This is a genomic window from Vibrio sp. 2134-1, from assembly GCF_033339495.1.
Map to the genome: position 1 here is coordinate 1 of NZ_JAWOUS010000019.1, position 57,671 is coordinate 57,671.

49 protein-coding genes, 1 tRNA gene and 1 riboswitch (1 of these 51 running past the window's edge) are annotated in these 57,671 nt (G+C 42.9%); of the genes, 40 read left to right on the forward strand and 10 right to left on the reverse strand.

Going from position 1 to position 57,671, the window contains the following annotated elements:
- Positions 1-77: transfer RNA gene (locus tag R7R78_RS18675), tRNA-Asp, on the forward strand.
- A 758-nt stretch (positions 78-835) separates the two neighbouring features.
- Here R7R78_RS18675 and R7R78_RS18680 read toward each other — a convergent pair.
- Positions 836-2,167 carry a cation:proton antiporter gene (locus R7R78_RS18680; protein WP_225474111.1) on the reverse strand — a complete coding sequence of 444 codons (1,332 nt, stop codon included), beginning with the start codon at positions 2,165-2,167 and terminating at the stop codon, positions 836-838.
- A gap of 191 nt (positions 2,168-2,358) precedes the next feature.
- On the opposite strand from R7R78_RS18680, the gene metH reads away from it, so the two are divergent.
- Complete coding sequence (metH, locus tag R7R78_RS18685; protein ID WP_186584630.1) at positions 2,359-6,039, forward strand: methionine synthase; 3,681 nt, start codon at positions 2,359-2,361, stop codon at positions 6,037-6,039.
- An 86-nt stretch (positions 6,040-6,125) separates the two neighbouring features.
- Here the strand turns inward: metH and lysC are convergent, their stop codons facing one another.
- Positions 6,126-7,478 carry a lysine-sensitive aspartokinase 3 gene (gene lysC, locus R7R78_RS18690; RefSeq protein WP_017821324.1) on the reverse strand — a complete coding sequence of 451 codons (1,353 nt, stop codon included), beginning with the start codon at positions 7,476-7,478 and terminating at the stop codon, positions 6,126-6,128.
- Between the two features lie 101 nt (positions 7,479-7,579).
- A riboswitch (Lysine riboswitch) is annotated at positions 7,580-7,758 on the reverse strand.
- Between the two features lie 220 nt (positions 7,759-7,978).
- Between lysC and R7R78_RS18695 the strand changes: the two genes are divergently transcribed.
- Positions 7,979-9,100, forward strand: coding sequence for a pyridoxal-phosphate-dependent aminotransferase family protein (locus tag R7R78_RS18695; RefSeq protein ID WP_017821323.1), 1,122 nt, complete (start codon positions 7,979-7,981; stop codon positions 9,098-9,100).
- Positions 9,101-9,159: 59 nt separating this feature from the next.
- On the opposite strand, the gene R7R78_RS18700 is transcribed toward R7R78_RS18695, so the two are convergent.
- The 4 genes from R7R78_RS18700 to R7R78_RS18715 all read right to left on the reverse strand — a co-directional run bounded on the left by R7R78_RS18700 (position 9,160) and on the right by R7R78_RS18715 (position 15,657).
- Entirely contained in the window at positions 9,160-10,941 is a 1,782-nt protein-coding gene (locus R7R78_RS18700; RefSeq protein ID WP_132937242.1) for a PglL family O-oligosaccharyltransferase, read from the reverse strand.
- A gap of 67 nt (positions 10,942-11,008) precedes the next feature.
- Positions 11,009-13,831 carry an excinuclease ABC subunit UvrA gene (uvrA, locus tag R7R78_RS18705; RefSeq protein ID WP_005381241.1) on the reverse strand — a complete coding sequence of 941 codons (2,823 nt, stop codon included), beginning with the start codon at positions 13,829-13,831 and terminating at the stop codon, positions 11,009-11,011.
- Positions 13,832-13,980: 149 nt separating this feature from the next.
- On the reverse strand, positions 13,981-14,853 hold the full coding sequence (galU, locus tag R7R78_RS18710; protein ID WP_005381239.1) for a UTP--glucose-1-phosphate uridylyltransferase GalU: 873 nt from the start codon (positions 14,851-14,853) through the stop codon (positions 13,981-13,983).
- 159 nt (positions 14,854-15,012) lie between these two features.
- Complete coding sequence (locus R7R78_RS18715) at positions 15,013-15,657, reverse strand: LuxR C-terminal-related transcriptional regulator (RefSeq protein WP_033907423.1); 645 nt, start codon at positions 15,655-15,657, stop codon at positions 15,013-15,015.
- Positions 15,658-15,934: 277 nt separating this feature from the next.
- Between R7R78_RS18715 and R7R78_RS18720 the strand changes: the two genes are divergently transcribed.
- The 7 genes from R7R78_RS18720 to R7R78_RS18750 all read left to right on the forward strand — a co-directional run bounded on the left by R7R78_RS18720 (position 15,935) and on the right by R7R78_RS18750 (position 22,289).
- Positions 15,935-16,474, forward strand: coding sequence for a single-stranded DNA-binding protein (locus tag R7R78_RS18720; RefSeq protein ID WP_005387798.1), 540 nt, complete (start codon positions 15,935-15,937; stop codon positions 16,472-16,474).
- Positions 16,475-16,625: 151 nt separating this feature from the next.
- Positions 16,626-17,975 (forward strand): tyrosine-type recombinase/integrase, encoded by a 1,350-nt coding sequence (locus tag R7R78_RS18725; protein WP_225474112.1) that lies wholly within the window; start codon positions 16,626-16,628, stop codon positions 17,973-17,975.
- Entirely contained in the window at positions 17,965-19,122 is a 1,158-nt protein-coding gene (locus tag R7R78_RS18730) for a site-specific integrase (RefSeq protein WP_225474113.1), read from the forward strand. Before R7R78_RS18725 ends, R7R78_RS18730 begins: the two co-directional genes overlap by 11 nt.
- 19 nt (positions 19,123-19,141) lie before the next feature.
- On the forward strand, positions 19,142-19,573 hold the full coding sequence (locus R7R78_RS18735; RefSeq protein ID WP_225474114.1) for a hypothetical protein: 432 nt from the start codon (positions 19,142-19,144) through the stop codon (positions 19,571-19,573).
- Complete coding sequence (locus R7R78_RS18740; RefSeq protein ID WP_225474115.1) at positions 19,566-21,434, forward strand: hypothetical protein; 1,869 nt, start codon at positions 19,566-19,568, stop codon at positions 21,432-21,434. The genes R7R78_RS18735 and R7R78_RS18740 overlap by 8 nt, the downstream gene beginning before the upstream one ends.
- Positions 21,400-21,795: a hypothetical protein gene (locus tag R7R78_RS18745; protein WP_225474116.1), complete on the forward strand. Its 396-nt coding sequence runs from the start codon at positions 21,400-21,402 to the stop codon at positions 21,793-21,795. Before R7R78_RS18740 ends, R7R78_RS18745 begins: the two co-directional genes overlap by 35 nt.
- Positions 21,795-22,289: a hypothetical protein gene (locus R7R78_RS18750; RefSeq protein WP_069544308.1), complete on the forward strand. Its 495-nt coding sequence runs from the start codon at positions 21,795-21,797 to the stop codon at positions 22,287-22,289. Before R7R78_RS18745 ends, R7R78_RS18750 begins: the two co-directional genes overlap by 1 nt.
- A 118-nt stretch (positions 22,290-22,407) precedes the next feature.
- Here the strand turns inward: R7R78_RS18750 and dcm are convergent, their stop codons facing one another.
- From dcm to R7R78_RS18765, 3 genes are read right to left on the reverse strand one after another with little or no spacing between them, the layout of a single operon-like run.
- Positions 22,408-23,388, reverse strand: coding sequence for a DNA (cytosine-5-)-methyltransferase (dcm, locus tag R7R78_RS18755; RefSeq protein ID WP_069544309.1), 981 nt, complete (start codon positions 23,386-23,388; stop codon positions 22,408-22,410).
- Positions 23,385-24,797: a protein NO VEIN domain-containing protein gene (locus R7R78_RS18760; protein WP_069544310.1), complete on the reverse strand. Its 1,413-nt coding sequence runs from the start codon at positions 24,795-24,797 to the stop codon at positions 23,385-23,387. Before R7R78_RS18760 ends, dcm begins: the two co-directional genes overlap by 4 nt.
- On the reverse strand, positions 24,794-25,891 hold the full coding sequence (locus tag R7R78_RS18765) for a DNA cytosine methyltransferase (RefSeq protein ID WP_225474117.1): 1,098 nt from the start codon (positions 25,889-25,891) through the stop codon (positions 24,794-24,796). Before R7R78_RS18765 ends, R7R78_RS18760 begins: the two co-directional genes overlap by 4 nt.
- A 188-nt stretch (positions 25,892-26,079) precedes the next feature.
- On the opposite strand from R7R78_RS18765, the gene pgsA reads away from it, so the two are divergent.
- The gene (gene pgsA / locus R7R78_RS18770) at positions 26,080-26,634 is read left to right on the forward strand and encodes a CDP-diacylglycerol--glycerol-3-phosphate 3-phosphatidyltransferase (protein WP_225474134.1); all 555 of its coding nucleotides are present in this window, start codon (positions 26,080-26,082) and stop codon (positions 26,632-26,634) included.
- A gap of 150 nt (positions 26,635-26,784) precedes the next feature.
- Here the strand turns inward: pgsA and R7R78_RS18775 are convergent, their stop codons facing one another.
- The gene (locus R7R78_RS18775; RefSeq protein WP_069544313.1) at positions 26,785-26,994 is read right to left on the reverse strand and encodes a helix-turn-helix domain-containing protein; all 210 of its coding nucleotides are present in this window, start codon (positions 26,992-26,994) and stop codon (positions 26,785-26,787) included.
- Between the two features lie 106 nt (positions 26,995-27,100).
- On the opposite strand from R7R78_RS18775, the gene R7R78_RS18780 reads away from it, so the two are divergent.
- The 29 genes from R7R78_RS18780 to rng form a co-directional block, all read left to right on the forward strand.
- Entirely contained in the window at positions 27,101-27,640 is a 540-nt protein-coding gene (locus R7R78_RS18780; RefSeq protein ID WP_130200189.1) for a hypothetical protein, read from the forward strand.
- 1 nt (position 27,641) lies between these two features.
- Entirely contained in the window at positions 27,642-28,949 is a 1,308-nt protein-coding gene (locus tag R7R78_RS18785) for a HipA domain-containing protein (RefSeq protein ID WP_406707380.1), read from the forward strand.
- Positions 28,950-29,335: 386 nt separating this feature from the next.
- Positions 29,336-29,698 (forward strand): transcriptional regulator, encoded by a 363-nt coding sequence (locus R7R78_RS18790; protein WP_225474119.1) that lies wholly within the window; start codon positions 29,336-29,338, stop codon positions 29,696-29,698.
- Positions 29,699-29,862: 164 nt separating this feature from the next.
- Positions 29,863-30,444, forward strand: a complete 582-nt coding sequence (locus R7R78_RS18795; RefSeq protein WP_225474120.1) for a recombinase family protein — start codon at positions 29,863-29,865, stop codon at positions 30,442-30,444.
- A gap of 63 nt (positions 30,445-30,507) precedes the next feature.
- Positions 30,508-30,960, forward strand: coding sequence for a hypothetical protein (locus R7R78_RS18800; protein ID WP_042763352.1), 453 nt, complete (start codon positions 30,508-30,510; stop codon positions 30,958-30,960).
- Positions 30,957-31,670 (forward strand): hypothetical protein, encoded by a 714-nt coding sequence (locus tag R7R78_RS18805; RefSeq protein ID WP_225474121.1) that lies wholly within the window; start codon positions 30,957-30,959, stop codon positions 31,668-31,670. Before R7R78_RS18800 ends, R7R78_RS18805 begins: the two co-directional genes overlap by 4 nt.
- 26 nt (positions 31,671-31,696) lie before the next feature.
- Positions 31,697-32,932 (forward strand): ATP-dependent RecD-like DNA helicase, encoded by a 1,236-nt coding sequence (locus R7R78_RS18810; protein ID WP_225474122.1) that lies wholly within the window; start codon positions 31,697-31,699, stop codon positions 32,930-32,932.
- Positions 32,933-33,632: 700 nt separating this feature from the next.
- A complete protein-coding gene (gene csrD / locus R7R78_RS18815; protein WP_167415480.1) occupies positions 33,633-35,642 on the forward strand; it encodes an RNase E specificity factor CsrD in 2,010 nt (669 codons plus the stop codon).
- Between the two features lie 11 nt (positions 35,643-35,653).
- On the forward strand, positions 35,654-37,099 hold the full coding sequence (locus tag R7R78_RS18820; RefSeq protein WP_225474123.1) for an MSHA biogenesis protein MshI: 1,446 nt from the start codon (positions 35,654-35,656) through the stop codon (positions 37,097-37,099).
- Positions 37,096-37,746: a type II secretion system protein GspM gene (gspM, locus tag R7R78_RS18825; RefSeq protein WP_005381197.1), complete on the forward strand. Its 651-nt coding sequence runs from the start codon at positions 37,096-37,098 to the stop codon at positions 37,744-37,746. Before R7R78_RS18820 ends, gspM begins: the two co-directional genes overlap by 4 nt.
- Positions 37,739-38,071: a hypothetical protein gene (locus tag R7R78_RS18830; RefSeq protein WP_005381196.1), complete on the forward strand. Its 333-nt coding sequence runs from the start codon at positions 37,739-37,741 to the stop codon at positions 38,069-38,071. The genes gspM and R7R78_RS18830 overlap by 8 nt, the downstream gene beginning before the upstream one ends.
- A gap of 20 nt (positions 38,072-38,091) precedes the next feature.
- Positions 38,092-39,732, forward strand: coding sequence for a pilus (MSHA type) biogenesis protein MshL (gene mshL / locus R7R78_RS18835; protein ID WP_005388471.1), 1,641 nt, complete (start codon positions 38,092-38,094; stop codon positions 39,730-39,732).
- 44 nt (positions 39,733-39,776) lie between these two features.
- Positions 39,777-40,622, forward strand: coding sequence for an ExeA family protein (locus tag R7R78_RS18840; protein WP_005381192.1), 846 nt, complete (start codon positions 39,777-39,779; stop codon positions 40,620-40,622).
- Positions 40,607-41,713, forward strand: a complete 1,107-nt coding sequence (locus R7R78_RS18845; RefSeq protein ID WP_406707381.1) for a tetratricopeptide repeat protein — start codon at positions 40,607-40,609, stop codon at positions 41,711-41,713. The genes R7R78_RS18840 and R7R78_RS18845 overlap by 16 nt, the downstream gene beginning before the upstream one ends.
- Positions 41,710-43,434, forward strand: a complete 1,725-nt coding sequence (locus R7R78_RS18850; protein ID WP_005381188.1) for a GspE/PulE family protein — start codon at positions 41,710-41,712, stop codon at positions 43,432-43,434. The genes R7R78_RS18845 and R7R78_RS18850 overlap by 4 nt, the downstream gene beginning before the upstream one ends.
- Positions 43,435-43,442: 8 nt before the next feature.
- Positions 43,443-44,666 carry a type II secretion system F family protein gene (locus R7R78_RS18855; protein ID WP_225474125.1) on the forward strand — a complete coding sequence of 408 codons (1,224 nt, stop codon included), beginning with the start codon at positions 43,443-43,445 and terminating at the stop codon, positions 44,664-44,666.
- A gap of 3 nt (positions 44,667-44,669) precedes the next feature.
- Positions 44,670-45,131, forward strand: a complete 462-nt coding sequence (locus tag R7R78_RS18860; protein ID WP_225474126.1) for an MSHA biogenesis protein MshF — start codon at positions 44,670-44,672, stop codon at positions 45,129-45,131.
- Positions 45,132-45,422: 291 nt separating this feature from the next.
- Complete coding sequence (locus R7R78_RS18865; protein ID WP_170890900.1) at positions 45,423-45,914, forward strand: type II secretion system protein; 492 nt, start codon at positions 45,423-45,425, stop codon at positions 45,912-45,914.
- A 73-nt stretch (positions 45,915-45,987) separates the two neighbouring features.
- The gene (locus R7R78_RS18870; RefSeq protein WP_064368798.1) at positions 45,988-46,221 is read left to right on the forward strand and encodes a type II secretion system protein; all 234 of its coding nucleotides are present in this window, start codon (positions 45,988-45,990) and stop codon (positions 46,219-46,221) included.
- A 115-nt stretch (positions 46,222-46,336) separates the two neighbouring features.
- Positions 46,337-46,885, forward strand: coding sequence for a type II secretion system protein (locus R7R78_RS18875; RefSeq protein ID WP_225474127.1), 549 nt, complete (start codon positions 46,337-46,339; stop codon positions 46,883-46,885).
- The gene (locus tag R7R78_RS18880) at positions 46,882-47,481 is read left to right on the forward strand and encodes a prepilin-type N-terminal cleavage/methylation domain-containing protein (protein WP_225474128.1); all 600 of its coding nucleotides are present in this window, start codon (positions 46,882-46,884) and stop codon (positions 47,479-47,481) included. The genes R7R78_RS18875 and R7R78_RS18880 overlap by 4 nt, the downstream gene beginning before the upstream one ends.
- Positions 47,481-48,194 (forward strand): PilW family protein, encoded by a 714-nt coding sequence (locus R7R78_RS18885; RefSeq protein WP_225474129.1) that lies wholly within the window; start codon positions 47,481-47,483, stop codon positions 48,192-48,194. The genes R7R78_RS18880 and R7R78_RS18885 overlap by 1 nt, the downstream gene beginning before the upstream one ends.
- Positions 48,184-48,627, forward strand: coding sequence for an MSHA biogenesis protein MshP (locus R7R78_RS18890; protein WP_225474130.1), 444 nt, complete (start codon positions 48,184-48,186; stop codon positions 48,625-48,627). The genes R7R78_RS18885 and R7R78_RS18890 overlap by 11 nt, the downstream gene beginning before the upstream one ends.
- Positions 48,628-48,632: 5 nt before the next feature.
- Positions 48,633-53,138, forward strand: coding sequence for a DUF6701 domain-containing protein (locus tag R7R78_RS18895; RefSeq protein WP_225474131.1), 4,506 nt, complete (start codon positions 48,633-48,635; stop codon positions 53,136-53,138).
- A gap of 151 nt (positions 53,139-53,289) precedes the next feature.
- On the forward strand, positions 53,290-54,333 hold the full coding sequence (locus tag R7R78_RS18900; protein ID WP_005381144.1) for a rod shape-determining protein: 1,044 nt from the start codon (positions 53,290-53,292) through the stop codon (positions 54,331-54,333).
- Between the two features lie 137 nt (positions 54,334-54,470).
- Positions 54,471-55,367 (forward strand): rod shape-determining protein MreC, encoded by an 897-nt coding sequence (gene mreC / locus R7R78_RS18905; RefSeq protein ID WP_005381142.1) that lies wholly within the window; start codon positions 54,471-54,473, stop codon positions 55,365-55,367.
- The gene (gene mreD / locus R7R78_RS18910; protein WP_005381141.1) at positions 55,357-55,845 is read left to right on the forward strand and encodes a rod shape-determining protein MreD; all 489 of its coding nucleotides are present in this window, start codon (positions 55,357-55,359) and stop codon (positions 55,843-55,845) included. Before mreC ends, mreD begins: the two co-directional genes overlap by 11 nt.
- 4 nt (positions 55,846-55,849) lie before the next feature.
- On the forward strand, positions 55,850-56,419 hold the full coding sequence (locus R7R78_RS18915) for a Maf family protein (RefSeq protein ID WP_017821310.1): 570 nt from the start codon (positions 55,850-55,852) through the stop codon (positions 56,417-56,419).
- 18 nt (positions 56,420-56,437) lie between these two features.
- On the forward strand, positions 56,438-57,671 hold the 5' portion of the coding sequence (rng, locus tag R7R78_RS18920) for a ribonuclease G (protein WP_005381138.1). Its footprint extends 236 nt past the window's final position; 1,234 of the gene's 1,470 nt are visible here — the first part of the coding sequence; the start codon lies at positions 56,438-56,440; the stop codon falls past the right edge of the window.

Consider the following 57,671-nt stretch of genomic DNA (forward strand, 5'->3'; position numbering starts at 1 on the left):
GGAGTGGTAGTTCAGTTGGTTAGAATACCGGCCTGTCACGCCGGGGGTCGCGGGTTCGAGTCCCGTCCACTCCGCCATTTATATTAAGCCTCAGTCGAAAGACTGAGGCTTTTTTCGTTTTGGTTCCCCGACTTACCTTAAACCCACTTTCATATTGAAACCTTGCATCGAGAGGCAGGCTTCCCTCTGGCTATGCTTTCTAAGCCCTGTATGAGTGAAGTGGAACGCAGTTTTGTGTGGTTTCTGCAGTCTCGAGCGCTAGTTTTGAGCCTCTTCATTCACCAAAGCTCCTTTTGTTCGATATTAGAAAATCTAGTTATGTGACAGAGTTTAATTGTTTGAGGTGTCACTTGTTCCAATTTTGAAAACAGGACGACTTTGAATACAAGTTTAGTCTCACTGAGATCAAGAGAGAGGGGGACTAAATTTCTGTTAAGGCTTTGATCTACCTGAATGCTAGCTCAGTTTTATCTTGGTGAGATTGCTAACCTGTTTGGGTTCTGAACGCAATCACTCTAAATGTATCTTTCTCATAAAAATACAAACTCGCTCATTGCTAAGTATTGTGGAAGTTTAGCTTTGATATTTGCGAGGAGCCTATATTGCCAAGAGAAGAGAAGAGAAGAGAAGTGATAAATGGGTAAATTAAAAGGCTCGTCTATGAATACTATCTATCGGCAATAGTTAGTATCTATGAAAATGCAGCGTAGCGATTCTTAGTATATTTGAAGGTATATCAAAGAATAAGGAGCACTCGTCCTTGAAGGGGAGTCTGAAAATTAGTTATGAAAAAAGCAGCTAGGTAGCTGCTTTTTATTTATTAAGTTACGTGTCTTTAAGAGTCCACTGTCTCCGTATGTTCCGGAGTGGTTATTGCTTGGTTGTTCTCTTCCATCTTCTTCTCTTCTGCTTTTGCTTTTTCAATCATTGGAGTGATTGTTGAGCCTTGAATGAGGATAGAGAAAACAACGACGGAGTAGGTCATTACAAGAATAATCTCTTTTACATCGATTAACTTATCTTGAATCACCCAAATACCAGATGGAATGGAAAGTGCCATTGCCAATGCAAGGCCCCCGCGTAAGCCGCCCCACGTCAAAATACGTACTGACCACGGGTTATATTTTCTGTAACGCTTAAAGCCAATGTACGAGAGAAATACGCTTAAATAGCGAGCTGCTAGTACAAGAGGGACTGAAATAGCCATCATGATCCAGTCTTCTTTGTGGAATTCAAACAGCAGCATCGACATGCCGATCAGTAGGAATAACACGCCATTCAAGAACTCATCAACAAGCTCCCAAAAATGGTCAAGGTGATCTTCACTCTCTTTTGAAAAGCCAATAAAGCGTGTCCAGTTGCCAATCATAATACCGGATACAACCATTGCGAGTGGGCCTGATACATGGATGTATTCAGCAAATGCGTAACCTGCTGTTGGGACACCAATGGTAAGTAACAATTCCATTGAGTGATCATCGGTGGCACTGATCAAGTAGTGGAATAGCAAACCGAGGACGAAACCATATGTGATACCACCGATAGCTTCTTGGATGAAGAGTAAGGTGACACTACCTACAGTTGGTGCCTCAGTGCCAAATGCAATCGTAAATAGAGTGACGAAGATAACCAAACCGAAGCCATCATTGAAGAGCGATTCTCCTTCAATCTGAGTGGAGATACGTTTAGGAGCATCGAGTTTTTTCACAATAGCCAATACAGCGATTGGGTCAGTTGGCGATATTAGAGCACCAAATAGTAAGCAGTAGACCAAATCAAATTGGATGCCAATTAACTGACAAAACCCATACAGCGCAAATCCAATAAAGAACGTAGAAAACAGTGTAGCTCCAAGGACTAAAACAGTGATCTCCCACTTTTGATCTTTAAGGTTCGGGAGTTTGATGCCTAGTCCACCAGCAAATAGTAAGAAGCCAAGAATGCCTTTGAGCAAGAAATCTTCGAAGTTAATCCTTGTGACCGTCTCCGTTGCAATTTCGGTGAGATGGAACCAGTTGTTTTGACCCGCAATTAAGATTAGAAGTGAAAGCACCATTGAACCTGCGGTAATCGCAATGGTGGTTTGCATCTTTCCTATCTTGCTGTTTACAAAAGCAATTAGCATCGCAGCTGCGGATAGAAAACATAAAGTATGATAGACCGACATAGAGCTCTCTATTTGTAACATTTTATGAATGGAATTCTCGGCTGATGCTGCTTAAATAGCAAACATTTTTTCGTGATTATTTTGCAAGTTAAGAAGGATATAAAATAATCATTAATTCTACGTTTAGACGTCTAGACTCCTGAAGTTTGTGTGATAGGATGGAAAGATAACTAAAGGAATGAGGCTGTACTGTGGGAAGTAACGTAATACAACAGATTGAAGCTCAATTGAAGCAACGTATTCTTTTGATTGATGGTGGTATGGGAACCATGATTCAAGGGTACAAACTTGAAGAGCAAGACTATCGAGGAACGCGCTTTGCGGATTGGCATTGTGATCTAAAAGGTAACAACGACCTGTTGGTTCTAAGTCAGCCTCAACTTATCAAGGAAATTCACGCTGCATATTTAGAAGCGGGTGCAGATATTCTCGAAACCAACACGTTTAACGCAACAACCATTGCGATGGCTGACTACGAGATGGAAAGCCTAAGTGAAGAAATTAACTTTGCTGCTGCCAAGCTTGCACGTGAAGTTGCAGACGAATGGACCGCAAAAACACCCGATAAACCGCGTTATGTCGCAGGGGTTTTAGGGCCGACGAACCGCACTTGTTCTATCTCTCCTGATGTAAACGACCCTGGATATCGAAATGTTTCTTTCGACGAGTTAGTTGAGGCTTACTCTGAATCGACTCGAGCGCTGATTAAAGGTGGTTCTGATCTTATTCTTATCGAGACCATCTTCGATACTCTTAACGCTAAGGCTTGTTCATTTGCTGTTGAAAGTGTGTTTGAAGAGATGGGTATTGAGTTACCTGTGATGATCTCGGGGACTATTACTGATGCTTCCGGTAGAACATTATCCGGTCAAACCACAGAAGCGTTTTACAACTCATTACGTCATGTTAAACCGATTTCGTTTGGTTTGAACTGTGCACTTGGCCCGGATGAACTGCGTCCTTATGTTGAAGAGCTCTCGCGTATATCAGAATCTTTTGTTTCCGCTCACCCAAATGCTGGGCTTCCGAATGCATTCGGCGAATACGATTTGTCGCCAGAAGATATGGCTAAGCATGTTAAAGAGTGGGCTCAAAGTGGCTTTTTAAACTTGATTGGTGGGTGTTGTGGTACAACTCCTGAGCACATTCGCCAAATGGCACTCGCGGTTGAAAATATCGCCCCTCGTCAATTACCTGAACTTCCCGTTGCTTGTCGCTTGTCTGGCCTAGAGCCACTCGCTATTGATAAAGACTCTTTATTTATCAATGTCGGTGAGCGTACGAATGTAACCGGTTCTGCGCGTTTTAAGCGCTTGATTAAAGAAGAGCTGTACGATGAAGCGCTCGATGTGGCTCGTCAACAAGTTGAAAATGGCGCTCAAATTATCGATATCAACATGGATGAAGGCATGTTGGATGCACAAGCTTGTATGGTTCGCTTTTTAAACCTTTGTGCGTCAGAACCTGAAATCTCAAAAGTACCAATCATGGTTGACTCTTCCAAGTGGGAGGTTATTGAAGCCGGTCTTAAGTGCATCCAAGGCAAAGGCATTGTTAACTCGATCTCTCTCAAAGAAGGCAAAGAGAAATTCGTTGAACAAGCTAAGTTGATCCGCCGTTACGGTGCGGCTGTGATTGTGATGGCGTTTGATGAGATTGGGCAAGCAGATACACGTGAGCGCAAAGTAGAAATTTGTACCAACGCTTACCGAATTCTTGTTGATGAAGTGGGCTTTCCACCAGAAGACATCATTTTTGACCCAAACATTTTTGCCATTGCTACGGGGATCGAGGAGCATAATAACTACGCGGTGGATTTCATTGAAGCCGTTGGCGATATCAAACGTGATTTACCACATGCGATGATCTCGGGTGGTGTTTCTAACGTCTCATTCTCTTTCCGTGGCAATAACTATGTACGTGAAGCGATTCACGCGGTGTTCCTCTACCACTGTTTTAAAAATGGTATGGATATGGGGATTGTGAATGCGGGTCAGTTAGAAATCTACGATAACGTGCCTGAAAAATTGCGTGAGGCTGTGGAAGATGTCGTTCTTAACCGTCGTGATGACGCCACTGAGAGATTGTTAGATATCGCGGCGGAATATGCAGGCAAAGGGGTAGGTAAAGAGGAGGATGCCTCTGCACTTGAGTGGAGAACTTGGCCTGTTGAAAAGCGCTTAGAGCACGCGTTAGTGAAAGGAATAACTGAGTTCATCGTTGATGATACCGAAGAGGCTCGTGTCAACGCTTCAAAGCCATTAGAGGTGATTGAAGGCCCATTAATGGATGGGATGAACGTCGTCGGAGACTTGTTTGGTGAAGGTAAAATGTTCCTTCCTCAGGTCGTAAAATCTGCACGAGTGATGAAGCAAGCAGTCGCGCATCTGGAGCCCTACATCAATGCAGAAAAGCAGGTGGGACAAACAAACGGTAAGATTTTGCTAGCGACGGTCAAAGGTGATGTACATGATATCGGGAAAAATATCGTTGGCGTTGTATTGCAGTGCAATAACTACGAAATTATCGATCTTGGTGTCATGGTTCCTTGCGAAAAGATCTTAAAAGTAGCGCAAGAAGAGAACGTCGATATTATTGGTTTATCAGGGTTGATCACACCTTCATTAGACGAAATGGTGCATGTTGCAAAAGAGATGGAGCGTCTCGACTTTAACTTACCTCTTCTCATCGGTGGCGCAACAACGTCAAAAGCCCATACAGCAGTTAAGATTGAGAAAAATTACAAGCATCCAGTGGTTTACGTGAACAACGCCTCACGTGCAGTGGGCGTATGTACTTCTCTTCTGTCTGATGAACGTCGCCCTGAATTTGTTGAAAAACTTGAAGCTGATTACGAACGAGTACGTGATCAACATAATCGAAAGAAACCGAGAACCAAACCAGTGACATTAGAAGCTGCTCGAGCGAATAAAGTTGCTATCGATTGGGAAGCTTATACTCCTCCAGTGCCTGTTAAGCCTGGCATTCATATCTTCGATGATTTTGATGTGGCTATATTACGTCAATACATCGATTGGACACCATTCTTTATGACTTGGTCACTTGTGGGTAAGTATCCAACAATTTTCCAACATGAAGAAGTTGGTGAAGAAGCAAAACGTTTATTCGAAGATGCCCACGAGATACTTGATCGAGTTGAGCGAGAAGGCCTGTTAAAAGCGCGTGGAATGTGTGGCTTATTCCCTGCTGCGAGCGTGGGGGACGACATTGAAGTTTATGCTGATGAAACTCGTACCGACGTTGTGAAAGTATTACGTAACTTGCGACAACAGACCGAGAAACCAAAAGGATTCAACTATTGTTTATCCGACTACATCGCACCTAAAGAGTCGGGTAAGCATGATTGGATAGGGGCATTTGCTGTCACTGGTGGTATTGGTGAACGAGAGCTTGCTGATGAATACAAAGCACAGGGAGATGATTACAACGCAATTATGATTCAAGCGGTGGCGGATCGCCTAGCCGAAGCGTTTGCTGAGTATTTGCATGAGCGTGTCCGTAAAGAAATTTGGGGTTATGCAGCTGATGAAGATTTATCTAACGATGATCTCATTCGTGAAAAATACCAAGGTATTCGCCCTGCGCCGGGTTATCCCGCGTGTCCTGAACATACTGAAAAAGGACCGCTTTGGGAGTTACTTAATGTGGAAGAGAACATTGGTATGACTCTAACCTCCAGCTATGCAATGTATCCGGGCGCGTCAGTCTCTGGTTGGTATTTCTCTCATCCTGACTCACGTTACTTTGCGATCGCACAGATCCAAGAAGATCAGCTAGAGAGTTACGCCGATCGTAAGGGGTGGGATAGGATCGAGGCTGAAAAATGGTTAGGGCCAAACATTAACGGTTAAATTGATGTTTACCTCGTCCAAATGTAACAACTAATGAAACGACAAAGGGCTGCAAATACGCAGCCCTTTGTTTTATTGAGTTGAACTTACTTCTCAAACAACTCAGTGTGGAGTTTTTGTATGGCTTGTTTCGATACCGATTCATGGAGCAAGAAGCATAAGTTGTGAGGGCTAGCGCCATAACAAATCATGCGTAGGTTAAAATCTTCTAGCGTGCCAAAAACCTGTTTCGCGTAGCCTTTACTCTCACTCATGTTGTTTCCAATGAGAGCAACGAGGCATAGGTCATGTTCAACTTCTACCTTACATAACTCTTCTAACTCTTCTCGTGCAGCTTGCGGCAGCTGTGGTGCTCCGCCAGAGGTATCAGTTTGATCAAGTGTTAACGATACACTGATTTCAGATGTCGTGATCAAATCGACAGAGATCTTATGCTTTGCAAGGATCTCAAAGACCTTTGCTAAAAAACCGTATGCGTGGAACATATTGGCGCTGCGTAGCGTTACCATGGTTTGGTTACAACGCAAAGCTAGCGCACGGAATAACGGTGAGCTTTCGACTTGGTGGCGAATCCAAGTTCCCCCTTTTTCTGGCTCTTTCGATGACCCTACAAATACCGGAATGTCGTGGCGCAATGCAGGTACTAGCGTAGAAGGGTGAAGGATTTTAGCGCCAAAGTTAGCCATTTCTGAAGCTTCACTAAAGCTGATCTCAGGAATTGGTGAGGCTTTTGGTGCAATTCGCGGGTCTGTTGTGTAGATTCCCGGAACATCAGTCCAGATTTCTAGCCCTGCCGCTTTAACGCTCTCAGCAATTAAGGCGGCGCTGTAATCGCTGCCCCCTCGACCTAATGTTGTTGTATTACCGGCTTCGTCAGATCCTATGAAGCCTTGAGTAACAACAACGGATTGTTGGCAAAGTGGTACGAGTTTATCTTGCGCAAGCGTCGAAATTGCTTCAATGTTTGGCTCCGCGCGACCAAAGTTGTCATCAGTACGCAACACATCGCGGATATCAAAGCGCACTGCTTGAATGCCTCGCTCACACATTAACTGAGTTAGAATGTGCGTCGACATGAGTTCACCACATGCGACTAAATGATCGGTTAACTTCGCACTAGCTTGGATAGATGCAGCCTCGGCCAGGCTGGTTACGGTATCTAATATGCCATACACCTCGGCAGCAGTTTTCGTGCTGTCTTCGAGCTGAGTTAAAATGGCGTCATGAATGTTGGCCAAATTTTGTAGCAGCTCAGTACGGTGCGTTTGATCCTGAACACCGTTGGCGAGTTCTACCAATAGGTTGGTGACGCCAGAGCAAGCGCTGCTCACGACCAGGCGAGTATTTGGATTGTTTTCGATAATGGTGGCGCAACGACTCATTGCCTCAAAGTTGGCAACACTGGTTCCACCGAATTTAGCTACGTTAAATGCGCTCACTGCGTTCTCCCACGGCTTCCTAAAAAATTGTACATCCAATGTTTAGTGAGAAAAGGAACAGAGCAAAAAGAGAGGTATTTAGAATGCTATTTGAAAAATTTACCCTCAGAAGCCCTTCATCAGACTGCGCTGATGACAGTTGATGGGATTCAGCCCAATTCAACCGACAAGTCAAATCCTGCAACTTTGACTTACCTCGGCACTACTCCCCCTCAATGATTGGTGTTGGAATTGCGGTTCCACAAATCATCTACCTGGGTAGCGCTCCTCTTCTACATAAAGCTCAAACATTGAACGGTTTTGAGGCCTTAATGTCAATCAATATTTCAACCTTTATGGTGTTTTTTATTAACGATTTTGTGACACTGGTTTGACCTCCATACTTACGGCTAATTGCTGATAGAGGAAAAATCTATTAGGGTGAAGAACCCTACACCTGAGCCATGTTATTGAATAGAACTTTTAGAATGCTCAGGATAAAAGATAATCAAGGAGCTGACATGTCGATCCAAAGCTTTATTCCGCCTCACCGTATTTTAATGGGACCTGGTCCTTCTGATATTTATCCTCAAGTGTTACAAGCACTAAGCCGTCCTACGGTAGGTCACCTTGATCCTCTGTTTATCGGTATGATGGATGAGCTCAAGCAGCTATTGAAGTATGCCTTTCAAACTGACAATGAGTTCACTATTGCGGTTTCAGCGCCAGGTAGTGCAGGGATGGAAACCTGCTTTGTAAACTTGATCGAGAAAGGCGATAAAGTGATCGTTTGCCGTAATGGTGTATTTGGTGAACGCATGCGCGAAAATGTCGTCCGTGCTGGTGGTGAAGTTGTTATCGTCGATGATGAATGGGGGACGCCTGTTTCCATTGATAAAGTCGAGCAAGCACTCGAACAGCACCCAGATACAAAAATTCTTGCTTTTGTGCATGCGGAAACCTCAACTGGTGCAGTCAGTGATGCTCAAGCATTGGGTAAGCTCGCGAAACAGCATAATGCATTATCTATTGTTGATGCGGTGACATCGCTTGGTGGTGTGCCGTTAAAAGTGGATGAATGGCAACTGGATGCGGTTTACTCTGGTAGTCAAAAATGTTTGTCATGTGTACCTGGACTCTCACCAGTGACGTTTTCTCCTGCCGCGATTGAAAAGATTCAAGCAAGAACAACACCAGTACAGAGTTGGTTCCTCGATCAGAGTTTAGTTTTGGGGTATTGGAGTGGAGAAGGCAAGCGTAGTTACCATCATACGGCGCCAGTTAATAGCTTGTATGCGCTTCATGAAGCTTTATTGATACTGAAAAATGAAGGATTAGAAAACGCTTGGGCTCGTCACCAACTGATGCATGAAAAACTCAAAAATGGCTTACAAAAGTTAGGATTTGAATTTGTTGTGGACGAAGCCCATCGGTTGCCACAATTAAATGCGATTTACGTGCCTGAAGGAATTGATGAAGCAAAAGTTCGTGCTCACTTGCTAGAAACCTATAACCTAGAAATTGGTGCAGGCCTTGGGGCATTAGCTGGTAAAGCGTGGCGTATTGGCTTAATGGGTTACGGCGCTCGATCTGAAAACGTTGCGCTGTGCTTAAAAGCGTTAGAAGAGTCACTCACTGAATAAAATCATACAGCAATGAGATAAAGAAAAGCGAAGGTCATCCCTTCGCTTTTTGGTACTTATTACTCTGCACCTGAAGTGGGGGCTGGTGAGGCAGAGATTGCTTGAGAAGGTGGTTGGTAATTGACGTCACTGAAATCAATCTTCGGGAACAAAAACTGCGCTTCAGCTCTAATTTGCTCCGCTTTACTTGAGTCATCTAAGCCTTGGTAGGCCAAAATCAAATTATTATAAAATGCAGGGCGAGGCTTATCTTTGATGATTTTTAGCGACCAATCGATATAAGGCTGAATCAAGGTTGCGTCTTGTTGGTACAGCCCAAGGTTTAAAAACGTGCTATAGACATCCCAATCAAACCTGTCTTTCCAAACCACAGGGTTACTGACTTGATTCAGAATATCAGGGTTAGTTGGTCTAGTGGTCTCAAACTTCGTCAATACATAGTTCGTATGTAATGCGCTTACCATGTAAAACGTAAACGCAACGGGAAGTACCAAACTAAAAACACGCAGCAAGCTTTTGGTCACATTACTAAAGCCGACTTGTCGATAACGAGAGACGCGCTGATCGACCCAGTACAGTAGGATAACGAAGATCAACCAATGCACGAGAGAGTGGTAGAAAGGGTATTCCAGTTGTGAGTGCAATACGATAGGTATAAACAAGGCCAGCAACGCAAGACGAGTTCCGCGTTTGGCTTGATAGATTCGATACAGTACCAGTGCCATCGCTAAGAAGATGCCGATTATTGGCAGCAAGCCACCTTCTACTCCCCAGTAAAGTAGCTCATTATGCGGATGATCCATGGCTGGCAAACCTGCTGGGTAATTCTCATTTAGGGCATGTTGACGAGCCGTATACAGCATGTACTCAGATTCAAACTTGCCATATCCATAACCAGTAAAAGGCTTTTCAATCACCATGTCTAATGTTTGCGGAAAAGTATACGCTCGAGGAGACTCCATATTTACTTTTTCTGCGGCTAACCTACCTCCATCAGGAAAGGCAAGATGCATGACAACGACAGAGAGTAAGAGCCCACTTACAAGTGACACAACCCAGCGGATAAAGCGCCCTTTGGTTGCAAAGCGGTACATGTATGGAATGACCAACAACACGGCGATGACCGAGGCTAACCAACCAGTGCGTGAAGCCAACGCCACAATTAGTGGTAAAGTTAAAACTGGTACGGCATAGAGAAGGTAAACATCGCTTAACTTACGATCGTATTTGTAGGGCTGACGTGCAAGTAAATAGCTGGCAATCACCAACCCTGTCGCAAGAAAACTGGCCATTACATTGGGCTGTTGGAAAATACCATAAGGACGATTGGCCACCGTGTCGTAACCAAACGGATTGCCTGGTTTGAGATACAGATATTGTGTCAGACCAAAAATGGCTTCGATAACAACCGCAAGGACAATGAACCATAATAGGCGTTGGCGATGTTTATTACTGAAATGAAATTGTTGTAAAACAATAAAGAACAGGACACCACACCACAGGCCTATGAGCTTATTGGCTGCCAAGCTGCTATTCGCATTTGGGTACAGAATGGGCACTGTCATGATAAGAGCACTAATGAACAAGCCGATGGTTAGTTTTGAGTAACGTAGCACTCGATTATTCGCTAGTTGGTAACACCCAATGCCTAATGCAAAGCTAAAAGCAATCCAAGTTGTCGCATTGAACGAAAGCGAAAGCCCCGAACCGCCGGGGTTGGGCATGAAAAAGTGCATTGCCAACACAAATAGTGTTGCCAAGGCAATGAGAAACTTGCGATTGAGGGGAACCTGTACTTTTTCGGGAGAAAGCTTTGTTCCACTTACATGTATAGTAGCCATAGTTATTGCGTTGTTTTGAATGAAAAAAGACCAGCACTTGCTGGTCTCGATACTTTACCTGTTTTTTCTACTTCAACATAGGCTTGAGGAAGTGAGCTGTGTGCGAACCCTCGATTTGCGACACATCTTCCGGAGTGCCTTGAGCGATTATCTCGCCGCCACCTTGACCCCCTTCAGGACCAAGATCGATAATCCAGTCCGCAGTCTTAATGACGTCCAGGTTATGCTCGATCACCACGACAGTGTTTCCGTGGTCGCGAAGTCTGTGCAGTACAGTGAGCAACTGCTGGATATCATGGAAGTGCAAGCCGGTTGTTGGTTCATCCAAAATGTACAAGGTTTTTCCTGTATCACGTTTGGATAGCTCTCGCGCCAGTTTCACACGCTGTGCTTCACCACCGGAGAGTGTTGTTGCCGCTTGACCCAATCGTATGTACGACAAACCCACATCCATCAGTGTTTGTAGTTTGCGAGCGATGGCAGGAACTGGATCGAAGAAGGTGCGTGCATCTTCGACCGTCATTTCTAGCACTTCATCAATAGTTTTACCTTTGTAACGTACTTCGAGCGTTTCACGGTTGTAGCGTTTACCTTTACACACATCACATGGCACATAAACATCTGGTAGGAAGTGCATTTCTACTTTGATAACACCGTCACCCTGACAGGCCTCACAACGACCACCGCGTACGTTAAAACTAAAACGGCCCGGTTTGTAACCGCGAGAACGCGACTCCTGTGTGCCTGCAAACAGTTCACGGATTGGTGTAAAGATCCCCGTATAGGTTGCAGGGTTAGAGCGAGGTGTACGGCCAATTGGGCTTTGATCGATATCGATGACTTTATCGAAGTGCTCTAGACCTTTAATCGATTTATAAGGTGAAGGCTGAGCCGTTGTCGCTCCGTTAAGTTGGGTATGCGCAATTTTAAAGAAAGTATCATTAATCAGCGTTGATTTACCTGAGCCAGATACTCCTGTAATACAGCTGAATAACCCAACGGGAATTGAAAGGTTAACGTTTTTAAGGTTATTACCTGTTGCGCCTAATAGCTCAACCGTTTTTTTCGGATCTCGCGGCGTGCGATCTTTCGGTACTGCGATTTCTTTAACACCACTTAAGTACTGACCTGTCAGAGAATTCGGATTCGCGACTATCTCTTCCATGGTGCCTTCCGCAACAACATTACCACCATGTACGCCAGCACCAGGACCAATATCTATGACATGATCTGCACAGCGAATCGCATCTTCATCGTGTTCTACCACAAGTACGGTATTACCTAAATCGCGCAAATGAGTGAGCGTTTTTAATAAGCGTTCATTATCACGCTGGTGGAGACCAATCGACGGTTCATCTAAGACGTACATGACACCAACAAGACCTGCACCAATTTGGCTTGCTAAACGAATACGTTGAGCTTCACCGCCTGATAAGGTTTCAGCACTGCGTGATAAGTTTAGGTAGTTCAAACCGACGTTAACTAAGAATTGCAGACGGTCGTTGATTTCCTTCATCACTTTTTCAGCGATTTGGGCGCGTTGACCTTCCAGTTTCAAGGAATGGAAGAATTCCAATGCATCAGCAATGCTGAGTTCAACAATCTCAGGTAGTGTCGTATCAGCAATAAACACGTTACGTGCTTCAAGGCGTAGACGAGTACCGCCACAGCTTGAACAAGATTTAGTGGAGATGTATTTTGCAAGCTCTTCACGGACAGAGTTGGATTCTGTATCACGATAGCGACGTTCTAGGGTATTCAGAATACCTTCGAATGGATGGCGTTTAACGCGAATATCGCCACGATCGTTGATGTATTTAAACTCAATCTCAGTACGACCTGAGCCCTTTAGAATGACATCTTGCGTTTTCTTTGGCAGAGAATTAAAAGGGGCATGGAGGTCAAAACCATAATGATCGGCCAATGAGGTGAGCATTTGGAAGTAGTAGTAGTTCTTTTGATCCCAACCGCGAATCGCACCTTGTGCCAAGCTTAATGAATCATCTTGAATGACTCGGCTTGGATCGAAGTATTGTTGAACACCCAAGCCATCACAAGTGCCACATGCACCAGCAGGGTTGTTGAATGAGAAAAGTCGCGGCTCTAACTCTTGCATGCTGTAACCACATTGTGGACAAGCGAAGTTGGCGGAGAAAATAATCTCTTCACCGTCGCCATCCATTGGCGCGACAACCGCAATTCCGCCTGATAATTCGAGCGTGGTCTCGAAAGATTCGGCCAAGCGCTGTTGTAAGTCTGGACGAACTTTAAAGCGGTCTACCACCACTTCAATGGTGTGCTTTTTATGTAGCTCAAGGGTTGGAGGATCGGAAAGATCGCAAGTTTCTCCATCAATACGCGCACGAATAAAGCCTTGAGCCGCTAAGTTCTCAAGCGTTTTAACATGCTCACCTTTACGTTCTTTGACAATAGGTGCCAATAGCATCATTTTGCTGCCTTCCGGCATCTCTAGGACTTTGTCCACCATTTGACTGATGGTTTGCGCAGCAAGAGGGGCATGGTGCGTTGGACAGCGGGGTTCGCCCACACGAGCATACAATAGACGTAAGTAGTCGTAGACTTCGGTAATTGTACCGACGGTTGAACGCGGGTTATGAGAGGTAGATTTCTGTTCAATAGAAATCGCAGGTGATAACCCTTCAATGTGGTCGACATCGGGTTTTTCCATCAGAGACAAAAACTGACGAGCGTAGGCAGAGAGAGACTCTACGTAGCGTCGTTGGCCTTCTGCATACAATGTATCGAAAGCGAGAGAGGATTTACCGGAGCCACTTAGTCCAGTAATGACAATCAGTTTATCGCGAGGGATTGTAAGATTAATGTCTTTAAGGTTATGGGTTCGGGCACCGCGAACTTCTATTTTATCCATCGTTTTTGCTCTATGTATAACCAAGTGGGGCAAGTATTACATAGTGTGAGAAATGTGCAAAGAAAATTACTGGATAAAAAAACAGTAAAGTAAAAAGCCCAGCGTTGTGCTGGGCTTTCGATACAGTAATTTCGTACTACGACGATGCTTTATACAGCTTTTTGTGTTGCGTGCTTACCTAGCTCAGAGGTTTTTTCATCTTTTAGATACAGGTTTTCAAAACAATAGTTAGTTGCTTCGATGTAACCTTCAACGCTACCACAGTCAAAGCGTTTGCCCTTGAATTTGTAAGCCAACACACAGCCCGCTTTTGCTTGCTTCAGCAGCGCGTCAGTGATTTGAATTTCACCACCTTTACCAGGTTCGGTGTTTTCGATCAGTTCAAAAATATCGGGAGTCAGGATGTAGCGGCCAATGATAGCAAGGTTGCTAGGCGCCGTGCCTTTCTCTGGTTTTTCTACCATGTCGTCTACGCGATAGATGTCGTCTTTGATCATTTCACCAGAGATAACGCCGTATTTGTGTGTTTCTTCGGCTGGTACTTCTTGCACTGCAACGATAGAACAGCGGAACTGCTTAAATAGTGCCACCATCTGAGCCAGTACGCCCTCTTGCTCGTTCACACAAAGGTCATCAGCAAGAACAACAGCAAATGGCTCATCACCTACCAATTCTCGTCCAGTTAGAATCGCGTGGCCCAAGCCTTTCATTTCGCGTTGACGTATGTAAGTGAAGTTTGCAGATTCAATGATTTCACGGATATCTACCAACAGCTCTTCTTTGTTGGTACCGCTAATCTGATGTTCCAGTTCGTAGTTCTTATCAAAGTGGTCCATGATCGAGTGCTTGCCACGACCTGTCACAATACACATGCCGTTCATACCAGCTTGGATTGCTTCTTCGACACCGTATTCAATAAGCGGTTTATTCACGACTGGCATCATCTCCTTTGGCATAGATTTCGTTGCCGGTAGGAAGCGTGTGCCATAGCCTGCAGCAGGGAACAGACATTTTTTTATCATTGGGGGAATATCCTATCTCGTTTTTATCAAGAATCTGCGCATAACTTTAACACGAGAGGTATCAATGAATCATGAATAAAGTAGGAAAAAATGTGAGACTCGGTGCGGAAAAAAGATGAGCGACTCGTCATTTCAGTTATCAGAGCCGCTCACATTGCATCACGACATTAAGTTTTGGTCTGCCCACGCGATTGCCTGTACTCGGTTCTTTACGGATAGCTTTTTGAATATCTGATACAAGTGCGATTTGATGGTGAATTCACTGACGAATAACTCCTCGGCCATCTGACTGTTCGAGGCGCCAGCTTGTAGGCAACGCAGTACTTGTAGCTCACGAATGGTTAGGTCTACCGTAGCTGGTGCAGTATGAGTATTAATGACATTGCGGTAATAGTGTAAAAGTTGACTGGTTACATTACGCGGCAGCCAGTTTTGACCGTTAACAATGCCTTTTAACCCTTCTCCAATTTGCTCTAGCGTATCTTCAGAATAAAACACACCTTTTAATTGACCAAATGAAAGAAGTTCATCCGTGGTTAGTCTTTTAGGCACGTTGAAGACAACGGTTTCAAAGTTTTTCCATACAAGAGGCAAGTTTTTGATCGATTGAACAAGTGATTTATGTTCACTGAAGTCGATCAGTAGAATTTTATTACGGTGTTGTGGCTTGGCTTCCATGAGTGCTTCGGTTGAAATCACCGGGATGCTCATATCAATGTACTTTTCGAGTGCCGCCACTTTTTTTTGCGCATTATCTTCCATACTGATCAGAAATAGCTTTCTTGCGTAAGCCGACTTTCTCACGTGTTCCAATCTCCCTGGGTTCAATAGAAGCCATAAACTGGCACTAAAGAGAGGCCATAACCATCGCTTTACTGAATAAATGCGTTCGAATTCAAAGCTTCACGAAACGATGTCTGCAACGCGAATCAAAAATGCTACACACGTAAGTTGAAATACGATTTGGGTTCTAGAGCATGACTCAATAGATCACAATGGTATTAGACTTTAATCAAAACATTAAAGCGTGCTATTCTAATGCGCTAAAATTTTATATATCCAGAGTGAAACGGAGCACATCATGGCCAGCCGTGGAATTAACAAAGTTATTTTGGTGGGGAATCTAGGTAACGACCCTGAAATTCGTTACATGCCGAATGGCGGTGCAGTAGCAAACATTACTATTGCGACTTCTGATTCATGGCGTGATAAAGCGACTGGCGAACAGCGCGAAAAAACGGAATGGCACCGTGTTGTGTTGTTCGGCAAACTTGCGGAAGTAGCAGGTGAGTACTTGCGTAAAGGCTCTCAAGTTTACATTGAAGGGCAACTGCAAACTCGCAAATGGCAAGATCAAAGTGGTCAAGATCGCTACTCAACTGAAGTCGTTGTTCAAGGCTTCAATGGTGTGATGCAAATGCTTGGCGGTCGTGCTCAAGGTGGCGGTGCACCTATGGGCGGTCAACAGCAGCAACAAGGTGGATGGGGTCAGCCTCAACAGCCAGCTCAGCAGCAGTACAATGCGCCTCAGCAACAGCAACCACAACAACAGGCTCCGCAGCAACCACAGCAGCAGTACAATGAGCCACCAATGGATTTTGACGACGATATCCCGTTCTGAACTAAGACAAAATAAAAAATGTTGAAAAACACACTAAAGGCCGCTAATAGCGGCCTTTTCTTTTATTGGCTGAAAAAAAAGTGTTTATTTTTTAAGCTGGGTGTGTATATTATTAACTTACAAGTTTTTATGTTGATTTCTTTGGTTAGGTATGAAGATTGAGATAAAGAAGTTTATGAGCGGTGAGCGTTATGTCTTTTTACTAGACGATGACGGCATGCCTGATTTTTGGGTAACGCACTTTGTCACTAATAAACTCAGGAAGAATTTAACAACATCTTCAATTCAACAGTATCTAAAGTCCATCAAACACTTAAAACTTTGGGAAAGTATAAATGGTAGAGATCTGCTTGAAGAAATTTACAATGGGACCATTCCAACCCTTGATGATATCAATGCTCTGAAAGAGCATTGTAGCTATCGAGCTAGCGTCTTCAAAAATCAGACTAAAACAAATGTTACCGATATGGGCAAATTTCACCTTTCTAAATCAAAAGATAAGCCCACCGTCACAAAGTCTCAGTATATATCTCGCATGGCTCACATTACTGAATATCTCCACTTTTGTGGTAAAGAGCGAGTTAAGAAGAAACCGTCTGCTTCGCAGTTATCTGATGCGCTTGATTTAATGAAGACGCAGCTAAAAAGCGACATGCCAAAGGATCGTTTAAAAAGCAAACAAATGGCTTTAGATAAATCTGGGATACCAGATGATGTATTTGAAGATTTTGTTGCCGTGGCTAAACCCAACTCTGAACACAATCCCTTTAGTAACTCTGTCATTCGGTTTCGAAATTACCTCATCGTTCAAATCTTGTATGAAACGGGATGTAGACGCAGTGAACTAGCAGCTCTAAGAATTGGTGACATCGGTACTGATACTGACAACCCCACCTTATCAGTTGTACGCAGACATAATAGTAAAGAAGATCCTCGTTTAGATGAGCCTACAGCGAAGACGCTTGGTAGAGCCGTCCCAATCTCGAAAGAACTGAGAGATTTACTAAATACCTACGTTAGAACACATCGTTTTCAGACAAAGGCGGCCAAAAAACATCCATTTATATTTGTCTCTCACAAAGCCAAAAGTGGAAGCTATGAATCAGGTCAACCGCTGGTAAAACAAACGATAAACGATATTTTTAATCGTATTCGCAAGGTTAATTTTGAACGTTTTTGGGGGATCACGCCACACAGCTTTAGGCATTATTTCAACCATCTGCTATCCAAATGTATTGACCAAGAAAAAAAAGCGGTTGAAGAAGAAGTGAAGCGATTGGAAGCCGAAGGGAAGCCCCAAGCAGCCAAACTATATGCAGATGAAAATAAAATCACCGAAGCGCGTGAGCTAGAGATTAGAGCTGAGAAGAATGGACATTCCGACCTAAACTCTGGCAGACCTTATTTGAAACGAACAGTTATAGAACAAGCCAATAAGATGCGGAGAAAGATGCATGAAAATTTAAAACATAAGGCTGAAGTAGGTGTTTATGGCTATTAATACGAAAAAAAACAGTGATTATAGAGATATAAAGTCAAAGACAGACAAGCGACTAAGTAAAGCTAACTATGAGTTTGACGTTTATTCTGATAATTGGCAGTTGGATACCAATGTGCGTTTGAATTTGACTCTTTTAGAACCATTAAGTCTTACTCCTAAGTTTTCTGAGTGTTTCAGACTTGCTTTAGCGGACTACGCTGCTGAGTTTTCATCTTCTTACACGTCCAATATTTTTCGAGAGTGTCGTGCTCTCTTTGCTTTTGGTGTGACAAATAAAATCAGTGAGAAGCACGTCGTCAATTTTAAGAGCAGCTTGACTAAAAACACAGAATACAAGCTAGGGAGTATCCGTGCTTTTTTGCTTGATTGGCATGACAAGGAAATCTACGGTGTTGATAAGAAAGTTGTTGGCTTGCTCTCAGCGCTCAAAATTTCAGGAAATGAAAAAGGGAAAGCGGTTGCACTTGGTTGCCTGTTTAGCGGTGCTTATACACTGGAGGAGCAATCAGCATTCATTACGTGGTACGTAGATGCATTTACAGAGCAGCTCATTTCATTATATGACTATGCATTTATCATGGCATTGCAATACACAGGTGCTCGGCCTATCCAATTAACCCATATGTATTATGAGGATCTACTCACAAGAACAGAGGCTGGCATTGAGCACTTTGATTTACGAATACCTAACGCCAAAAAACGTAATGAAACGTTTAGAGGGTCTTACCAAATCAAAAAAGATGTGAGTGAAGACCTAATATTGGTGCTGACTGCACAGGCAAAACAATCAATAAAAATGGTTGAAGAACATTTCAACGTTAGCCTTACTAGTCAGCAGAAAAAGCATATCCCCATTTTTATTAATGACCGAGAGATATCGAATCTCACTGACTTTAGTGCATTCGAAGAAATAAAACAGAAAACGCCTGATTTATTGTGCTTACGGACGAGAGGTGCAAATCCATCAGTAGGGGAAATAACACGAAGATTAGCTCGGCTTTGCCCCTTAAAAACAACCCGAATTAAAGTGGGTGGGGATTATGGAGATTTGCATATTAATCCACGTCGATTTCGTTACACTCATGCGACGAACATGTCTATGCTTGGAGCCAGCGAGCATACGATAGCTGAGGAGTTAGGGGCATGAAGATACTCAACAGGTCACCGTGTATACCGAGTTTAATGAAGAGATGGCGGATAGAATCGACGAGGCGCTAGCTACCGCTCTTACCCCATTAGCTCAAGCTTTTTCTGGCACGTTAATAGACAGTGAAAAAGACGCAATTCGAGCTAACGATCCTCGAAGTAGAATTAACAATGACGAAGGCAACCCTTTAGGAAACTGTGGAACATTCGGCTTTTGCGCTAATGGTTCTGTACATTGCTACACATGTAACAAATTTCAACCTTGGTTAAATGCTCCTCATGAAAAAATGCTGAAAAGCGTCGTTTTGAAACGAGATCGAAAGCTTGATATGGGAGCCAGTGAGTTTGTTTTGCAAGGACATAACCGCAGTATCAATGCTATTAAGGCGGTCATTCTAAAGTGCAACGCAAGAAAGCAAGAGTTAGAAAATGAAGGAGCCTTAAATGTCTAATGTTTTGCTGTTTACTCCTAAGCATAAAATTGATTTTCAAAAGAATTATGATGATTTTATCGCTTTTGCAAAAAATGATCTGAGTCTGTTTGAAGACATTCAGTTCAAAACCCCTGAAGGCATTATTCAGAATGGCTGGGAATGTGATAAGTGGTCGTGGAAGACGGAAAAAGGAAAAAAGCTGACGATTGTTTTTGGGGCAAGTCAGAATCATTCAAAATATACACCTTTCCAGCCTCCTTTTTCTGACTTTGCGAAAGCATATGTTCGCTACCAGCAATCGCTTAACAAGAAAGATTCAACTACTTGGGCTTCATCACTTGTATTCCTCTATCAAGCATTAGAAGAGCACGCTGCTCACAATGATAAATCTTCAGTTGATATAATGAACATCAACAATAATGTGATTGATCGCGTAGAGCAGAAGATACGGAGCAGTGATTTAGGTGCTGGCGGCAAACGCAATATCGGCCTTTCGTTCGAAAAGGTATTGAAATTCATCAAAGAAAAACGATTTAAACTAGATCTACAAGATTGGTCGAACCCGTTTCCTCGTCAATCTGACGCGAGCATAAAACTAGACGAAAAAAGTCGCAAGGAAATAGAAGATAAATGTCCGTCAGATTATCAGATGTTGCAGGTAGCAGACGCTTTTCATAAAGCTAAGACACCACGCCAGAAGTATTTTAGTAGTGTTTGCGTTATGTTGATGTGCCAGCCCAGCAGAAATATAGAATTGAATGGTTTGACTGTCAATTCATTACAGCGAAGTGATAAAGGTCGTTGGTACTTGATGTGGCATCCTGCCAAAGGGGGGGGGGGGGCCGTTCGAAAGTGGGTGCCAGCTTTGCTAGAAGACGTTGTTAAACAAGCATTTGAAAGACTTGTTGAGATTTCTGCTCCAGCCAGGTCTGCTGCAAAATTTGCGTACGACAATCCTGATCTGTTCATGTTGGCTAGTGACTCAGAAAGCTCCCAAGACAAGCCTTTGACATATAATCAGTTCGCGAAAGCAATGGGATTTAAAACAGGTAAATCAGGAAGAGGAGTCAACATTACTTGGACTACATATGGAAGCAACGTCAAATGGTTAAATCGTTTAATTAGTGACTTGAATAATGTGAACAACTGGAAAAAGGATTTGTGTCAAGGATACACCATTCTCCCAAACAATGAGGTCGTCAATAAGCGCACAGGTAAGTCAGCAGGAATCGTCATTCGATTTCCTAGTTACAGGGATCTCCGTTCTATTATTGATGAACAATATAAGACGCTGGATTTCCCTAATTATGGCGATATGAAAGTATGGGATTGCATCACATTAGTCAGAGATTATGAATTTCACAAGGAATTCGCGGCTAAGCCCTTCTCATGGGTTCATCTTGGGCATGGCTCTCTGAGTGATGCTATCGGCTCTGACAGAGGCTTAGAATCAATTTTTGATGAGCTGGGTATCACAGATGAAGATGGGACACCTCTCAAGCTAAATAGTCACCAATTTCGTCACTGGTTAAACACGAAATTAAAGTTAGCAGGTGAAGCTGATTGGCTTATCGCCAAATGGTCAGGGCGAGCTGATATCAAGCAAAACAAAGCTTACGACGGACGAACTGAAAAGCAAAAGTCACGTCTAACTCAGCGTATTGGGCATGTTACGATTGGATCTGGTGTCATGACTGTTGCTCAAGCTAACCAGTTGTTAGAACCTTACACTGCCGAAGCGCCGCCACCGCCAATGGTTTTACATGACCTTGGACTTCCCATCTCACTAAAAGCTCTTGGGGTTGATAGGGATGGTGTTGCTCAGTTCACAGGATTAGGCTTCTGTGTTCACCAACTATGCCGAAAGTCCATGTGTTAAAAATGGTGACTGTGAGGTCTGTAATGAACATGTTTGCCTTAAAGGTATACCTCACTCTCTTGATGAGTTAAAAACTCTTGAAGCGCTATATGAAGAGCAATTGAGGCATGCGAAAGCCGCCGCAGAGGATCAGGTTTTTGGATCGGATAGATGGGTTACAGCTCTGGGCTTTCGCTTGTCTAAGATAAAAACACTCATTTTTCTTCTTGAAGATCCAAAAAAAGCGGATGGCGCACACGTTAGAATACCTGATGAGCTATCACCATCTCCTGTGAAGCGCTCACTGAACATAAATGAACAAAGCGCTATCCAAGGGTTTGATCTTATGGCTTTGGCACTATCTGATATGAGGGAGGCATAATGGCTTTTGTTCCAGATAACAAAGAAACGATACTGGCTATCATCGATGGGTGGACTGGTAAACTTAGTTATGAGCTTTTAGCTGAGAAATTACAGTTAGAACTTGGCCTAAAAAAGCCGCCATCACGTTTCACATTCACCAAGTATGATGAAATTAAGCATGCTTTTGATTTGAAGAAAGAGCAGCTAAGGCAAAAGAAATCAGCAGCTATCCAAGATGCCAAGTCGTTGTTCGAAAGTACTGACAAATTAAGTGATCTTATCTCTAATCTAGGGAATGATGACGTAGCGATTGCTGAATTAATCAAGCAAGTAGAAAAACTTGAAAAAGAGAATAAAAGGCTCAGTTCAGAAAATAAAAGGCTTAATTCTCAAAACGATATATTGCTTGAAAGATTTGCGAGATGGCAATACAACCTTCAGAAGATGGATGGCGTCGATCTCAATAAGTTAGCTTCTACAATTGATGATGGTTTACCTGCCAAGTCAAAATAGATGATATTCTACGGTAAATAATCCTAAGCTAGGCAATTATCTTGGAAAGAAGCCCCCCCATCCTTAAAATGCCACAAAACAATTAAATTGATTATGCTTGGGGGGGACTCTTAAGCTATCAAGCTGCTTTTATTGACACAGCAGAAGACAAAGTTGAAACAACACTAGACATTACATGCCACATCATTACAGGTGGAACCGCATTTCCGATGGCTTTATATGCCCTTGTGTTCGATACATTAAACTTAAAGTTTTCTGGAAAAGACTGGATACGAGCAGCCTCTAATGGTGTAAATCTTCTATATCGGCCATTTATACACAATACAGGATCAACACTATTTAAACTTGCTTTAGATAGGTGCGCACTAATAGTATTGCAATACCCAGTAGGATCTTGAACTCTACCTTTATTCATCGTCTCTCTTTTCTTTAGCATTCCGTCTATAGCTTTTTGTGAAAAGAAAAACTTACTATCAACTTCATCTTCATTTTCTAAGACATCCTGGAGTGTAATATCGGATTTGATAGCTGTTGGGAAGCTAAAACTCTTAGCCAACTCAGGGTTTAGGAAACCAACGATGAAAACCCTTTCTCTTTTCTGAGGAACCCCAAAATGAGACGAGTTTAGTATGGTGTACTTACAAGTGTAACCAGCCTCTTCAAATGATTGTATTACCAGAGGAAATGCTTGCTTTTTATTTGCAGAGAGTAGCCCTTTAACATTTTCAGCAATGAAAACCTTGGGTTTATGCTTCTTTAATATATCGACCATTTCAAAAAAAAGCTTTCCATTATCATTCTTATAACCCAAGCGAGGAGGGTTTTGAGCAACAACGGAAAATGATTGGCATGGAAATCCTCCAATCAATACGTCATGCTTAGGTACAAAAGGTTTTAGATCTCTAATGTCACCGAGCATAGATATATGATCAAAGTTATCGTTATAAATTTCAACTGCATATGGGTCAATGTCAGATGAAAAAACGATTTCAGAGTTATTGCTATCGTAGTACTTTCCTTGATAGCTGAATCCACCAATAGCTCCCAAGTCCATCCCACCACAGCCACTAAAAACTGAGCAAATTTTTAGCTTATTCATGCCAATATCTCTACTTCTTCCATTATCGTTGGTTTAAATATTAACTCTACTCCCTTTGGGGCGGAAAGTTTCACTAGATCTTCTTGGAATAGCTTTACAGGGTTATTCATGACCAGCAACTTTCTGCTTTCATCCGTGATAATAAGTCGGTATATGTAGTAATTTTCTTTATGAGTATATGCAGCATTCCACTCATTTTTCGTGAGGGATATTCTGCTTTGGGTTATCGGATGATTACTTAAAGTTGTTTTAACTTCTATAAATATTTGGTTATCCATTTCATCCATAGATTTAACATCATAACCAGCCCCCAAATGTGTTGGGATGAACTGAACTAAGTGCTGATTATGTTCAAGTCCAAGCATCTTTAGTTTATTCTTTTCATGAGCTATAACCAGATATTCACCCATATCTCCAATATCTTTAGTAGTCATTTTAGTTGTTTGACCACTATCTAAACTCAGTACGAACTCATCTTTTTCTGATTTCGTTCGGATAAACTTATCCAAGCTAGTCGCACTGGTAGAGAAATCTAAATCATTTACATAATCAAACCAAGCTTCTTTAACATCATGCAGTTCACTTACATCAAATTCTCTACCATAAAACTCAGAGAAGCGGTCAAACGTCCCAGATTGAGTGTAAGCATACGTAAGAAACTCACTTTCAATATTGTTTAGGAAGTACTTGGAAGATTTTTTTACAAGTAAGTTACCTAACTGCATATAGTCGAGAAAGTCTAGAGCTGTACGAGTTTGGTCTCCTTTGCTTTCATAAGTAAAACCTCGAATAAATTTGTGGCTTCTGTACACAACATTATGTTTTCGATTTTCTACAATGATATTTTTGGCATCACTTACTGATAGAGAACCAGAAGTAAACCTGAGATCGTCAAAAACGACGTAGGTCAACTCATCTTTAGTGATAAAACCCTGACCGTTATCGTGACCTTCAAGAAGTGTAAGTAGATCTTTAATAAACTTAAGTGGTGCGAAATTTACATTATGATCTATTAAATCCTTATTTACATGTGGCTTCAGCATGCCATTAGGGAATTGAATTTTCATTGAGAAATTCTTAAAAAATTCAATTAAATCTTCTGTTTCAGCTAGCCTTTTTGAAATTGCACTTGCATAAAGCCCTAAACCGTGTCTGTACTGCATTAGACCAAAAATGGCGCTAATCTCTGTACGCCAATTATCTAGAGTTTTGACGGTGGCATGACTATTACCTGGGAATTCAGCAATAATTTTGTTTAAAGATTCTTTATCAATAGACCCGTTGAATGCACTAATCTCTTTAGACATGTAAAATAGAACGTTCTCTAGGTTGTTCTTAAATCGAGGGCGCACCATATGTAAAGGAAACAAATGCTCCTCTGGTGTTTTATATAAACTTTCACCTGTCATATAATCAATTCCTTTGTCTCTACTGAACTTATCGATTCCTTGTCTACAGTTTGCCTTAATATCTTCTCTGCTATTGCTTTCCCCATTAATGGAGGAACTGCATTTCCAACTTGACGATACTGCTCTGTTTTATTTCCCAAAAATATAAATGAATCAGGAAAAGATTGAAAACGAGCATTTTCTCTAACTGTTGGAACTCGATTATGTTTATAGTGAAAATGGTGTCGATGACCAGTGTCGATAGTACTTGCTGGCTTTTTACTATGATATCGAGTCCAAGCAACATTAAATTTGCGTGTAGAAACAAAGTCTTCTGGTAAATTCTTGTAATTCCCACCTTCAGGAACTAGGGCGATAGTTGACTTAACTTTATCTTGGTGCTTTGTAATAAGATGATTATGGAGTCTCTTAGGAGCATATTTTCTCATTTCAACTTGATAAGCACTTTGTGGTTCAGTTGCATATGAAAATGACTCTGGCATGTCGTCATCATCTAAAGCATGAAGATCTGAAACTGCCTGCTCACAATTAATAAAGGCTTGTTCTTCAGAAATTATTTTTTCTGGGAAATAACTAGCACCAGTGCAATCAAGTGAACCAATAAAAATAGCTCTCTTACGAATTTGCGGTACTCCATAGTGAGCACTATTTAGCACTTCGTACTCAACGCTGTAGCCTAATTCACTAAACTCTTTGATGATCTGGTCTTTTATTTTTCCTTTAAATAGACTTATAATTCCCGGCACATTTTCTAGAACAAAGAACTTTGGTTTTAAATCTCTAACCAAACGAACATAAGACAAAAAAAGCTTATTTCTGGGATCTTCAAATTTACGAGGGCCTGATAATGATAATCCTTGACATGGAGGCCCTCCGATTATCACATCAACAGTTTGATTGCTGATGACTTGTTTGATATCGTTAGCCGAGATTTCTTGGATGTCCCCATGAATAACCTCAGAGTTCTTATGGTTGGCTTTAAAGGTTTCTAATGCTGATTTATCATGATCAATGCCAAGAAGAACATTATATCCAGCTTGCTCAAAACCAAGGGATAGCCCCCCACAGCCACAGAACAAGTCAATTACATTCATATCCACTCCAAAGCCTGTTTTTTTGTACAGTAAAAATCACAATAATCATCAGATTATCCATGTCTTACAACTTATTTTAAAGTCCAGAATTCATTTTTTTATAAGTTGCTGTTTCACAAGGCTGTTTGTGGCAAGGATACTAGGATATACGGTGAAACACACTAGAACGATGTGATCTTGCTTTGTACTTGCTCATGAATCTACCAAACATTTTTTCTTTACTCAGGTTATTGCTAATACCAGTGATGATAGCCTTCTTCTATTTGCCAATAGAGCATGCGGCGGCAATAACAAGTAGCATTTTCTTTATTGCAGCCTTAACAGATTTACTTGATGGTTATCTAGCGAGAAGGCTGCAACAATCATCCACTTTTGGGGCATTCATTGACCTTGTAGCTGATAAAGTTTTAGTAGCTATAGCAATTATATTGATAACCGAGAGCTACAACTCAATATTCATAACTTTACCTGCCATCATAATGATTGCAAGAGAGATTATCATTTCTGCTTTGCGTGAGTGGATGGCTGAAGTGGGCAGAATAAGTTCAGTCGCTGTCTCATCAGTTGGAAAATTCAAAACGACATTTCAAATGCTGTCGATATGGCTGTATTTACTTCAGCCCGAAGGTGTTTTTCTTTACATAGCCCATTTCGTACTCCTTGTTGCAACAATTCTTACAATTTGGTCTATGTGTTTATACTTATACCAAGCACAACATGATCTACTTAAGGATATTATTTAACTTTTTTAGGCTGTGTCCCACTATTTAGCTACTAACACCCTAAGCACTGTTGGGTGTGTTAGGTGGGTAAAGTGCAAAAATCGAGTGCTAACTTTTTCAGTGATGGGGTTTGCTAGTGCTCTACATATGTTGTGAATAATTCAATACAGATCAAGGCAAAAGCTCCTTAGCATCACAGCCTAAGGCATCCGCAATCTCATACAACTTCTCAATCGTGATATTGACTTCACCGCGCTCAATGCGTCCAACATAACTTCTATCTATCTCTGCGAACAACGCGAGTTTATCTTGAGTTAACCCTTTAGATTTCCTCATTTTTGCAATGCGTTTGCCCACAAGTTCTGCAAGGTTCTTGTTCATGTTTTTTATTTATGAAATTAATTTGCTGAACAATCACACACTTGCGGCATATAGATCCACGGATTATAATCCTCAAAATCAACAGTAAAGGTCACTTTTTGAACACATGAAGGTAAAGATCAGAAAAGAGTTATTTCTCGCTATTTATCACAATGAACATTTCTCTGCTAACGACCTAAAATCCATTTCATTAGACAGTGAGGAAAATGAATACTTATCAGATGAATACGTCGAAAAAAAATTGAAGGAGATGTCTCTTATCGGTGCAGTCCTCTCATGCGGCTTCGATAAACGCGGCGATGAGAAGTTTTCCAAAGGTTTTATGTTCAACCATACCGATTGGGAGGTTGTTGATTACGACAATTACAGTGAGGACTCCAACTATCTTTCTCTCAAAAAAGAAAGTCTCTTGACGATTTTGCAAGATAAACAGTCAGAGCTGTCAGAGTCCAATTCTCTTCATCAAAGGGCATGGAAGCATTTCAATCGGTTGTGTGCGCAATACTCCGAGCTGAGGCCATGCATAGAACAATACATCTCAGAACATGACAATCGTAGATTGGATATCAAAGCTGAAATGCTGGCAGTAGAAAATGCAATTAACCTCTACAAAAACACAGCCCAACTAGAAGAAAGTGGGAGCTAATTTGTACAATCCTATACTTTACGCACATGCCACAAATAACAACATGCTCGTGGGGCAGTTTGTTCAACGGTCGAAGAACAACTTGTCATTTTCATATTCTGAACAATGGTTAGCATATCATTCATCCTTTCCGATCTCGTTGAGCCTACCGTTAAGAACGGGAGAAAATTCATCATTTAATGTATTGAATTTCATGAATAATCTTCTTCCTGATTTAATGGAAGAACGATTAAGCCTTGCTCACTCAATGGGAATACAATCCAATGATGCATTCACTTTACTCTCCAAACTTGGTCATGATTGTACTGGCGGTATTTCGTTCACGGGTAGTGAGAACCTGCCAGATATAGGGTGGGAATATCGAGAGCTATCAATAAGTGACTTAAATGAACTCGTTACTCTGCGTAAATCATTTCTCCCATGTTTTGGTGAATACAGGCCATGTGTATCTGGTACACAAAGAAAAACCACGCTGATGAAAACAAATGGAAAGTGGTATGTCCCACAGGGAACCGCGTTCAGTAGTCACATAGTTAAGTATCCGATGGATGTTATTACCCAAAGTAACTCCGTGCTAGATATGAGTAGCAGCATTGAGAATGAATTCATATGTGCTCAAATAGCGAAGGAACTTGGTTTTAAAGTCCCCGATATGGACATAATAACCGTAGAATCAGGAGCTAAAGCCCTTGCAGTAAAACGGTTCGACCGATGTTTTGGTGATGGAGTTGTGACTCGTAGACACCAAGAAGATTTCTGCCAGATTTTGGGTGTACCTGAACATCAAAAATATCAATCGGAGAACAACCTAAGTGTCTCCAAAATTGTTGATGTTTTAAGTCTCTCTGCGCAAAGCAAGGCGAACAATCATGATTTTTTTAAATTCATGATTTTACAGTGCCTTCTTGGTGCCACTGACGGTCATCTCAAGAATTTTTCCGTGCATATTGATCCTGTCGGATACTATAAACTTGCACCGTTCTACGATTTGCTATCAGCTTACCCTGCTGTCAGCGCTACAGGGTTAAATAAGCGCAAGCTAAAACTAGCAATGGGACTGCAAGCATCACGAGGATACAAATACCATATCAGCAAGATTTGCTTACGGCATATAGAGCAGACAGCGAGTCAGTTCGGTATCAGTAATGCTGAATGCCATGAAATCGTCTATACCTTTCTCGCTCAATTTAGTAGCGCACTGAGTTCTATAGACAAAAGATTCCCTGGACAGGAGTTTGCGTTGGTAAAGGATGCAATATTTCAACATGCCACTGAAATCGTTGAAAAGTTAAACAGAACAATTAAGTAAACATCTGGGGTAACAATGGTTGCCCGTGTTGTAAGCATACTCGTTAGCAGTGAGGGGAAATATGGCTTAAACCACGACCAATGGAAGTAACACGACTCTCGACTTGAAGCAGTCTTTCGCGCTGTTAAGTGTCGATAAAAGCGGTATCGTAACGATGAAATTTGGAGATGAAGTAACGTTTTTTATGAATGACAAATGTTCAGCAATCACGGCCGATTTATTAAAAGTGATTGCGTCAATAAAAAATGGGAGTATCCAGCAATGAAGTGCGAAAAAGAAAAGATCAGTGGACTAACAGAAACTTCGTGTGAGAACCACTTCTGTTGATTGCTCCTTCCCAAGAAATGAAAAAAGAATTAGATGCGACTATTAGGAGTGAGGATGGTATGGAAGCAAAAATCGGCATTCTATCAGAAGAGCTTGCTCGTAAGAGTATGATTCGTATTGCAGAAGGAAAAGTGACGTCTGAAGAACCTTATCCTCAATTTTTGTTTGAGTCACTGGCTGCGCTTTCACAACTGTTGTCTAACGAAAATGTTGAACTGTTGAATTTGATTGCTCGCGAGAAGCCAAACAGTCTTGATGAACTTGCTGAAATGAGTGGGCGCAGTATCAAGGATGTTACTGATGCTTTCGAAGCTCTTTCATCTAAGGGCTTTGCTTGCCTGGATGTGAGGGGAATGGAATCTCGACCAATAGCGTTGTTTACGAAGTTCGAGATCGTCATGGGCAACAATTTTACCCTTTGAAAAGTGCTTCAAGTACCGTGTAGTTCTTTCCGTTTTTTTGATGTAAATAAAACGAAGGTTTGTGTTACATCTCCTTTCTCATCATATTTTAATGAATAACCTTCCATTTTCCGTAACAAAACTCGTAAACTAAACTATGTAACATAAACGTATGCGAATGTTTCATGATAATTGGATATGCGAGAGTAAGCACTACAGATCAAAACTGTGATTATCAGATTGATGAACTAACCAAATCTGGCTGTGAAAAAATCTTTATAGAAAAGGCTTCAGCTAAGACCAAAGATCGCCCTGAACTTACTAGATTACTAGACTCCCTTCGCCAGGATGACATAGTTGTAGTTTATAAACTCGATAGGCTTGGACGCAGTCTTAAAGATCTTATTACTTTGCTTGAGATGTTTAAGAGCAACGGAGTTCTGTTTAAATCATTGTCCGAAAACATTGATACAACAACATCTACAGGGAAGCTAGTGTTTAACGTGATTGGAGCTATAGCTGAGTTTGAGCGAGATATTATCGTGGAAAGAACCAAGGCTGGACTTAAAGCTGCAAGAGCGCGAGGCAGAAAAGGTGGCAGGAAGCAAAAACTCACAGATAAGCAAATTAAGCTCGCGAAATCGATGCTACAAGATCCCTCAGTACAAAAATCTGATGTGGCTAAGCACTTCAATATTTCTAGGCCAACGCTCAACAGATATCTAGATGCGGCACCAGATTTGGAACAAGAGAGTCTGTTTAAATAGCGTCTTTAATTTGAAATATCGGGATTTGGGAATTGGTGCAAATAGAATCTAGGAGAAGACCAGTTGAGCAAAGAGAAAGGACAAAGAAATAGAAATCTCTTCATTGCGTGGGTTGATGAAATGAAGGCCAAGAACCCTCCGAATTGGCTGGATTACTGGCATGGTGATACTTTAAGTCCCAAAAAGATAGCAGATGAGCTTGGTTTTGATTCGTCTGCATTCAAAGCATCTAGAAACAAAAAACTCTTCGAACTATTCGATGAGCTTAAGAAAGAGCTTGCAACAGAGGGGGTGTATCAAAAACGGAAAGAGAATCTGCCACTGGAAGAACAGAGCGCTGAAGTCAGGGAAGTGTTCCAGGACAATATGGACGAGGGTATAACAGATAGCATCAAGGTTCGTGACTTAAAGCGGTTCAATGCTCGGTTACAAGCTGAGAATGCAAAACTTACCGCCGAAGTCGCTAGGCTATCTGAATTTAAAGAAGTTCTCATTGAAATGGGGCTTTGGAAATGAGTAACGGTACTTTCTTGGTTCGGATTACCCAGATATATCAATATCATCCTGATAATGTTCAGTTAGGTGCTGTGTTTGTTAACCAAAACGCTGGAGCACACCGAATCGTATTGCTAACTACTCAAAACCAGCTAAATATGAAGCCGCAAGTAGGGCAGCAATGGGAGATATTAAAAGAGAATAACTATAGTGTGCGACAACAGCCAGTTAGTGTGGGTGGTTATGTGGACGTGTGGCGCTTCATGCAACCCAAACTTAAGTGTGTGATGCCTGACAATGGTATTGGTTTCGTTAACTTTTTAAGCTCTGAGAAAGAGTTTGTCGGTATTGGCAGGGTGAAAGCACAATTACTCTGGGCTGAATTCCGTAGTGACATTTTCACCATGCTCGAATGCGAAAAAGATGAACCATATAAACATGATAAATCAATAAGTAACTTTCAAGCGATCAAGGATGTTTTGAGGAGTGATGGGACGGTAAATGCGCTTTATCAAGGTTTTAGAAAATATGCCAATCTCAAGTATGCGAGCCAGTTAGTTGAGAGGGAGGTAGAAGAACCTATTCAACGTCAACTTTTTAGATTGTCAGGTAAGGATGCAATTGGATTTTTGAAAACGAATCCGTACCGCTTGTTCTCTTTGGGTATGAGATTTAGCAAGGTTGATGAGATCCACAAAAGCACTTCAAAGTTGAACCAAGTGATGAAATAAGGCTTGCAGCTATAATTGAACAATCTTTGCGTCTATGGAGTGACAAAGGGCATACGGTTGCACTTTGGCGTGATATAGAACATACGATTCGCACCTACTTAAATAACGACAAGTTACTTATTGAAAGGGCTAAACAGTTAACAGGTGACATCATCGGTTTTGTAAAACACGATGACAAATACTACGCATCAGGCAACTATATTTTTGAAAAAACAATAGCCAAACGATTCAGCAAACTCAGCAAGATGGGAAGCCTTTGGCGAAGTGAATTAGAGGTTGCGTTCGCTACTTCTATCCCTGAAGGTTGGAAACTTGAGGAAGCTCAAGCAAGAGCTGTAAGGACAGCATTAGTCAGCCATATTTTTGCTCTCACTGGAGGTGCTGGAACAGGTAAAACGACAACCACGAAGCTTATCGTTGATGCCTATCAAAAATTAGGTTTTAGTATTTATCCAGTAGCGCTTTCAGGAAAAGCAGCTAGACGCCTTCAGCAGTCTATTGGCATTAATTGTATGACGATAGCGCGATTATTACGTAAAGATAGTATTCCAGATAACAGTGCTTTACTGATTGACGAAGCGTCGATGCTAGATGCCTACACTATGTGGCGTTTGGTTACTTTGTTCTCCGACAAGTCAAGGATCGTACTCGTGGGAGATCCTAATCAGTTACCTCCGATCAATGCAGGGTTAATTTTGCATGATGTTATTAAGAGTGGGGTAATCAATCATGTCGAACTAGATGTGGTTAAGCGACAAGGCGCTATTAGTTCTATTCCTGCTTATTCGAATGACATACGCAATGGCAATAAGCCATCTTCTTTAACGACGTCTGATATTACGTTCCATGAATCAAGTGATGACCTGCTTCAGGACGCTGTGTCGGTGTATTTGCAATACGACAGGGCGATGATTGTAGCATCGACGAATGCCACCGTAAGAAATGCTAACCTCAAGTTACAAGCAGAGGTGAACCCTAATGGTCGGTTACTTGATCTAACAAATATGCCGATCACTAAAGGAAACTATGAGTTCAGAGAAGGCGACCCAATAGTTATAACCCTGACAAACTATAAATACGATGTTCAAAATGGCACTTTGGGCGTGATAACAAACGCTGAAGCAACCGAAGAGTATGCTTGTGTCATTGAGCTAGAGGATATTGGCGAGGATGGAAGCAAAAGGTCTTTAAAGGTCGATTGGCAGCTATTCGAATACATAGAGCTGGCTTACGCACTAACGCTACATAAGTTGCAAGGCTAGCAAGCTGAGAATGTAATCGTGCTGCTGGAGCGAAGCTTGTTGCTTGATCGAAGTTGGCTTTATACAGCCATAACACGAGCCGAAAGTAAGGTACATATCCTTGGTAAGGAGTATGACTTTCAGTATGGGATAAACAAGCGCAGTGCTTTGGATACACGCAAAACAGCTTTGTCAGAAATGTTGAAAAATGCTTAAATCGAGCTGAGTTAAGTAAAAAACGCGGATACTTTTACACATTTAGCTCGTGAAAGGTTGATTTTTCAATCGGGGTCATTGCTTCTATGTTTATGATTAATATGAAGATTTTAATTTTACTGACCCTGTTTTGGTTTTTTTGTCTTAGTTAACCGTTTTAGATTACGTATAAATTAAAATCGTAAAGAAAAGCGGCAAATTTACAGCGAAAGCTACTATAACCCAGCAGAAGTGCTGGTTTTTTTTTATTTTTACACTTTTAAATTCTGCTTATGCTTGAATCGAAAAGGCCGCGAATATCGCGGCCTTTTTTATTGTCGCAATCTAATGATTTCACAGGCTTCTCTTGGCAAGGTTAGGCGTAACAATAAAACTTATCAATGAGTGTGATTTTCTTTATGCTCCAGCCTCTCACTATCAGACTAATCCGATTGTTTGATGAACTCTTATCAAGTATAAATATTTCAATAAGGTATATGATGAATAAAAAAGGAATTTGGTATTCATGAGGTATACCCCAACTCTTAAGTTAAGCACACGGCTGGTGGCCTTTGTCACCATGATCGTTATCTGCGCCATGTTTATCTTGTTTGTCGGTGGCACCCTCTCTTTTAAACGTCTTGGGCAGGAATATCTCACCCATTATTTAGAAGGGATCGTAGAGGTGGTCGACAAGGAGATGGAAGATCCTGACGCCGCTTATTCTATGCAGCGCTGGATGCCGAAAATGCTGCAGGCTTCCAATATTGTCGAAATGACGTTGTCGACCAACAACGCCGTTGTTTATCGCTTCAAAGATACTTCTCATCAAATGGAAGCGTCAGTCTTGTTTGAGGCTGAGTACCAGCTGACTCACAATCAAGATTACACGATTCACTTTAAAGCAATTCCCCCTTACTTAGGTTACAGCTACTCAATGCAGGCGCTTTGGTCGATCACGCTTGCCGTTATATTGATCATCTTCTGCTTAATGCGCGGCGTGGCATGGCTTAAGGAACAATTAGAAGGCTCCGAAATGCTCGAAGAGCGAGGCAGAATGATCCTGGCTGGTAGGGTAGAGCAGTATGCCAAAGGTGACAAAAAAGAATGGCCTTACACCGCCAGTGAAGCGCTCGATGTATTAATCGAAGAGTTACAAGATGCGCGTCAAGAGCGAAGCCGATTTGATACCTTTATTCGAACTCAAACCTTCCTTGATAAGCTAACCGGTACCGCTAACCGAGTGTTATTTGATAGCAAGTTGGAATCGGCGTTACTAGAAAGTGGGGCTCGCGGCGCCGTGTTGCTAGTGCGTATTCAAGACTGGAAACTGGTTGAAGAAGAGCAAGATAAGCAAATTACGGATGAGTTTATTGTTGAAGTTGGGAGTTTATTGTCCAATTTAGTTCAACGATACCCAGATGTTGTATTTTCCCGTTATTACGATGCTGATTTTGCGCTTTTTCTACCGCACCAAAGTGCGAAAGATGTGGCTAACCTCGCCTCGCAATGCATTCGCCAGTTAGAAAAGTTAATGCCGCCAGAGCCACTTGATCCAGACAACTGGTGCCATATTGGCATCACCACTTATAAAGAAGGTGAGCGACACAGCCAAATCATTGATGAAGCCGAGACTGCTTTGCGTAGTGCGCAACTACAAAATAACAATAATTGGAGTCGCTTCAAAAAATGGAACCACGATGAAGAAGCTCGCGGAAGTGTGAGGTGGAGAACGTTATTTGACACAGCACTTACACCTGAAAGTGTGATACTCTACGCACAATCTGTGCACCCAATAAGTGACGCGACGCATAAAAAATCATTATATGAAGAGTTAACATGTCGGATTCGCGATCCTGAGAATGGGGTTGTTAAAGCGTCTCGGTTCATTTCTGCGATCAGACAGGTTGGTTATGAAGCGCAAATGGATAAGTCGGTTATTAATAAATTCTTAAGAGAGTTTAAGGATAATTTTGATAACTCAAGATCGTATGCGCTCAATTTGAATGTAACGCCATTTTCTAACCGAGAGTACTTTAAATGGTTTCGTGATGAACTCTTACAGTTGTCACGTGAGCAGAGAAAGTGTCTCAGTTTTGAGTTTGTTGAAGCACAATTTGTAAGACACTTAGACTTTATGCGACCAGTCGCTAAAATGCTGGCCGGTTTAGGGTGCCACTTAATGGTTGGGCAGGCTGGGCGTACCATCGTCAGCACTCACTATTTAAAAGAAGTGGACATTCGTTACCTTAAACTTCATCGCAGTTTAGTAGCAAAAATCGACCAACGACATGAAAACCAGCTATTTGTCCGCAGTATGCTAGGTGCGGCGGCAAACAGTAAAACTAAAATTATAGCAGTGGGAATTGAGAATCAGAACGAGCTCAACACATTAATTGAGCTCGGGGTTTATGGTGGGCAAGGGCGTTACTTTTCTGCGGAGCAGCAGTTTCTTCCTCGTCCCCAAGCGTTGCCGAATTCTCAATCAGAATCCCAAGTTAAATTGGGAAGACGAAATCGCTGGCGGAAAAAATAAAGATAATAATCATGGATTTCAAAGCACTATTCGACAAGCTTAAGCGATCATCTAGTGGTGGTCGCTCCTGCTTTTTGGTTATTCAGCCAGACGCCGTTTATTTATCATCTTCAATCAAAAGTAGTCGTCCATACCAATTTGATATTTCTGAGTCCAATTGGGAAAAAGCCGTTGAGCAAGCATTGAGCGTTGCAGCGAGTGCGTATGATTCATTAACGGTTGTTCTTTCTCATAACTATTACCAGATGTACCAAATCGACAAACCGGTCATGCCGCGTCAAGAATGGCCAGCCGCATTACCGTTTTTGTTGAAAGAACTGATCTCTGAGCGTGCTATCGACATTATTGCCGATGCGGTCGAGTTACCGAATTCAACCAAAGTGCAAGCATACGTCTTATCGCGAAAAATATTGGATAAGATTGTGTTACTGGCCAGTCGAGCCCAGTTACCATTAGAAGCCATTCTTCCTGAAGACGATATTTGGGGAGAGACTGCTGGTGAACTAGGAAACTTCCTATTATTACAACGCAGTGTGCGTGGTCATTTCCGTATAAGCGCTTTTGTCGAAAATACTATTGCGTTCCACCGCTCTATTCGCAGTGTGACGCCACCGTTAACGGGGGTTCCGTCTAGCGATTTACAGATGGACAGTCTGTCGTTAGAACTGCAACGTTCGATTGACTATCTTTCATCTCAGTTACGCCACGTGCAATTACATCAATTGAAAGTGTGCTGTGATGAAGAGGATGAGAGCGAGCTTGTTCAGGCTCTGAACTACCGTTTAAGTACTAAGGTTTCACCGTTATTACCACCAGAACATGAGCTATCAGGACATGTTTTGGCTGACACTGCGGCTACTTCAAATACTCGACGCGTCAACTTATATCCCGATTACTTAAAACCGAAAAAAGAGCTCCTGACGCTAAAAAATATCGCGTTATCTTGGGGCGTTGCGGCGGCTGCAATTCTATTTTCTTACGGTTATGTCACTTGGCAGAGCAGCGGTTTGGAAGATGAGATTGCTATTGTAAAAAGTAAAGGCGATATCATGAAGTCAGAGCTTGAACGTTATCAAGTCAAGCTACGTAAACATCAACCTGACAATAATAAGCTGGCAGCTAAAGCCCGCTTAGAGCGTGAAGTCAAGGCGAAGCGAGACTCGCTTAAAGCTGTCGGGAAATACGATGACTCGCAACGCACGGGTTACTCTGGCGTGATGCAATCATTAGCGAAGCTAGGAAACCAAGAAATTTCTTTGTCCGAAATTCGAATCAATACCCATACCTTAGACCTGAAGGGACTAGCGAAAAAACCGAGCTCAGTGCCAAATTGGGTCAGCCAATTTAAAAATGAAATTAACTTGGTTGGCCGAACGTTTGACGACGTCAAAATAGGTCGAAATGATAAGGATATTGTGACGTTTGAACTAAAAACGCGCGAGGATAAAGAGAAATGAACGAATTCTGGCTCTCATTAGAAGGGCGCTTTGGCGAAATGAGTACGCGTGAAAAAGTGCTCACTGCATTGTGCGGTTTAGTTGTCGTGATCATGTTGCTCTTTACGCTGGTATTGGAGCCAAAGCTTAACGAGATCATCAGTAATGAGAGGCAACTAAGTAATTTAAAGCAAGCCAATCAAAAGATTGAAATCGATACGCTACGTATTCAGGCGCAACTTAAGAAAGATCCAAATGCTGAGATTGATCGCGCGATATCTAATCTGTTAGCTGAGAGTCAGCATCTTTCGATGCAATTAGCGGAGATCATCGAGCATCTTATTACACCTTCGCAAATGGCTGAGCTGCTTGAAAATGTGTTGGAGCAGCAAAGTGGCATTCACCTTTTGTCTCTGCAAACCTTGCCATCTGAGCCAATAACGGAAGATAAAGAAGCATCGCAATACTCTGGTTACTACGTGCATCCTGTTCGTATGGAACTGACTGGTGACTATTTTTCTATTGCTAATTATCTGAATAAATTGGAGAGCCTTCCTGCGAGTTATTACTGGCGCAGCTTTAGTTATAAAGTCGAAGAGTACCCGAAAGCGAAGCTTGTGTTAGAAGTCTACACACTAGGATCTAGAGAGGAGTTTATTGGTGGTTAACAAACTCATCATCTCATTGCTTGTTATGGCAGCGGCAGGAACCGCTTGGGCAAACCAGGATCCAACGGCCCCACTTGGTTGGGAAAAGCCAGCGGTTGAAACGTCAGCGAAACCAAAAGTTAAACGGTATCGACTGCCTAAGCTCAACAGTATTGTGTGTAAGCCAAGTACTGATTGTATCGCGATTATGGATAACAAACTTGTCGAAAAAGGCGAGCTATTTAAGGGTTATCGCGTCGCGAGCATTAATAGTGAATTTGTAACTTTAAAGCGTGGTAACCGTCAGTGGGACCTAGAGCTTTTTGATTTAAACGTAAAACAATAATAACCAGAGCCCGATCAGATATGCGCAAATTAGTTGTAGGAATAACGATTGCTTCTTTAATGGGATGTTCAATGGGTCATCGGAATCCAGTGGAAGTTAAAGAAGCGCTCAATGAATCGATCAATCAAGCGAACAGCCGCACATTGGAAGAAATCCCTTCTTCTGTTGAGGCAGACTTGATGCCAAATTTAGACTCGAACGTTGCATCAGAGCAAGGCACCTCGAAGCGTTTTCGTATTCAGGCGAATGCGGTCGATGCAAGAAGCTTTTTCGCCTCATTAGTGAAAGGCACTGAGTACAGCGTGGCGATTCACCCATCGGTACAAGGTAATATCACCGTCAACTTGTCAGATGTGACATTGGATGAAGTTCTGAATGTCGTACAGAATATGTATGGCTATGACGTGGTGAAGTCTGGCAAAGTTATTCAAATCTACCCAGCAGGTATGCGTACGGTGACCATTCCAGTCGATTACCTGCAGTTCAAGCGTTCTGGTCGCTCATTAACCAGCATTGTTACGGGCTCTGTAACCTCGGCTGGTACGTCTAATTCTGGTGGTAGCTCAGACAGTTCTGACTCGTCAGACTCTAACAATGGAAACAACAACGATAGCTCGACCACATCTACGGGTGGTACACGCATCGAAACCATCACTGAAAGTGACTTCTGGCCGATGCTGCAGCAAGCTGTTGCGAATCTAATTGGTTCAGGCAAAGGGCAAAGTGTGGTTGTAACGCCACAAGCGGGAGTTATTACGGTTCGAGCATTTCCAGATGATATTCGCGAAGTACGCGAGTTCTTAGGTGTATCGCAGGAGCGCATGCAGCGCCAGGTCATTCTTGAAGCTAAAATCCTAGAAGTGACGTTGAATGATGGCTACCAACAAGGCATCAACTGGTCAAACTTATCGGCGTCAATTGGTAACTCGGGTAGTATCGTAGTCAACCGCCCTGCGTCGACATTACCACCATTGGATGCGATTGGCACGCTATTGGGCGGTCAAACTAACGTGACTATTTCGGATGGTAACTTCAATGCTGTATTGAGCTTCATGTCTACGCAAGGTGACTTGAACGTCCTTTCTAGCCCTCGTATTACCGCTGCCAACAACCAAAAATCTGTCATCAAAGTGGGTACCGATGAGTACTTTGTTACCGAGCTATCGAGCAATGCAGGCAACGGTGAAAACTCAAATGCAGTTCCTGAAGTGGAACTGACGCCATTCTTCTCGGGTATTTCCCTCGATGTGACTCCGCAAATTGATAACAAAGGCAATGTGTTCCTGCATGTTCACCCCGCAGTTATTGAAGTCACGGAAGAAGTGAAGCAATTGAACTTGGGCGGAGATTTCCAAAACATCCAACTGCCATTAGCGAAAAGCTCTATTCGTGAATCAGACTCGGTTATTCGTGCTAAAGATGGCGATGTTGTGGTTATCGGCGGGTTGATGAAACAGCAAAATCGTGAGCTTGTTTCTAAAGTCCCATTTTTGGGCGATGTACCAGCACTGGGGCACTTGTTCCGCAACGTGAATAACGTAACTGAGAAAACAGAATTGGTCATCTTGCTAAAACCGACCGTAGTTGGCGTGAACTCTTGGCAGAAAGAGCTAGAGCGCTCTCGTGATCTGCTGCAAGAGTGGTTCCCAGATGCGCAATAAGCGCTGGGAAAGGTTCTGTTTTTCAATAGGTTTGTGATTCGAGTATGTACTTGTCACACTTTGGGTTCCGAGTTCAGCCTTTTTCGTTAACCCCAAATACCGAAATGTTCTTGGGGTTAGTCCCTCACTATGAGGCGATCCAAACCATCCTAGCTGCCGTGCAAATGGGAGAAGGGGTGATTAAGGTGACGGGAGAAGTCGGCACTGGAAAAACCATGGTATGCCGTAAGCTGATCGAGCAGATTGAATCTGAAGTTGAGCTTATTTACTTACCCAATCCAGTGTTGAATGGGGAACAGTTGCAGTTTGCTGTCGCCAGAGAGTTAGGTATCGAGAACGATGATCCGCTGCGCATCGTTTCCCTCATTCAAGAGCACTTGATTCAAGTACATGCCTTGGGAAAGAAAACCGTCTTGATCGTTGATGAAGCGCAAGCTCTTTCCCCACAAGCTTTAGAAACATTGCGTCTATTTGGCAACCTAGAAACGGAACAAGATAAGCTCATTCAATTGGTGTTATTCGGACAACCTGAGTTGGATGAAAGATTGGCTAACCATGAGCTAAGGCAATTTCGTCAACGCATTACGTTTAGCTGCCAGTTACGTCCTCTCTCTATCGATGAAGGCGTGGCTTACATCAATAATCGTTTAGATAAAGCAGGCAATGGGGCGCACATTTTTTCTATTGAACAGAAAAAAGCGATTTGGCGTTCATCCATGGGGATTCCGCGCTTGATAAACCAAATTAGCCACAAGTCGTTGCTTGCTGCATTTAATGATCGTTGCACACTATTAAAAAATCATCACGTTTACGCCGCTATGCACGATACGTTTGATGCCCGTAAACCTAAGTTTAAAACACCCGTATTTTGGGGATGGAGTCAACCTTGAGTGCCATCAATAAAGCATTATCAGAACTTGCTGAAAAAACATCGCCGTCAGAGCTTACTCGTGCGGAGATTCCAAGTGTCTCACGCAGTAAACCTTGGCTTTGGCTTGTCGCCGGTTTTTCGTTAAGCCTTGCGGTTGGTAGCTGGGCGGTCTCTCGCGGTCCTGTCCCTTCAGGCGAGCTATCACAGTTTCAAACCGACGCTATGCCACTGTCGTCTGTGAATGTCTCACCAATTGTTTCATCGGAGCGCACTCACTCGCCAACGAGTAAAATGACGCCCGATACAACTCAAGTGGTTTACACTAAACCAACCACACAGCCGGTAACGCAACAGCTTCACATGCAAGAGACTGATAGGTTCACGCCAAGAGCTGAGATAAATATCGCCTCTGATGATTCAGTTTTACTCGCGCAGTTAGCAACGATGCCGAGCGAGGAACAATACGATCACGTAACCCACACGACAGCAGAAAACAGTTCAATGAGTATTGAGCAGGTTGAGCTTACACATCGTCAGCTTTCCCTTAAGGCTGTTAGTCGAGCGGAAAAGGCACTCGATGCTAACGATATGCAAACAGCGTTATCGGCTTATGCCGAGGCGTTGCGTTATGAGCCAATGAATGCAGACACGCGTCAAAAGTTATCAGCGTTGTACTTTGGTAAAGGTGACACGCGTAAAGCATATGAGATTATTCAAGAAGGCATCAACCTAGATACGAACAACCAAGTACTCCGCTTGGCCTTGTCTAAGTTGTTAGTGAAAGCTAATCAACCTGAAGCGGCGCTGAGCCCGCTTGTTCATTTGCCTCCAGTACCAAGTCGAGATTACTTGGCGATGCGTGCGGCATTGGCACAAAAACACAAGCAAAATGACATTGCGCTTGAGAGCTATCAACTCCTCACTCAGCGTGAGCCGGAAAACGCGCGCTGGTGGTTAGGTTTGGCTATTCAACAAGAGCGCGCCCTGGCTTTTACTGCCGCGATTAACTCTTACAACCAAGCTCTGGGTAAAGTTGGCATTTCGAATCAATCGCAAGCATTTATCCGTGACCGTTTGAGCATCTTGAAAGAGTTGGAGAGCGCACAATGAAAATTCAGTTGAGAAAACGCTTGGGCGATCTTCTGGTTGAGGAAGGTATCGTCTCTGAAGAACAAATCCAGCAAGCACTAAACGCACAACGCAGTACCGGGCAGAAGCTAGGGGATGCGTTAATTGACCTTGGTTTTATTACCGAAAAGCAAATGTTGGACTTCTTGTCTCAGCAGCTTGGTTTGCCACTGATCGATCTTGGGCGTGCGCCTGTGGATGCCGAAGCCGTGCAGATTTTACCTGAGGTACACGCACGTCGCTTACGTGCGATGGTCGTTGCTCGAAATGGGGACACACTGCGCGTTGCTATGAGTGACCCAGCGGATTTGTTCATCCAAGAATCATTGATGAACTTGTTGGGCCAATACAACCTTGAGTTCATTGTGGCTTCAGAGCGTCAGCTCATTTCAAGCTTTGACCGCTATTACCGCCGTACTAAAGAGATCGCCTCCTTTGCTGAGCAGCTGCATGAAGAGCATAAAGATGTACAAAGCTTTGATTACGGTATTGATGAAGCCGATAGTGAAGAGGTTACCGTTGTAAAGCTGGTTAATTCCATGTTTGAAGATGCGGTACAGGTTGGAGCTTCGGATATTCATATTGAGCCAGACGATCAAGTGTTGCGTTTGCGCCAGCGTATTGATGGCGTATTGCATGAAACGCTCTTAAATGAAGTGAATATTGCATCGGCTTTGGTTCTTCGACTGAAGTTGATGGCACACCTAGATATTTCTGAAAAGCGCTTGCCGCAAGATGGCCGATTCAATATCAAAGTTCGTGGCCAATCAATTGATATTCGTATGTCGACGTTACCAACGCAGTACGGAGAATCTGTGGTAATGCGTCTGCTTAACCAGTCCGCAGGTTTGCGTCCGTTAGAAGAGTCGGGCTTGCCGCCAGACTTGCTTGCTCGCTTACGTCGACAGTTGGCGCGTCCGCACGGCATGATTTTGGTTACCGGGCCGACAGGTTCAGGTAAAACCACCACGCTTTACGGCGCATTGAGTGAGCTCAACGAACCTGGGAAAAAGATCATTACAGCAGAGGACCCGGTTGAATATCGTCTGCCTCGCATCACTCAGGTACAGGTTAACAGTAAGATCGATCTAACTTTCTCGCGTGTTCTGAGAACCTTTTTACGTCAAGACCCAGACATCATTCTTGTTGGTGAGATGCGTGATCAAGAGACGGTAGAAATTGGTCTGCGAGCTGCACTAACGGGTCACTTAGTATTGAGTACTCTCCACACCAACGATGCTGTCGACAGTGCGTTACGTATGATCGATATGGGTGCGCCGGGTTACTTGGTTGCTAGTGCAGTCAGAGCCGTGGTGGCGCAGCGTCTTGTGCGCCGAGTTTGCCCAGATTGTAAAACAGAAGACCACTTAGATGAGTCTCGTCAGCAGTGGTTAGCTGGGCGTTTCCCAAATCAAGTTAGCACCATTTTTTATAAAGGCGCAGGTTGCCAAAACTGTAACTTGACTGGTTATCGAGGCCGAATCGGTGTGTTTGAAATGCTCGAACTTGAGCAAGAGATGATGGATAAATTGCGCGCCAATGATGCGGTTGGCTTTGCGCAAGCCGCGCGCCGCTCAGAAAACTATAAGCCACTGCTTGCTTCTGCAATGGAACTGGCGCTACAAGGCACCGTCAGTTTGGATGAAGTGATGACCCTAGGTGAGGGTGATGCTTCTGGTAAGACTGATCCCATTTTCATATAGGTAAGTGAATGCCAACTTTTCGTTATCAAGGCCGCACGCTAGACGGCTCATCCACTAACGGCAAAATCGAAGCAGTGAACTCAGAAGCTGCGGCGGAAGCATTGATGAATAAAGGAGTCATCCCGCTCAATGTACGTTTAGAGAAAGAGTCGGCAAAAAGCCAAGTGAGCTTATCTAAGCTGTTTGTGCCTGCTATTCCGTTGGAAGTAATTATTCTTTTCTCTCGCCAGTTGTTTAGTTTGACTAAAGCTGGCGTACCTTTGCTGCGCTCTATGCGTGGCTTGTTGCAAAATTGCGAAAACAAACAGCTTAAAGAGGCGCTAGAAGATGTCGTTTCTGAACTGAGTAATGGCCGAGGTTTGTCTTCTGCGATGCAGCAACACAGTAAAGTATTCAGCCCACTGTTCGTTTCTATGATCAACGTCGGTGAGAATACGGGTCGGCTTGACCAAGCGCTATTGCAACTGGCGAATTACTACGAACAGGAACTTGAGACTCGTAAACGCATTAAAGCGGCGATGCGTTATCCGACGTTTGTCATTATCTTTATCACCATTGCCATGTTTGTATTGAATATCTTGGTGATCCCTGAGTTTGCATCGATGTTCATGCGCTTTGGGGTGGAGCTACCATTGCCGACGCGTATTTTGATCGCGACTTCTAATTTCTTTGTTAATTATTGGGTGTTGCTGGTTGTGGCAATGATTGGCGCGTTTACGGTGTTCAGAGCGTGGGTGGCGACGGCTGATGGTCGGGAGAAGTTCGATAAGTTTCGGCTTCGGCTGCCAATTGTAGGCGATATCGTTAATCGTGCGCAGCTTTCTCGTTTTGCCAGAACCTTTTCGTTGATGCTGAAATCAGGGGTGCCACTTAACCAGTCTTTGGCTTTGGCCGGGGAAGCCTTAGGGAACCGTTTTTTAGAAAACCGAATTCTTGAGATGAAGTCCGCGATTGAAGCGGGTAGCACCATTTCAGTGACGGCCATCAACAGTAAAATATTCACCCCATTGGTGATTCAGATGATTGCAGTAGGTGAAGAAACTGGTCGTATTGATGAGCTGCTGCTGGAAGTGTCGGATTTTTACGATCGAGAAGTCGATTACGATCTAAAAACACTGACCGCAAGAATAGAACCATTACTTTTGGTGATTGTCGCAGGCATGGTCATGGTGCTGGCATTGGGTATCTTCCTACCAATGTGGGGAATGCTCGACATCATCAAAGGCGGCTAATGCGTGGTTGAAAATCAAAGCCGAGCAACGCTTATTGTGTTTGGGGTTATTGCTACGATTATGGCGGTGGGTTTGGCGGTCAAATTACGTCCTGTGACCGAGCAAGCACAAGTAACTGGAGCGAAGTTAGCGAGAGTTTGGATGCAAGATAGTGTTCAGCGTTATCGTCAAGCTTGGCTAGTACAAGGCGAGCCAGAACATATGCTGATAGATGGCTTAAACCTTACTATGACTGAGGGCGGGTTAGTGTCTCCCTTTACTCAGCAAGGTGTATTAGATTGTGGTTATTGGCTAGCGGTGCATTACCCCCAACGTAAAATAATGACCAACAAGTTAATAGATATCAGTGGAGCCATCAAAACTGATCGTTATGTCTGTCACTACACTTATGAAAATGGTCAGTCGATTGTAGTTATCTCAACTGCTAATCAACTGAAAATAGACGTCGAAATGTCGGCGGAGTGAATTTTTTGACACCTAATTACTATAATTGGTAATGAAAGTCGGTATAATGCAATCATTACCATAAGTAACAGGCTGTAATCGTGGGTAAACAATAATGTGTTTTTCTCATTGCAGCATGAACTGAATAATGGCGAATCGTCATTCTGCTCAAGCGGTAGATACAGTATCCACTTCACGGTCAGTTTTAGTGAAGGTTGCTGCCCCAAACCGTTTTGACAATATCCAAAATGGTCGCGTGACCTAAACGAAACTTTGCAGTTGTACTGCATGCTTACATAGAGAGAGTAAACAATGAAAAGACAAGGTGGTTTCACCCTTATCGAATTGGTAGTGGTAATTGTAATCCTAGGTATTCTAGCGGTAACTGCAGCACCACGTTTCCTTAACCTGCAAGATGATGCTCGTGATTCGACATTAGAAGGTCTTAAAGGCGCTATTACAGGTGCATCTGGTATTGTGTATGGTAAGTCTGCAATTGCAGGTGTAGAGACTTCTTCTGATAGTTCAATTTCTGTTGGTACCGATACTATTGGAGTTGCTTATGGTTACCCTAAAGCAGCAAGCGACATTGAGAAAGTTGTAGATGGTGTTGGTTCTGGTAAAGATTTTATTGAAAAAACTGGTGATACAAACGCTGATACTAAGATTTACTTCGGTATTGAAAAATACACTAAAAAGTGTGTTGAGTACTCTCAAGCAACATCAAGTGCTGCTGCAACGGTTAAAGTTGTGACACCTGGTAAAGATAGCGTTGTAACTGCTGCATGTAATGACAAGGCTTAAGCTAAAGATTCAGTCAAAGGCCAGCTAGTCTGGCCTTTATCTCTTTATTTTGATTAATCTCGGAATAGTACATATGCGTAAAACATCGGGTCTTAGTGCGATAGAGTTTGTGGTTGTGCTGATTATCTTAGGTGTGATCGGTTATGTGGTATTACCAAGATTTATCAGCTTCGAGCCAGAAACTTACGAAGCGAAGTGGGAGCAAACCAAGCAGACCGCCGAGCACGTTTCTGAAACGCTGAGCAATAAAGAAACTTACGATCGAATTGAAGAAGAAATTGGTCGTTCAAAAGGGCAAAATAACTAGACATTGGTTATTTGTTCGTCTGTTCACACTTCGAATCGAAAAATTATAAACCTATCATTAATCTCATAATTTCATCGTATACTTATCTCGCTTGTTCTAAGCCTAAGGTTGGGTTATGAAAATTCGCAGCTCTGCATTAGGGTTCACGTTAATGGAGTTAATCCTCGTGATTGTTCTCCTCTCTATCCTTTCACTTTTTGCAGCCAGCCGTTTTATGGGATCTGGCAATTTCTCTGCATATGCATTACAAGAACGCGTGATTTCTGTGATTCGCCAAGTGCAGGTGAATCGTATGCAGTCGAATATCAGCATCCCAAACAAGCCTTATCCTGAAAGATGTCTACCCAGTAGCTACAAAGCTGGAGAGGACTCTAGCTACACAAACTTTTGTCTATCGATTACGAGTACTTGTATAGGATCTAGTGCAGCGTGCAATCTGGCTAGTAAGGAACGAGATGCTCGAAGCGATGTTGTTGTCGATAACTCAGCACAGTTTTCTATTATTAATGGTGCCTCTAGTCCCATTGAATTTGATCTATTGGGTAATCCTCTCAATGTTTCTTCTGCTGGTATTTCTATTCTTATTCAAGATAAAAACAGCCAAAGCCAGTGCCGAGTATTGATTAACCCTCAAGGTTATGTTTCGGAGGGAGCATGTTCATGAGAAAGCATATTGGTATGACGCTTATTGAGATGATCATTGCCATCATTCTTATGGGGATTGCGATGGTAGCATTTACGTCTTTTTTAGTTCCTCAAATTCGTGATTCAGCAATGCCTCATTATCAAATGCGTGCAGCAGCCTTAGGGCAGGGTTTTATGTCGCAAATATTGGCACGTGGCTTTGACCAGTGGAGTGATTTTGATGGTGGAGTTATTCGTTGTGAGGAGCCTAGTTTTAACCCTCATCCAGATAACCCCTCTAACGGTTGTTCGGCAACATTGGGTGTCGATACAAAATATGGCGAAATTTCTAATAATCCGAGTACTTTTAATGACGTGGATGATTACATAGGTTGTTGGAGTACACCGACGACAATAGGTCAGTGCCAAAGTGCGAAGCGTGGGAGTATTGCTGATGTATTAGGAAAGAGCGGTGAAGATAAATATCGCAATTTCCGTGTTGAGGTCGGAGTTGCGTACGACAACTTATCTGCGGCGAAAACGACAGGCATCACTAACTATAAAAAAATCACTATTACTATTTTTGCGAGCAACACTCAGCCATTAACACTCACTGCCATAAGAGGGAACTACTGATGAAAGCTCGTGGTTTTACCTTAATGGAAATGATCGTCACCATTGTGATCGGGAGTTTTATCATGCTGGGTATTGCGGGTTATGTTCAGCTTGGTATGAAAGGTTATGCATATACAGTTGACCGACAACGTATGCAAACTCAAGCCCAGTTTGTGCTAGAGAAAATGTCGCGAGAAATTCGTCACGCAGTCCCAAACAGCTTTCATGTACCTACCGGAGCTACCAATTGCTTGGAGTTTATGCCGATTGAATATTCCGGTTTTTACACGCTGACGAATAACAACTTAGAGTTTCTGTTAGGCAATGACTCTACATTGAATCCTATTCCAGCGAATCGTTGGATGGTGATTAATCCAAATCGCTATGAAGACTTACAGCCTTCTTCTTCGCAGAGTTTGGATGTTGGTAATTTAGATAAAAGAGATGGTGTGTTTGTTGTCAGTGATGCAGCAAGTACTATTGGTGGCTCTTCTATTTCGAGTCGTCATTACATCTATCAAGATAAGTCTGAAGTACGTTACTGCTTCGAGAACAAGCAAATCACGCGCAATGGAATTACGGTCGCGGATAGTGTCGATACTTCTGTAAGTGATATGCACTATCTAGAACCAACGCTGCAACGTGGTGGTCTTGTACACATCAATTTAGAGTTCACTCAAAACGGGGAGCGTAGTGTTTACCAACAAGACGTGCAGGTGCTCAATGTTCCGTAGAAATGTCCAACAAGGTAGTGTTCTGATCGTCGTGTTGTTTGTCATCATTGTGATGGGGTACTTAGCTGCTTCTTTGATGAGAGTAAGTTGGTCAAACCAAAGTACATTAACGAGAAATTTTTTGGGTACCAAAGCTTGGTTTGTTGCTCAATCTGCCAATGAGTGGGCACTAACTCAGCTTTATCCATTAAACACAGATGGCTCGGTCATCACTGATGTTTGCTCTAAGATTGAAAACGGGAATACACCTCCTCCTACACAGATTACACAAGGATCGGGTTGCCGAATCAATACTATGACATGTTCAAATATCGGTACCTTTAACGCAGGTACCTCTGAAGCTGAATCTCTTTTTAGAGTGCAAGCCACAGCAGTTTGTGGTTCCGGGGTTGCACAAGTACAGCGACAACAAGAGGTTTGGGTTAAGGAATGAATTATATGATTCGTAAAAAAATACTAGTGATGATTACATTGTTGCTCTTTTCTAGCATCTCTTGGGCCAGTCAAAGTTGTAACGTTAAAAGTAACAAAGATTCGTGGGACATAAAATTTAAAATAACCAATGCTGAGATGTCTGAAACCGTTACGGCAAAAAAGAAAAATGGAGCCTCGGAAACAATCGTTTTCTGGACAGATGCACTAAGTGAAAAGGCAAGCGCGATATTTGCTGATAATAAAGTGTTGAAAAACGAAGACTATGAAGTTTGGATTTTTTATGATCCTGAAAATGCTGAAGCCCACAAAGCTGGATTAGCAACGTATTACATCAAATCTGGAACCGATTGGGAGTTCGTTGAGAGTGAAGAAGCTGATTTTACGTCATTGAATGGCGCTAATATTGCTCTTTCGTCATCCTCTCCGAGAATTACGTCCTTAAGTTGTCACGAAAATACAGAACATCCTAACATTATTAATCGTTCTCCTAAATTTGAATTTGGCACGATTGATTGCTCTTCTGGGACTGAATGTACAATCAAATTCGATAAAAAATTTAATACGGTACCCCTAGTCTTTGTTATGCCCGTTATTGATGCAAATTTAACGTCTAGAGATGATGGGGAAAGGATTACAGAATATCCATCTACCGTCGGAGTAAAGGACGTAACCAGATCAGAAGCCACAATTTATCAAGATTTTGCTCCGGCTGATAAAGCTGATGATGATGTTGATTTTATTGATAAGGATAAAACACCAGTAGGTAAAATTGACTACTTTGCCATTGAGCAAGGTGTCCTCGAGCTTGAAAATGGCTCGAAAATTGTGTCAGGAACCCTTCCTATTGGAGCTGGGGATGACTATATCGGGGACGGTGTGGCATCACATTATAGTTGCAAGAAGAATGGCTGTAATGAGACCGAGCAAAATGATGGCATTGAAATTAACTTTTCTGACTTTGGTTTATCAGGAGGTTTTACTAAAACGCCAGGCGTGTTAGTTCAAACTCAAACGACAAGTAACAAAGATATTGGGATCTCAGAGCATTGGGCAACAGCTTTGGCTCGTGATGTAACACTAAGGAGTGCTGTTATTGCCTTAGATAAATCCGAGGTTTATAAAACATTACGAAACAAAAAACTAGATGTCAGCTTTAACCCTGTTTCTGAGCCCGAAGTCGTTGCTTTTGTTGCAGGACAAGGGGAGGGGTTTAAGGATGGTTTGAAGTTTTGGTTGGGGTACGGTGAGACGGAATACACTTTGAAAAAGGATGACCCAGTTATTTCTCCAGTCTTGGATGGGTGTAAGGTTTACACCGATTTTCCTGAAGGTGTAGTTTTCGATGAACCACCTGTTCTAGTGGCCAACAAGAACTCTCGTAAAGGTAACAATGGCGGTTGGCTGCGTCGATGCGATGTCAGAACTTCAAGTGTCGCACTTATTAATGAAGAGGATATGCAGCGAGATAAAGAAAGAGGGCATACTGATGAGCAAGTTGGCTGGTTTATGTTTGAAAAGGCTAACCCTAACCCTATTTGTTCAGTTTTTACTTCCCCTTTGCAAACCTGGGCTGAGTATGATGATCAGGATAATATCATCGATGGTAACGGGACGCTAAGTATTCAAAATGCAACAGTTAAAATCATAGGTACAAAAAAAAATAGTTCTGGAGAACGACTCGTTGGCTTTGAACAGAATAATATATCAGTTGCAAACCCCCAAACAATGAAAGTCTGTGATGGGCAAGCCTGTGTTGGAGATGCAGGGATGATACAGCCTAAAGAAGCATTGGGTGCTTTTTTAGGGGGGGCTAATTCGCTGAATTTAGCTGGATACACCGGTTATACCCAAAGTAAGGAATTGAGCGGTAGCGCGGAATACAAAAGTGTTAATATTCAAGAAGGTGGTACCCTCATTTTAAAAAACGGAACCTACTGGTTTGAATCAATATCCATGAATGGGAAGAGCGCCATAGTGGTGCCTGAGGGTGAAGAGGTTGTTATCCATACTAAGAAACTTTATATGACAAGTGCAAGTTTTATTGGCACTGTTTCTGACGATGTAATGCAAAGCAATACATCTAAAAATCCTGAAATTTATAGATCTAGCTCTCTAGACTTGGTTAAAAATGGCGGTTGGTTTGCTGATGACAGCTATTTAAGGATAAATGTACATAAAGACAGTTCGTTAAATGGTTCGGTACCATTTAAGATGGATAGCAATGCTATTTTTATTGGTATGGTTTATAACGAAAGTAACACATACCTAACCTCTAATGTTCAGTTTTATGGGGCATTGACGACAAAGGATATTAAGCTCGATAGTCATTCCCAAATAATTCGGTCATCAGGTTGCCTAGCACCAGTTAATAGCTATGAGCTTGGTATAACGCCAAGTACTCAATTGGCGTTGATGTGTGGCGAGGACACCCCAACATTCGATATCCTTACTCAAAACAACTCTGTTGGTGAAAGTTTAGAAGTCATTATTTCTATTCCTGATGCTGATAGTGTTGCATTTACTTTAGAAGCATCAGTTGGAAGCGGGAATGCTTGTTCGATAACGAGTAGTGCAGATCGTTGTAAGTTTATAAGCAATCGTAATGGCGAGCTTACGATTAGCGCGAAGGTGGACAACTTTGATGCTAATTTGGCTAAAACACGTTATCAGCTTAAAGCCATGCTTCTAGAAGATACTGATAATTCAAAAAGTGTCGATTTTAGTTTTGTCCCTTATAAATTTGATATCAAGTCTAGCAATCAAGATGAATGGGATAACTCTGCTATTTCAATGATTGCAAACAAACCTGTTGATATAGATGTTCGAGTACTTGCGTGTCCGCCATCGTCAGATCCGTCTTCTCCGGTCGTGCTCAAATATAATCATTCATTAAAGGGTGATGATGTATCTTCTCTAATTACAATGCCATCAGCGAATCAATCCGGTTCTATCTCGCTGTCTGGTCTAGATTTTAAGGACGGCCTAGCAAAATCTTCAGTTACGTTTACGGATTCAGGGGAAGCAACGATAACCCTAAAGGATTCAGAGTTTGATTGTGATAGTTTTGATGAGCTAAAAGACCCCGATACAAAAGAATGTCAAATCGACGGCGGTATCTTAAGTGGGGAGTTTTCTGTTAAATCGCGTCCATGGAAGTTTTCTGTTTGCCCTCAGAGCACTGAAGGTGAGTATGTTTCCGCAAATGGTAACAGTAAGAGTGGTAATGCTTTTGTTGCCGCTGGTCAGCTCTTTTCTGTTCGAGTCGCACCGCTAAAATACAATAGCCCAGAGTGTAGCGAGCAAGAACAGTTAACCCACAATTACTTTTTATCTGAGGCGTCTGCTGAGTTATCGTATACGCTCGATTCTCCAGTCGGTGGTATTTTAGGCAACTTGAGTGGCACATTGGTACGCAATGTGTCTGATGATAAAAAAATGGCCTATAGCTATGTTTTTTCCGATCTAGCCTATTCAGAGGTTGGAAGCATAAGTTTGTCTGCCTTGGAAACTGGGGCTTTTTATTCTTCAATAGAAGTTGATGGAGATAAAGGGGTCAAAGGTTCTCGTAAGATAGGGCGCTTTTATCCTGATAGCTTTGTGATCAATTCAACGAAATGGGATGCGCCAAAAAATCAAGGAAACATTTCGTATATGGGACAGAATTTCGATTTGGCAGAAGTATCGATACTCCCCTACGGTATGGGCAGTAGTGCGCCATTGAAAAACTACCACTTAATTGATGGCGGTTATCAAGCTAAGCTTGCCGTTCAGGGGGATGGAAAAGTATCAAACAGTTTAATTCTTGATACATCGCTAGGTGATTGGCGAGAGAACCCCGATGTATCGGAGACTTCACAGTGGTATTTGCAGGACGCTTTTGCATATGTGACTAAGCCCCTTGACGAAAATGGACCTTTCAACACAAATGATCGACTCTCAAAAGCTACAGAGTTTAGTCTTGAAATATCGGGTAAAGACCCTGTTAGATTTAAAAATAGTTCTTCCGAGAGCTACAGTGTATCTGCTGTACTTCCTAGCCAACCTCCCGTTAGGTTTGGGCGAATGATGTTATCTGACGTGGGGGGATATCAAGGGCAGAAGTTGACAGTTCCTCTTTCTGTGGAATTTTGGAACGGTGAGCGTTTTGTAACTAATGCAGAAGATAACAATACCTCAGTGATTAACTTCATTCAGAAACAAACACCAATTTGGCCTGCTGATGGAACTGATTGTTCAGTTCTTTTAGAGGGGAATGCTACTGTTTCTGGAGGAAAAACACGGAAAATTAAAGCCCAACAAGACTTAGCTACATGTCAATCTTCGGTTCGTCAGCAAACAGAAGTTTGGCTAGGGCTCGACTCGAATGGAAGCAATGTCCCTTGGCTCAAGTACAACTGGGACAATAAGAAAGCTGGTGAAGAAAACCCATCCTCCGTCGTCACCTTCGGTATTCACCGTGGTAATGACCGTGTGATTTACCGTGGTGAGCCAGGGTTAACCGGACAGTAACAACTTAGGTTTTTGCCCTTAAGTTAGGAAACTGCAAGAAATTGAGGCTTTCTGCTCATGTTTGTGTACCAATACCTTGCTGTGACAGCGAGGCATTGGTACATTTAGAGCAATTTTTGTCTTCTATATTTTTGCAGGATGAGCGAAGAGTATGTTTAAGAAACTTCGTGGCATGTTTTCTAACGATCTATCTATCGATTTAGGTACAGCCAACACTCTAATTTACGTAAAAGGGCAAGGAATTGTCCTTGATGAACCTTCTGTAGTTGCTATTCGTCAAGATCGTGTAGGTTCTGCAAAAAGCGTTGCTGCAGTCGGTCACGCAGCAAAACAGATGCTTGGTCGTACACCTGGCAACATTTCCGCTATCCGCCCAATGAAAGACGGCGTAATCGCTGACTTCTACGTAACCGAAAAAATGCTTCAGCACTTTATCAAGCAAGTGCACGATAACAGCATCCTAAAGCCAAGCCCACGTGTTCTTGTTTGTGTTCCTTGTGGTTCTACCCAAGTTGAGCGTCGCGCAATTCGTGAATCAGCACTTGGTGCTGGTGCCCGTGAAGTTTACCTAATCGACGAGCCAATGGCGGCGGCAATTGGTGCTGGTTTACGCGTATCTGAGCCGACAGGTTCAATGGTGGTCGATATCGGTGGTGGTACAACTGAAGTTGCCGTTATCTCTCTAAACGGTGTGGTTTACTCATCGTCTGTACGTATCGGTGGTGACCGCTTTGATGAAGCTGTGATCAACTACGTACGTCGTAACTACGGCAGCTTGATTGGTGAAGCAACGGCTGAAAAGATCAAACACGAAATCGGTTCTGCTTACCCAGGTGATGAAGTTCAAGAGATTGAAGTTCGCGGTCGTAACCTTGCAGAGGGTGTGCCACGAAGCTTTAGCTTGAACTCAAACGAGATCCTAGAAGCGCTTCAAGAGCCGCTATCTGGCATCGTATCAGCAGTCATGGTTGCACTAGAACAGTGCCCACCAGAGCTTGCTTCAGACATTTCTGAAAACGGTATGGTACTAACCGGTGGTGGTGCACTACTTAAAGACCTAGACCGTCTGCTAATGGAAGAAACTGGTATTCCTGTGGTTATCGCGGAAGATCCACTAACGTGTGTGGCTCGTGGTGGCGGTAAAGCTCTAGAAATGATCGACATGCACGGTGGCGATCTGTTCTCTGAAGAATAAAGGTTTAGGTGAAGCTCATGTCGGGCTTCACCTTCATTTCTGCTCTCTCTGTAATTCAAACATGCTCCATACCTAAAAGTATTTTTAGGTGCCAAGTAAGGCTCAATAATCATGGAAGCAATCAGGTCAAAAACAAGATGAAACCGATTTTCGGCAGAGGTCCGTCTCTGCAATTACGTCTGTTTTTTGCTGTCATCGTGTCGGCGAGCTTAATGCTGGCCGATAGTCGTCTAGATACGTTTTCCAACGTTCGATACCTACTAAACAGTATGGTTGCACCGATTCAGTACGCAGCGAATTTGCCTCGTAGTATGTTCGATGGCGTATTTGAACGTTTTAATTCTCATCAGGCATTGGTTGAAGGCAATCGCAGCTTAAAGCGAGAAGTGCTACGCCTGAAAAGCGAGCTTATCTTGCTCGACCAATATAAAGAAGAAAACCAACGCCTACGTAAGTTGTTAGGATCTTCATTTGTCCGTGATGAAAAGAAAGTCGTGACAGAAGTAATGGCGGTGGATACTTCACCTTATCGTCATCAAGTGGTGATCGATAAAGGCCGTATTGATGGTGTTTACGTTGGTCAGCCTGTTATCAACGAGAAAGGCATCGTTGGTCAGGTTACGTTTGTCGCAGCGCACAACGCACGTGTTCTGCTGCTAACGGACGCGAAAAATGCAATTCCTGTCCAGGTGATCCGCAATGATATCCGAGTGATCGCATCGGGCAATGGTGAAATGGATGAAATCCAACTGGAGCACATTCCAACCAGCACAGATATTCAGGTTGGTGATTTATTGGTGACATCCGGTTTAGGTGGTATTTACCCTGAGGGATACCCAGTCGCGACGGTTACCAATGTGGATCACGATACGCGTCAAGAGTTCGCTTCAATCAAGGCTGAGCCGGTTGTGGAGTTTGATCGCTTACGCTACCTACTGCTGATTTGGCCGAATGAAGACCGTCAACACAAAGTACTGCGGTCCAATGTAGATGAAGGGTTAGAGCAAGAACAAGAGGTAACCGATGGCCAATAATGTATTGAGTAGCCGAATGGTGATTGGCGTCAGTTTCTTCGTTGCGCTGGTACTGCAAACCATTCCATGGCCAGGTGTGTTAGATGTGTTACGTCCGTCATGGTTGTTCCTTGTCACGTGTTATTGGGTGTTGGCACTACCACACCGAGTGAACGTCGGAACTGCGCTAGTGTTGGGCTTATTGTGGGATATCTTGATCGGCTCAACGCTTGGAATTCGTGGCATGATGATGTCGATCGTTATCTACCTCGTGGCGCTGAATTTCCTGTTGATTCGCAACATGGCTTTGTGGCAACAGTCGATTTTAATTGCCTTTTTTACTGCGTTATTGGAAGTTCTGATATTCTGTGGGGAATATTTGAACCAGGACGTAGTATTTAATCCATTATCTCTGTGGACGGCGGCAATAAACTGTATACTTTGGCCATGGATGTTTTTATTAATGCGACGAGTTCGTCGTGCATGGCACGTAAGGTAAAGCGGTGAAGAAAAGCTTATCTCTCGTTCTCGCATCGGGTTCTCCGAGAAGAAAAGAGCTGCTTGCTCAACTGGGTTATGATTTTGAGATCGTATTGCCTGATGTTGAGGAAGCCAAACAGGCTCATGAGCAAGCACGAGATTACGTGTTGCGTCTTTCTTTGGAAAAAGCTCAGGCAGGCTTAGCGTTGGCTAAGCCTGATTCCGTTGTATTGGGCTCTGATACGGTCGTAGTATGCGATGACCGTGTGCTAGAAAAACCAAAAAGTTTTGAAGATTCAAAGCGTATGCTTACTGACTTATCGGGTCGTCGTCATCAAGTGATGACTGCGGTGAGCGTTGTATCATCGGAACAACAACATTCAGTGGTCGTTACCACTGACGTGTGGTTCAAACCACTGACTCACGAAGAAATCGAACAATATTGGCAGTCAGGAGAGCCATGCGATAAAGCTGGAAGTTATGGTATTCAGGGACTCGGAGGGCGATTTGTCACCCGAATCGAAGGCAGTTATCACGCTGTAGTAGGCTTACCTTTGTTCGAAACCGATCAGCTAATTCAAGAATTTTTATAATTGTTTTGAGGTGTGCACATGAGTGCAGAATTGCTGCTTAACGTGACCCCGAGTGAAACTCGTGTGGCCATGATTGAAGGTGGAGTACTACAAGAAATACATATCGAGCGCGAATCGCGTCGCGGTATTGTGGGCAATATATACAAAGGCAAAGTAAGCCGAGTGTTACCAGGTATGCAGGCGGCTTTCGTCGACATTGGTTTAGATAAAGCGGCATTTTTACATGCGTCAGATATTGTTCCTCATACCGAATGTGTGGCAGAAAACGAAAAACAGCAGTTTCAAGTCCGTGATATCTCTGAGCTGGTACGCCAGGGACAAGACATTGTTGTGCAAGTGGTCAAAGATCCGCTCGGCACAAAAGGTGCGCGTTTAACGACGGATATCACCTTACCTTCGCGTTATCTTGTTTTTATGCCGGGGGCCAGCCATGTCGGTGTTTCGCAGCGTATTGAAAGTGAAAAAGAGCGCGAGCGTTTGAAAAAGGTGGTGAACCATTACTGCGATGAGCACGGTGGTTTTATCATTCGTACCGCGGCAGAAGGCGCTGATGAAAAAGAGCTATCTCAAGATGCGGCATTTCTAAAGCGTTTGTGGCTAAAAGTCATGGAGCGTCGCTCAAAATACAAAACGCGTTCAACACTTTACGGTGAACTCGGCTTAGCTCAACGCATTCTGCGTGACTTTGTTGGCACAGAGCTCGATAAGATCATGGTCGACTCCCGCCTTGAATACGAGAACCTGAAAGAATTCACTTCTGAGTATGTACCGGAGTTAACAGATAAGCTTGAGCTTTACGAAGGTGACAAGCCAATCTTTGACATGTACGACACCGAAAACGAAATTCAGCGTTCTTTAGAGCGCAAGGTCGAGCTAAAATCGGGCGGCTATTTGATCATCGATCAAACCGAAGCCATGACCACCATCGACATCAACACGGGTGCATTTGTTGGTCGTCGTAATCTCGAAGAGACTATCTTCAATACCAATATAGAGGCAACGCAAGCTATTGCGCGTCAGCTACGTTTACGTAACCTCGGCGGTATCATCATTATTGATTTTATCGATATGGCATCCGAAGAGCATCGTCAGCGAGTACTTACCTCACTGGAAACGGCGCTGGCGAAAGACCGAGTAAAAACCAACATCAACGGCTTTACCCAGCTTGGCTTAGTTGAAATGACGCGCAAGCGCACACGAGAAAGTATTGAACATATCTTGTGTTCTGGCTGTCCTACTTGTGAAGGCCGTG

Coding starts and splice junctions, on each gene's coding strand:
- R7R78_RS18680 (WP_225474111.1), bottom strand. CDS start 2,167: ATGTCGGTCTATCATACTTTATGTTTTCTATCCGCAGCTGCGATGCTA.
- R7R78_RS18720 (WP_005387798.1), top strand. CDS start 15,935: ATGGCCAGCCGTGGAATTAACAAAGTTATTTTGGTGGGGAATCTAGGT.
- R7R78_RS18780 (WP_130200189.1), top strand. CDS start 27,101: ATGAAGGTAAAGATCAGAAAAGAGTTATTTCTCGCTATTTATCACAAT.
- dcm (WP_069544309.1), bottom strand. CDS start 23,388: ATGAATAAGCTAAAAATTTGCTCAGTTTTTAGTGGCTGTGGTGGGATG.
- R7R78_RS18795 (WP_225474120.1), top strand. CDS start 29,863: ATGATAATTGGATATGCGAGAGTAAGCACTACAGATCAAAACTGTGAT.
- galU (WP_005381239.1), bottom strand. CDS start 14,853: ATGATAAAAAAATGTCTGTTCCCTGCTGCAGGCTATGGCACACGCTTC.
- R7R78_RS18820 (WP_225474123.1), top strand. CDS start 35,654: ATGGATTTCAAAGCACTATTCGACAAGCTTAAGCGATCATCTAGTGGT.
- R7R78_RS18855 (WP_225474125.1), top strand. CDS start 43,443: ATGCCAACTTTTCGTTATCAAGGCCGCACGCTAGACGGCTCATCCACT.
- R7R78_RS18845 (WP_406707381.1), top strand. CDS start 40,607: ATGGAGTCAACCTTGAGTGCCATCAATAAAGCATTATCAGAACTTGCT.
- R7R78_RS18850 (WP_005381188.1), top strand. CDS start 41,710: ATGAAAATTCAGTTGAGAAAACGCTTGGGCGATCTTCTGGTTGAGGAA.
- R7R78_RS18695 (WP_017821323.1), top strand. CDS start 7,979: ATGTCGATCCAAAGCTTTATTCCGCCTCACCGTATTTTAATGGGACCT.
- R7R78_RS18865 (WP_170890900.1), top strand. CDS start 45,423: ATGAAAAGACAAGGTGGTTTCACCCTTATCGAATTGGTAGTGGTAATT.
- R7R78_RS18890 (WP_225474130.1), top strand. CDS start 48,184: ATGTTCCGTAGAAATGTCCAACAAGGTAGTGTTCTGATCGTCGTGTTG.
- R7R78_RS18700 (WP_132937242.1), bottom strand. CDS start 10,941: ATGGCTACTATACATGTAAGTGGAACAAAGCTTTCTCCCGAAAAAGTA.
- R7R78_RS18760 (WP_069544310.1), bottom strand. CDS start 24,797: ATGACAGGTGAAAGTTTATATAAAACACCAGAGGAGCATTTGTTTCCT.
- R7R78_RS18790 (WP_225474119.1), top strand. CDS start 29,336: ATGGAAGCAAAAATCGGCATTCTATCAGAAGAGCTTGCTCGTAAGAGT.
- mreC (WP_005381142.1), top strand. CDS start 54,471: ATGAAACCGATTTTCGGCAGAGGTCCGTCTCTGCAATTACGTCTGTTT.
- R7R78_RS18725 (WP_225474112.1), top strand. CDS start 16,626: ATGAAGATTGAGATAAAGAAGTTTATGAGCGGTGAGCGTTATGTCTTT.
- mshL (WP_005388471.1), top strand. CDS start 38,092: ATGCGCAAATTAGTTGTAGGAATAACGATTGCTTCTTTAATGGGATGT.
- mreD (WP_005381141.1), top strand. CDS start 55,357: ATGGCCAATAATGTATTGAGTAGCCGAATGGTGATTGGCGTCAGTTTC.
- R7R78_RS18765 (WP_225474117.1), bottom strand. CDS start 25,891: ATGAATGTAATTGACTTGTTCTGTGGCTGTGGGGGGCTATCCCTTGGT.
- R7R78_RS18875 (WP_225474127.1), top strand. CDS start 46,337: ATGAAAATTCGCAGCTCTGCATTAGGGTTCACGTTAATGGAGTTAATC.
- R7R78_RS18885 (WP_225474129.1), top strand. CDS start 47,481: ATGAAAGCTCGTGGTTTTACCTTAATGGAAATGATCGTCACCATTGTG.
- R7R78_RS18730 (WP_225474113.1), top strand. CDS start 17,965: ATGGCTATTAATACGAAAAAAAACAGTGATTATAGAGATATAAAGTCA.
- csrD (WP_167415480.1), top strand. CDS start 33,633: ATGAGGTATACCCCAACTCTTAAGTTAAGCACACGGCTGGTGGCCTTT.
- R7R78_RS18740 (WP_225474115.1), top strand. CDS start 19,566: ATGTCTAATGTTTTGCTGTTTACTCCTAAGCATAAAATTGATTTTCAA.
- gspM (WP_005381197.1), top strand. CDS start 37,096: ATGAACGAATTCTGGCTCTCATTAGAAGGGCGCTTTGGCGAAATGAGT.
- R7R78_RS18900 (WP_005381144.1), top strand. CDS start 53,290: ATGTTTAAGAAACTTCGTGGCATGTTTTCTAACGATCTATCTATCGAT.
- R7R78_RS18870 (WP_064368798.1), top strand. CDS start 45,988: ATGCGTAAAACATCGGGTCTTAGTGCGATAGAGTTTGTGGTTGTGCTG.
- R7R78_RS18880 (WP_225474128.1), top strand. CDS start 46,882: ATGAGAAAGCATATTGGTATGACGCTTATTGAGATGATCATTGCCATC.
- R7R78_RS18775 (WP_069544313.1), bottom strand. CDS start 26,994: ATGAACAAGAACCTTGCAGAACTTGTGGGCAAACGCATTGCAAAAATG.
- R7R78_RS18750 (WP_069544308.1), top strand. CDS start 21,795: ATGGCTTTTGTTCCAGATAACAAAGAAACGATACTGGCTATCATCGAT.
- uvrA (WP_005381241.1), bottom strand. CDS start 13,831: ATGGATAAAATAGAAGTTCGCGGTGCCCGAACCCATAACCTTAAAGAC.
- R7R78_RS18840 (WP_005381192.1), top strand. CDS start 39,777: ATGTACTTGTCACACTTTGGGTTCCGAGTTCAGCCTTTTTCGTTAACC.
- R7R78_RS18895 (WP_225474131.1), top strand. CDS start 48,633: ATGATTCGTAAAAAAATACTAGTGATGATTACATTGTTGCTCTTTTCT.
- R7R78_RS18805 (WP_225474121.1), top strand. CDS start 30,957: ATGAGTAACGGTACTTTCTTGGTTCGGATTACCCAGATATATCAATAT.